Raw genomic sequence first — 57671 nt, forward strand, 5'->3', positions numbered from 1 at the left:
GGTATTGATTGACGAGATCTTACGTGGCACCAATTCCGAGGACAAGACCCATGGGTCGGAAATGTTCATCCGAAAATTACTGAATTACTCCTGTCTTTCCCTGTTTGCTACCCATGACCTGAGCCTGGGGCAACTCGAAGAAGAAAAACCCGGCATTATCAGCAACTATTGTTTTGAGAGCGTGATCGAAAATGGAGAATTGTTCTTTAATTATCAACTTCAGACCGGCATCGCCAGGAACAGAAATGCTTCCTTTCTGATGAAAAAAATGGAGATCATATAAAAAAAACCCTGCGATTAAAAAACGCAGGGGTTTTGCCTTAAAAAATATTAGTAACGACAATCAATAACCGAACCCGGTTACGATCCTTGGTTTTCTACGATGACTACCCGAAAGTCTTCCGCTCTTGCGGATATTCCACAGCTTAACTATGCTAAAAGAATTATTGCTTTCCTGGGCGGGATGAAATTCAACACCTGTTGCTACTGTTTCTTTTACTTCTGTTACTAATTGTTTAAGGATCTGAGGTTCCATTTGTACAATAGATTGTACGACATCACTGTTCATAAATGTATGCTTTTTTGATTTTATAAATATTTACCTGAGCAACTTAGGGAGAAAAAAAACACTGAGAATCGTTTGAAAAGAAAGTGTCTGATTTAGAGTCTTTATACTCTGGATTACCCTGATGGCAAGTGGGTAGTTGCTCAAATGTTTGGCTCGCGAGCTAACTTCTGAGTGCAAAAGTAACACTTTTTGGGGAATAAACAACAAGAAAATGGCCACTCCTGGAGGAATGGCCATTTTTGCACTGCAATATATTGTCTTTCAGTCACTTATTTCACTTCTTCAAATTCGGCATCTGTCACGTTCTCACTGCCACCTGTATGAGATGATTGCTGGCCTGCGCCGTTCGCGCCTGCAGCACTCTCTCCGCCGGGTTGAGCCCCCCCGGCATCCTGGGTGCCTTTGTACATATCTTCAGATGCCACCGTCCAGGCCGCATTCAATTCTGCAACAGCCAAGTCGATCGCGGCAACATCCTGGGATTTATGCGCGTCTTTCAATTTTGCCAATGCTGCTTCGATCGGGGCTTTTTTATCAGCCGGGATCTTTTCCCCAAATTCCTTTAATTGTTTTTCAGTAGAAAAGACCAGGCTATCGGCCTGATTGACCTTTTCGATCTTTTCGCGGGCGGCTTTATCCGTCGATTCATTGGCCCTTGCCTCTGCCTTCATTTTTTCTACTTCATCCTTGCTTAAACCGCTCCCGGCTTCGATCCGGATCTTCTGCTCCTTACCGGTACCTTTGTCCTTGGCCGTAACATGTAAAATGCCGTTGGCATCTATATCAAAGATCACTTCCACCTGGGGAACGCCCCTTGGAGCAGGTGGAATACCATCCAGGTTAAACGTACCCAGGCTTTTATTCTGGGTAGCCAAGGGCCGTTCGCCTTGTAAAACATGGATCTGAACACCCGGCTGGTTATCACTTGCCGTAGAAAATGTTTCTGACTTTTTGGTCGGAATAGTCGTATTGGACTCGATAAGACGCGTCATTACACCACCCATCGTCTCGATACCGAGGGAAAGCGGGGTAACATCCAATAAAAGAACATCCTTTACTTCTCCACTCAATACAGCACCCTGAATACCGGCTCCGATAGCCACTACTTCATCAGGATTTACTCCTTTATTAGGTTTTTTGCCAAAGAACTTTTCGACGATCTCCTGTACTTTAGGAATCCTTGTAGACCCTCCTACCAGGATGACCTCGTCTATTTTAGAGATATCCATCCCAGCGTCTTTAAGGGCCTGTTCACAAGGTTTTAAACATCTCTCGAACAGGGTGTCGGATAATTGTTCGAATTTAGCGCGGGTCAGTTTTTTCACCAGGTGTTTGGGAACGCCATCCACAGCCGTGATATAAGGCAGGTTAATCTCCGTTTCGCTGGAAGAAGATAATTCCACCTTTGCTTTTTCAGAGGCTTCTTTTAACCGCTGCAGTGCCATAGGGTCTTTCCGCAGATCGGTATTTTCATCCTTTTTAAACTCATCAGCCAACCAGTCCATGATCACTTTATCAAAATCGTCTCCGCCCAGATGGGTATCCCCATTGGTTGATTTCACTTCAAATACTCCATCACCCAATTCCAGGATAGAAATATCGAAGGTTCCTCCCCCAAGGTCAAATACTGCTATTTTTTCATCTTTTCCCGCCTTATCCAATCCGTAGGCCAAAGCGGCAGCTGTCGGCTCGTTGACAATCCGGCGAACGGTGAGTCCGGCAATTTCACCTGCTTCCTTGGTAGCCTGACGTTGTGCATCATTAAAATAGGCAGGAACGGTAATGACCGCCTCTGTAACTTCCTGTCCCAGATAGTCTTCAGCCGTTTTCTTCATTTTTTGAAGGATCATGGCAGAAATCTCCTGTGGTGTATATAAACGGCCATCGATATCGATACGAACCGTATTATTATCCCCCTTGGCTACCTTATAGCTCCAATGGCTGATCTCATTGGTCACTTCGCCAAATTGACGGCCCATAAAACGTTTGACCGACATAATGGTATTTACCGGATTGGTGATCGCCTGGCGTTTGGCCGGGTCTCCCACCTTTCTTTCTCCATTTTTCAGAAAGGCTACGACAGACGGAGTAGTCCTGCGACCTTCGTCATTGGCTATGACTACCGGCTCATTGCCTTCCATTACGGATACACAACTGTTGGTTGTACCCAGATCAATTCCTATGATTTTTCCCATATAATGTATCTAATTTAAAGGTTAGTTGAATCTATTCGGGAATGATTGACAATCATTGTGCCATGGAGAAAAAAATGAAAAAATGGCAGTGATTCGGCCACGGGCCGAATGGCCGAAGGCCCATCATGAGAGCGCAGACAGGGGTCATATTCATATGACCCCGGGCAAATAAGGTATCCCCGGAGACCGCAGGTCTCCGTAAAGATCATCAGGTCGACGTCTATCCGGAAGATATAAGTAATTAAGAAGTAATCAGTTAAAGGGGAAAATCGGGAATACAATCGACCTCCGGTCTCCGGAGGTCTCCTGTGCCCGGGGTCATATGAATATGACCCCTGTCTGCGCTCTCATGATGCCCCTTCGGGGGCCCGCCCGTGGCGGGCCTAGCGAACCACTCCCAGAACCGGTCTTAGCGACTGTTCCCGGAACACATAGTCGGCCACCTCATCGAGCGCAGAGGTTCCTGAATTAAAGGAAATTCCCGTTCCCGCCATTTTGACCATACAAACGTCATTTTCCCCGTCTCCAACCGCCACAGCGTCGGCCACGCTGATTCCAAAACGGTGTAATATGTACTGGAACATATTGGACTTACAATGCTCATGATCACAATGGCTGAATTTATCCTTTAATAACTGGGAAGGTATCTTTACTTCTCCCGTAGCAACGCTTTTTGAGAATTCCAGCTCATTGCCCAGGGTGAAATCCAGGCCCAGCATATTTTTAACATGATTGGCAATACAATGATAACTGTCGCTGATTATGCCGCAAACATAACCCCTCACCTGTAGCTCCCGGATCACTTGTACAGCGTCCCCAACCAGCGGAATGGATTCAAGCACATGGATAAGTTCAGTGAAGGTCCTTCCCTCCAACAACCTGGCTATTTTTTGGGTTCGGATATAATGACTCTTTTTCTGGGACAAGATGTCTTCCAACTCCTTTTTAAACCCGAATTTCTCTGCGGCCGCATGAATGAAACTCCCCTGGATCAGTGTGTTATCCATGTCAAAAACGATCATTTTCCTCGGCTCCCGCACCATTTCTTTAAGGGCGAATTCTACCTGCTCCCGCATGATATGGGTAGAATCTTCAACATCATCCCTGCGGTGGTTGTGAAAGATATTGACCCGCTTGAAAATAGCATTAGCCACCTGTTTGGCAATCCTGCCCAGAATAGGCAGGGGCTGCCGGTCTGTCTCCAGTTCCCCTATACAAACCTCCCGGATCCTGGCTTTTACCTGGTGCATATCTATCAGCAACCCTATATCGACCCCATAATCATTATCAAATTCCACTTTTTTAAAAAAACTCTTTTTTCCGGCAATCATCCCACTCAAAGGCTGTTTATACTGTAATAACTGGGGGAAAAAGAACTCCAGCAGTGGTTTGGCCAGGATTTCCGTTACCCGGCCTGTCTGTCTTTCAAAATAGGACTTGACAAAATCTGCTTCGTCACCGATGAGGGGTTCGGTCAATTTTTCAATGATATCTGCCGTATAATTGGGAATATCCGCGTCCAGGAAGACAAGTAGTTCATTTTTAGCCATGAGCATCCCTTCCCGCATAGATTCTCCTTTGCCGATATGGGTGCTGGTAATGATCCGGGTGCCTTCTTTTCTTGCTTCGGAAATGGTATTATCCGTCGAAAGATCATCGACCACAATGATTTCTGTCACCAATTCATTCCGTTTGGCTTGCTGAATAACGTTCCGGATGGTCTTTTCGTCATTTAAAGCAGGAATGATTACGGTTATCATGGGTGTATCATATTTAGAATATAGGAATGATAATTGTTCGGTTAGGGTAATATGAGGCCCAAGGCAGTGCCCCTGAACAGGCTTCTAAAACTATGCCAATAAGTTTTTTACAAACTCTTCGGGGCATAGATTAAATTTGAGAGACAATATTTTAATTCTTCCATACTTATCACATTAAATCCTGGCCCGGACATGCCCATTCCTCCGGATATATACCGAAAGATCCTGACCGCCAAGCTTTTCATGGACGAGAATTTCCGTGAAGCCATCGACCTGGATCATATTTCCAGGCAGGCCTGTTTGTCCCGGTATCATTTTCACCGGCTTTTTACCCGCATTTATAAAAGAACACCCCATAGGTATCTCACTCAAAAAAGGATCGAGCAGGCCCGCCTCTGGCTGACAGATAATAAATGCTCCATATTGGAGATCTGCAATAATATTGGATTTGAAAGCATCGGGTCTTTCAGCGTACTTTTTAAAAGGGAGATCGGTTTTGCCCCACAATCCTATCGCCAAAATGCACTGCAAAAAAAACGACAGGCAGAACGGAATCCAATGGCGTTTATTCCACATTGTTTTATCGAATCGCTGGCAGGGCCTGTCGAAAAAAGCAAGATCCGAGAAGATTCTCCAGCAAGGAACGACTAGTTTTACTTACTAAATTATTTTTTATGATCACGCGCGTATCGCATATGACCATTTTTGTCCAGGACCAGGACAAAGCTCTTGATTTCTATGTTAATAAACTGGGATTCACCGTCAACACGGATGCTGTCATGGATAATGGCTTCCGCTGGATTACCGTAACCCCTCCGGAACAGCCGGATCTGGAGATAATCCTGCTAAATCCGCTTTCCGGTATGAGTTATGATGAAGAAACGAAAAATGCCTTCGAGGTTTTATTGTCCAAAGGGGCTTTAGGTGCCGGTGCCCTTTCTACTCCGGACTGCCGCGCTACTTACCAGGAATTGAAAGAAAAAGGGGTCCAGTTTAAGTCAGAACCTAAAGACCAATTCTACGGGATTGAAGCCATTATTACAGATGGGCTTGGCAATTGGTTCAGTATGACGCAACGGAAGTAAGCTAGAGTTGTTCCTGTTCGGCCGCAATGACCTGTTCTGTTTTTTTGAACGTGTAGTTCTTTTGGGTCAGGTAACTGAAGGACACGACAATGATCGTTGTCAACATCTTGGCCACCGTAGGGTAGATATGAAACTGCTCTACAAAAAGTTTGATAAAAACGTAGTTCAGCAGCAGGCAGATCACTACCAGCACGAAATACCGGAATAACTGCACCCTGCCATGCAGGGTAGATTGAGTAAACACGACATTTCGCATCAGGAAAAATCCGGTGGGGAAACTGACGCAGAAGGAAATGATAAAGGCCGCAATATGTGGCTTGAAAACAATAAAACCAAGGTTCAGATCCTGTTTGTGCAGAATAAAGTTATAACTGAGAAAAAAAACAAGGATATCCAGAAAGGTATTCCCCCCGCCGCAGGCGGCATAACGAAAGGTCTGTATAGGCATAATCTTTCTGAAGGGAGGGTAGAAAAAGTCAATAAAAGATATGATCCAGCTTTTTATCATCGGTTCGAGACAATTATAACGACGAAGATACTTATAAAATACGTTTTTTTAAGCCTAAAAGATCAATAAACGCAAACAATTCCTGACCCTGATTATTCAACCGTTAAATAATACCCATTCACCCGCTCATAATCCCGCTAGATTCTCCCAGTTCCAAGAAGATTCGCAGACTTACCCTATTTTTGCAGCCAATGAACGGAAAAATGGATATAATCAACCAGATCAGCATAGCTGCCCGTCAGGTACTGCACGAAAATTATCAATATAAGGCAGAGGACTTACTCGTGAATGAGACCAAGCCGGAATTCGAAGGCGATTATACGGTCGTGTTATTCTCTTTTGTCAAGGCTTTAAAAAAGTCACCGGATGTTTTTGGGAATGAATTAGGGCAGGCTCTTCTGGAGAAATATCCGGGGCTATTCTCCCGGTTCAATGTAATCAAGGGGTTCCTGAATTTGTCCATTTCCGACTCCCGCTGGACCGATTTTTTACAGGAAGAATATTCCAATAAGGAATACGGGCGGAAAGAAAAGAACGGGAAGAAGGTAATGGTCGAATACTCCTCTCCCAATACCAACAAACCTCTGCATATGGGTCACCTCAGGAATAATTTCCTGGGATGGAGCGTGGCGGAAATCTATAAGGCGAACGGATATGAGGTGGTCAAAACCTGCATAGCCAATGACCGGGGTATCCATATCTGCAAGAGCATGATCTCCTGGCAATTGTTTGCTGGCGGGGCCACACCTGCCAGTACCGGAATTAAAGGAGATCGTTTTGTGGGAGACTATTATGTAAAATTTAATGAGGAACTAAAAAAACAAGCCGCTCCTCTTGCCGGGGCTATTTATTCGGGTGATTATAGTGGCATCGGCGCGGAAACACGCGATATCCTTCAAAAACATCTGGCCAAAATAAAGGAACTGGAAGCCTTTTTACCAACGGCTAAGGATGACAAACACCGGTCCGGTCTGGAAGGGAAAATAAAGGAAGAACAGACTGCCATTAAAGATATAGCCGAAAATGCCACTACCCTGATGCGGGAAACCAAACAAATGCTGGTTGATTGGGAAAAGGGCAAGCCCGAAGTGATCGAACTTTGGAAAACAATGAACAGTTGGGTATATGCCGGCTTTGACGAGACCTATAAAAGGATTGGCAGCGATTTTGATAAGATCTATTATGAAAGTAATACCTATCTGTTGGGCAAGGACCTGGTAGAATCCGGGTTAAAAAAAGGGGTGTTCTTTCAAAAAGAAGATGGCAGCGTTTGGATCGACCTGACCGCCGACGGGTTGGATCAGAAGATCGTACAAAGAAAGGACGGCACAGCGGTTTATATGACTCAGGACATAGGTCTTGCCGTCAATAAATATGCAGAATTTCATTGCGATCTCAGTGTTTATGTAGTAGGAGACGAACAGAATTACCATTTTAAAGTGCTTAAGCTTATCTGTCAGAAGTTAGGTTTGCCCTCCGCTGACGGGATCTATCATTTGAGTTATGGGATGGTAGAACTGCCCACAGGAAGAATGAAAACACGGGAAGGGACAGTTGTAGACGCAGACGACCTGTTGGATGAAATGATCCTCGAATCCGAAAACAAAACAAAAGAGCAGGGTAAGACGGAAGGTTTTTCTGCGGAAGAACTAAAAGTTCTTTATGAAACGATCGGGATCGGGGGTCTGAAATTCTTTCTGCTTCGGGTAGACCCGAAAAAAAGAATGGTATTCAACCCTTCCGAATCCATCGAACTCCATGGATATACGGCTACCTTCATTCAATACACCTATACAAGAACCCAGGCTATCTTCCGTAAACTGGAAGCAGGCGCATCGCCGGCATCTGCTGAACAAACCAATGATCAGGAGACCCCGGCAACGCAGGATACCGTGGATACCCTGTCGCCTGGAGGTCTCTTAGCGCTGGAAAGGGCAATGATCATCTGTTTGGAAAAATATCCCGTGGTCGTGGCACAGGCAGGCATAGAAATGAGCCCGTCGGTGATTACAGGTTATGCGTTCGAAGTTGCACAGACTTTTAATTCCTTTTATAATGCCCATTATATAATCAATGCGGAAACCCCGGAGAAAAAAGAATTACGGCTACGGATTTCCCAATTGACGGCAAACGTACTTCATTCATCCATGGCCTTGCTGGGAATCCGATTGCCGGATAGGATGTAGTAAAGCTGTGGTACTTTTTTAACTGATGCTGGTCGGATTTTGCTTTACCTGTTCAAAGCAAACCAGAGTTTCTTATATTAGGTGTAAAACCCGATGTTTTTACCCCGGTTGTTTTTGCTTATGGGAGCGGCCTGTTTTTTTGCGACCGCATGCACCCGGCCGGTTGAAAAAAAACAATTCCATTTCACGAGTCTCCCTTCTTCCCAAACGGGTATTGATTTTGAGAACAGGATCACAGAAAACGATTCCCTGAATTTATTCATTCACGAGTATGCCTATATGGGCGGTGGCGTGGGAATCGGTGATTTTAACAGGGATGGATTGCCCGATATCTTTTTTACTTCCAATCAGGGCAGCTCACAATTATACCTGAATAAAGGACATCTCAAATTTGAAAATATTACCCAAAAAGCAGGGGTTTCAACAAAAGGCTGGTGCACGGGTGTCAGCATTGTCGATATCAATCATGACGGGTGGCCGGATATTTATGTATGTGTTTCCGGATTGGTTCCGGGGGACCGTAGAAAGAATCTCTTATTCATTAACCGGCACGATCTCACTTTTACCGAAGAAGCGGAAGCCTATAACCTGGCAGACACCTCCTATTCCACCCAGGCTGTATTCTTCGATTATGATAAGGACGGTGACCTGGATATGTATCTGCTCAACCATAATCTAAAAGGAGAAAAGACCAATGATGTCCGGCCAAGGATCAGGGATGGAAGTTCCTTGTCCGCAGACAGATTGTACCGGAACGAGGGTACGCCTGAAGGATTAAATCACCCGGTATTTAAAAATGTTTCCCGGGAAGCAGGAATCCTGGAAGATGGCTATGGCTTAGGAGTCGTGGTGAGTGATCTGAACGGAGATGGATACCCGGATATTTATGTTGCCAATGACTATGTCCGCAATGACGTTCTCTGGCTTAATAACAGGAATGGAACCTTCACCAATGCCATCGCTTCGTCCATGCGGCATCAGGGCTATTCTTCCATGGGGGCGGATGCAGCCGATTTTAATAATGATGGTTTACCTGATCTGGCTACCCTGGATATGCAACCTGAAACCAACCAGCGAAAGAAAATGATGTATTCCTTTCTCAGTTATGACCGGTATATGGAAGAGCGGTTTAAAGGGTATGAGCCGGAATTTATGCGCAATATGCTGCAGGTGAACAATGGTTCAAGAATGCTGAATGGCAGATCCGAGCCTTATTTCAGCGAGATAGGCCAATTGGCCGGCATATCGGAGACGGATTGGAGCTGGAGCGTATTGATGGCAGATTTTGATAATGATGGTAAGAAAGATATGCATATCAGTAACGGCATGGGGCGCGACCTGATCAATGCCGATTTTATCGAATATAAATTCAATACCCTGGGCAATACAGGAGGTATAAACCAGGACGAACTGCGAAAAAGTTTTGTGGATCGCCTGGCATCGATGGGGCCTGTACCCATGCGGAATTATCTTTATCATAATACCGGCGATCTGCATTTCGAAGATATTTCTATTCAGGCGGGTCTTACCGAAAAACAAATCTCCAATGGGGCCGTTTATGCCGACCTGGATAATGACGGAGACCTGGATATTATTACGAATAATATCAACGGCCCGGCCACGATCCTGCGAAATGATCTTTATTCCGGAGACCGACCCCCTGAACCCCGTGAGCTCCGGGGGAACAAAATACCAGGTGGCGGAAAAGAACAGGATTCTATCGCTCCCGGTTACCTTACGCTCCGGTTAACGGGAGACTCGCTGAATACAGAGGGCCTTGGAACACAGATATATGTCTTTTCGGGCGGAGCCGTGCAAATGCTGGAACAATATCCGGTAAGAGGCTATCTTTCCAGTGTCGACCCCCGTATACATATTGGTTTGGAAAAAAAAGAGATCGATTCCTTACAAATAGCCTGGCCTGACGGAAAATTGCAGGTCATTATTCATCCTGGTATTAATAGAATACTAACGGTCCGTTATTCGGAGGCAAAGATTTTGCCTTATTGGCCCGCTACCCGAACTCTTTTATTTGCCCCATCCTTACACCCTCTTTTTACCGATATATCCGGTCAGACCGGAACGGATTTCCGCCACCAGGAATCTTTTTTTAATGACTATGCCTATCAGCCGCTGATTCCTCAAAAATATTCCCAGGAGGGTCCTTTCCTTTCTACAGGTGACATGAATGGAGACGGCCGGGAAGATTTTTTTATAGGTGGAGCTTACAAACAGTCCGGTAAATTGTATTTCCAGCAACCGGATGGAGGTTTCAAAAGCAGGGATCTGATTACCGGCACCAAAAACCAGGAAGATATGCAAAGTGTCTTATTTGATGCAGATAAGGATGGGGATTCAGACCTTTTTATTGCTGAAGGAAGCAGCGAATTCGACATTAATTCTCCTTTTTACCACCCCCGTTTATACCGGAATGATAGTAAGGGTAATTTTACCTGGGATAGTACTGCCATTCCCGGCCAGGTGATAACTGCCGCCAGGTGCCTGGCCGCTGCTGATTTTGACGGAGACGGCTATACGGACGTTTTTATCGGAGGCCGGGTAATACTGGGACGATATCCGGAATCACCCCGTAGTTTTTTATTAAAGAATGATCATGGAAAGTTTGTGGATGTAACGGCCAAAATTTGCCCAGCCTTACAAAACGCAGGAATGATCACCTCGGCGATCTGGGCAGATATAGATAATGACCACCATCCGGAACTGATCCTGACAGGCGATTGGATGAGTATTCGTATTTTTAAATACCGGCAGGGCATTCTGGAAGAAATCACTGCCTCATCCGGAATGCAAGGGCTGAATGGGATGTGGAGAAGTCTATCTGTAGCAGATTTGAACAACGATGGTTACCCGGATATCATCGCGGGTAACATGGGTACAAATCAACCTTTCCATATCGGTAAAGATCAGCCGGCTTCCTTGTATTATGCGGACTTTGATGGAAATGGCATTATCGATCCGATCTTTTGTTATTATATCAGGGATGAAACGGGTGGGTACCGCCTTTATCCCGGAATAAACAGGGATCAATGGGCCAGGCAACTCCCTTCCATTAAAAAGCAGTTTAACCGGAATGAGCTTTTCGCCAGGGCGACCCTTTCGGAAATTCTATCACCGGAGAGCCTTGCCCAATTTAACGCACAGGTGCTTTCCTGCAACGAGGTCCGTAGTGGCTGGTTTAGTAATGATGGTAAAGGCCATTTTCAGTTTCATCCTTTCCCGGTTGAAGCCCAGATTGCTCCGGTTAATGTTTCCTTGGCCGGAGATTTTGACCATGACGGGAAAATGGATTTGTTATTGGCCGGCAATGAATACGAATATAATATCATGGTTGGCAGGATGGACGCTTCCTACGGCCTCTTGTTAAAAGGAGATGGCAAAGGAGGATTTAACGCCGTTCCTTCGAAGGTTAGCGGGTTGGCACTCGAGGGAGATATCAGGGATCTTAAATGGATTTCAAAGGAAATTATCCTGGTCGCCCGGAACAATGATACAATGATCACCTTACGTAATAACTAAATTATTTGAGCACGATCGCGCCCAAAGGGGGAAGGTGAACAATCAGTTCGTATTTATTTTCAGAAGAATCCACCAATCGAACCGGGATTTCCGGATTAAACGTGTCGCCGGTTCCCCAATATTTTTTTTCGTCGCTGTTGAATAATTCTTTCCAGGAGTTTTTACCATGGGCAAAAACCTTCCAATCCTTTCTTATAACAGGGGTAAGATTAAGGAGGATCAACAGATCATTACCGGGGTCTTTCCCTTTCCGTCGAAAGACGACCACGCTCTCGTCACGATGGCCTAGATCCACCCATTCAAAACCTTCTTTTGAAAATTGTTTTTCATACAAGGCCGGTTCGCCCCTCAGCAATTTGTTCAGATCCCTTACACAATCCTTTAGCATCCGGTGACTGTCGAATTTCAATAAATCCCATTGCAATTCGCTTTTATAATTCCATTCGGAAGTAGCCCCGAATTCATTGCCCATAAAAAGCAGCTTACCTCCGGGATGGGTGAGCATATAGGTATACAATAAACGCAGATTGGCAAATTTCTGCCAGTCATCTCCCGGCATTTTGTAGAGCATGGGGCTTTTCCCGTGTACCACCTCATCATGGCTCAGGGGAAGCATGAAGTTCTCATCATAATAATACATCATGCTAAAAGAGAACTTATCCTGTTGAAACCGACGGTTGATGGGGTCAAATTTAAAAAAATCAAGGGTATCGTGCATCCATCCCATCATCCATTTCATGCCAAAACCCAAACCTCCGGAGAAAGTAGGTTTACTGATCCCGGGCCAGTCCGTAGCTTCTTCGGCAATCGTTTGAACATCCGGGAAATCCCTGTAGATGGTTTCATTAAGATCCTTAATAAAGGCGATCGCTTCCAGGTTACCATCCCCTCCGTATTCATTGGGCTCCCACTGACCGGCCGTACGGGAATAGTTCAATTTTAAAAGAGAGCTTACCGCATCGACCCGGATCCCGTCCGCATGGAACCGGTCCAGCCAGAACCGCGCATTGCTGATCAGAAAAGACTTGACCTCTCCTCTTTTATAATTAAAAATATAGCTGTTCCAATCGGGATGAAACCCTTTTCGCATATCCGCGTATTCATAGGTATTTGCGCCATCAAAAAGGTACAACCCATGGGCATCATAAGGAAAATGAGATGGCACCCAATCGAGGATTACTCCGATTCCTTCCTGGTGAAAAGCGTCAACTAGTGCCATGAACCCCTGTGGATCGCCGAATCTCGAAGTCGGCGCATAATAACCGGTACCCTGATACCCCCAGCTTCCGTCAAATGGATGTTCCATTACCGGCATAAGTTCGACATGAGTGAATCCCATTTCCTTTACATAAGGTACAAGTCTCTCCCGGATCTGTTCATAAGTATTATATTGCTCTTCATCGTTCTTATCCGGACGCATCCAACTGGCTAAATGAACTTCATAAACACTCCAGGGAGCATCCAGGGAATTGTGCGTTTTTCTTTCGTCCATCCAGCCTTTATCTTTCCAGGAATAATCCAATTCCCAGGTGATGGATGCCGTATGCGGGCGTTTTTCCCAGTAATTGGCATATGGGTCGCCTTTATCCAGGATCTCTCCGTTGAAACCTTTAATGTGATATTTATACGCCTCCCCTTTAGGCAGGCCGGGAATAAACCCCTCCCAAATCCCGGATCTTTCCAGTCGCACCATCAAAGGATGCGCTTTCGGATCCCAGTTATTAAAATGCCCGATCACCGAAATATAAGTTGCATTGGGAGCCCAAACTGCGAAATAATAACCGGTCTTTTCCAACACGGTGACCTGGTGAGCGCCAAACAGGTTATACAGACGATAATGTGTACCCATCTGAAAATTCGAAATATCTTCCTCCGTAAAAAGAGAATAATTCCAAACCGCTTTGGTCGAATCCACAAAATGGACGTCTTCATATCGCTTTGGCAGAGATGGTTCCAAAATTAATTTTTTATTTTTATGGAATTGATAAACCTCACTACTCTTGTACTTATATCATTACACTCGTTATGAGCCATGATGCGGATCAGGAAGAGACGCCGCTCTTTAACGTAAATTTAAGGGTTCGACTTTGTAAATCCTTGTTTTTGAGAATATACTTGCAAAGTAATTGATCGTTCGCAAACCTTACCATTGACTGACCCTCATGCCAAAGACACCTGTTTCCCTGTTACCCTTTCTGGCTTCCTTTCTTTTTTTTACCGGTTTTGCCAATACGATTTATGGCCAGACCACCTTTATAAAAGGAAAAATTACCGATACAACAGAAAAAAGAGATTTATTTAACAGCTCCGTTTTGCTCCTTCAGCAATCGGATTCAGTACTGGTTCGCTCCACCCGTACGAATAAAGAAGGTAATTTTCTTTTGAAGGGTATTGCACCAGGCCACTATCTGATCCTGGTAACCTATCCCTCCTATGCTGACTATGCGGATTCCCTGGAAATAAAAGATTCTCTCCCGGTTAATCTGCCACCTATCGGACTGGTATTAAAAAGCGCCTTATTAGAACAGGTAGTTGTGACCGGAAATAAGGGGGCGATCCATATAAAAGGCGATACCGTTGAATTCAGGGCTGATAGTTTTCGGACCCAGGCGGGAGCAAATGTAGAGGAACTCCTGAAGAAACTACCCGGTATCCAGGTAGACAAGAACGGAAAAATTACCGCGCAAGGGCAGAAAATTCAGAAAGTATTGGTTGACGGCGAAGAATTTTTTGGAGATGATCCTACCCTGGTTACCCAAAATCTCAGAGCAGATATGGTGGATAAGGTTCAGGTATATGATAAAAAAAGCGACCAGGCTGCTTTTACCGGGATTGACGACGGGGAAAAAACCAAGACGATTAATCTCAAACTAAAGGATAGCAAAAAAAACGGATATTTCGGAAGGGTCAGCGCAGCAGCGGGAACGGATGGATATTATGACAACCAGGTCATGCTGAACCTGTTTAAGAAAAAACAAAAGCTCGCTGCTTACGGAATTATTTCCAATACCGGCAAAACGGGTCTTAACTGGGGTGACAGGAATACCTACGGGCAAAGTTTTGCCAATAACCTGGATTTTGATGAAACGACCGGGGACCTTTCTTTTAGCGGAAATTTCGACGATCTGGATTCCTGGGATGGGAGATATAATGGGCAGGGACTTCCAACGGTGAAAACCGGGGGAATCCATTATAATGATAAATGGAAGGATGACCTTCAATCGCTGAATGCCAATTACAAATTTATGCAGCTGGACGTCAAAAATTCCAGTCAGACCAATTCCCAGTTTATCCTTCCGGATACCTTCTATTATAACAACCAACGGTCGGCTTCTGTTGACCGCATCCAACGTCATAGTGCAGATGTCAGTTATGAAGTAAAATTCGACTCTACTTCAACCCTGAAAATTATGGCTGATGGCGGGAAGGACCATAAGAATACCCATTCCGATTTTTATTCCGAAGCGTTGGCCAGGGATAGCAGTGTAGTAAACAGCAGTGACCGCACCGTATCTACGTTGGGAGATGTACGGACCCTGAACAGCAACTTGCTTTGGCGCAAAAAACTACCCAAAAAAGGAAGAACTATTTCTCTTAATTTCAGAGAGAATTACAACAATAATGCTTCTGATGGTTATCTTTTTTCCAATACTCAATTTTATGAAAAGGGCCTCCCTTTGGCGGACTCCATCGTCGATCAATACAAAAATTACCGTTCGGAGAATATCCTGCTGGATTCCAGGATCACCTATACGGAACCATTATCCCTCCACTCCTTCCTTTCCGTAAATTATGGGGTATCCCTGAATAACAACCATTCGGACAGGAGTTCCTATAATAAATCAGCCAACGGTAAATACGGGACCCTGGATTCCTTATACAGCAATAACTACCAATTCAATATTTTTTCCCAGAAAGGGGGGCTCGTATATAGTTTTATTAAAAAGAAACTTCGTTTTAATGCAGGTGGGAATATTGGTTTTACCAACTATGAGCAGCGGGATCTCCATGCAGATACTTCTTCCAAACGAAATTTTATCAACTGGTATCCGCAGGCTTCCTTATCCTATTCCTTTACCAGTCAAAAAAGACTGAGTTTTAATTATAACGGAAGTATGACACAGCCAACTCTTCAACAGATACAGCCAATTCGCAACAACGAAGACAATCTGAATATCATTCTCGGGAACCCAGATCTGAAAGCACAGTTCAGAAACGAGGTGCGTCTGCTTTTCAATGATTATAAGGTCATAACCGACCGGAGCATCTGGGCCAGTGCCGGATATGTCTTTACCCCTAACGCTATCAGCACGGATGTGAATGTTTATGCAGGTGGGAAAAGAATTACTCAAGCCGTTAATGTGAACGGTAATTATTCTATATTTAGTAATATCGAATATGATTTCAAATGGAGAAAGCCCGACCTCCACATTCATTTCTCCGGAAATGCCAATCAAAACCACCTGGTAAGTGTCGTAAACGGATTAACCAATACGACCAGCAGCGGTGACTATTCTTTCGGAGCCGGGTTTTATAAAGCGAAAGAAAAGAAATATGAGATCGGGTTTAATGGCAGGATGACCTATACCCGTAGTGAGTCCTCCATCAACAGCGGGATAAGGACTGAATATTGGACCTATTCCCTTAGTCCGAACGTTGACCTGTTTCTGCCGAAAAAATTCCAGATCCACGCGGACTGCGATGTCAACCTACGACAAAAAACAAGCGTGTTTACGAATAACAACAATACCGTTCTGCTCTATGGTTGGATTGGAAAAAAATTCCTTAAAAATGACGCGTTGTTATTAAAAGCTTCCGGGAACGACCTGCTGAACCAGAATATTGGTTTTAACCGAACCGTAAATAGCAATTTTATCAGTCAGACCAGATATACGACCATCAAGCGTTATTTCCAGTTCTCGGTCACCTGGAATTTTACAAAAGCAGGTACAACAGCACCCATTAACCGCGATTAAAAAGAAGTTATGACATCCATTCATTTACCTGGCCGTTTCCGTTTTATTCAAACTCCTCGCCATACCACCACCCTTAATGCTTGCAGGTGGTTTTCCTGCATTTTTCTTTTGTTCGCCAACTTACAGGTCAAGGCTCAGCATACCATCTTCCTTTCGGAAGGGAAAATTGAGTTTGAAAAAAAGATCAATCTTTATGCGCAGCTGGACGACGACAATACCTGGACGGATTTTGCAAAAAAAACAATGCCCAATTTTAAGACCACTTATTTTAATCTCTTATTCACCCGGAACAAGACTCTTTATAAACCGGGAAGAGAAGGCTCCGAGAGAAGCAATAATTTCTGGGAACAACCGGTGGCGGAAGAAAATGTCGTGTTTACCGATCTGGAAAAACAAAAAAGCAGCACCCAAAAAAAATTGTTCGATCAATTATTCCTCGTCCAGGACAGCCTGCGTACTATCCGGTGGAAAATAACCAATGAGACCCGTACTATTGCCGGTTTTACCTGCAGAAGGGCGAATGCGATCATAATGGACTCCATCTATGTGGTTGCCTTTTATACCGAAGAGATCCTTACTACAGGTGGCCCGGAATCGTTTACAGGACTTCCCGGAATGATCCTGGGTGTCGCATTACCCCATCAACACCTTACCTGGTTTGCAACCAAAGTTCAAACTGTAAGTGTAGCGGAAAACGAGATCATCGCTCCCCTGAAAGGGAAAAAGGTCAATAATCAATCCCTTAAACAAACTCTCGATGAAAGCCTCAAAGAATGGGGTAAGAACGGAAAAAGATATATACAGTTCATGATGTTGTAATCGCAGGCCGAATCAGGATACTTTCCTGTCAGGCGCGGAATCATAAACGAAAAATACGCTGATAGCAGCTGCGAGCAGACAGAAGCCTGCAAGGACCAGTGCATATATGGGTTGATTCCCATAAAGGTGTTTTACGATCCAACCTCCGAATAAGCCATTGATAATCTGGGGAAGGGTAATAAAAAAATTAAAAATCCCCATATATATCCCCATTTTACCCGGAGGAATGGAACTGCTCAGGATCACATAAGGCATAGCCAGTATACTTGCCCAGGCAAGACCTACCCCTATCATCGAATATTTCAACATAGCAGGATCTTTGATAAAAAAGATGGAGATTAACCCCAGTCCTCCTGCAATAAGCGAAAAAGCATGGGTGGTCTTACGTCCGATCGATCTGGCAATCATAGGTAGAAATAAAGCATAGATCATCGCTATGAAATTATAGACACCAAAAGCACTGCTGACTTTATTGCCTGCGTCATTATACGCTACACTTTTTACATAATTCCCCGAAAGCCCGTACACATGAGTCGCCACCGCATCGGTTGTAAATACCCACATAGTAAATAAAGCAAACCAACTGAAGAATTGTACAAGACCTAATTGTTTCATCGTCCTGGGCATATTGGCAAAATCCCTGAAGATTTCACTTAGCCCAGCTTTTTCGGCACCTTTCTCCGGCTTGCCATGATACTTTTCATAATCAGCAGGAGAATACTCTTTTGAGAAAAAGACGGTGACCAAAATAGCGGCGATAAATACGGCGGCTCCGATATAGAATGAATATTTGATATTATTGGCAATTCCATCGGTACCAGGCTGTTTATCCGCTCCAAAGTAAGCCAGGATCTCCGGAAGATCCGATCCCACTACCGCGCCTAATCCGATAAGGAAGGTTTGCACCGAAAAACCAAGGGTTCGCTGCCTATCCGGCAGATTATCGGCAACCAGCGCACGGAATGGCTCCATCGCAATATTGAACGAAGCATCCATGACCATTACAAACCCCGCCCCTATCCATAAAGCAGGTATCAGACCGGCCATTCCACCGGAGTTCGGCAACAGGATCAACGCGAGGGAAGATAACAAGGCACCAGCCAGAAAATAAGGCTTTCTACGTCCTAACCTGTTCCATGTGCGGTCACTATAATGCCCGATCAGCGGTTGTACGATCATTCCAACCAAGGGGGCTACAATCCAGAACATGGGTAGTTGATCGACATCTGCACCGAATGAACGGAGTATCCTGCTGGTATTCCCATTCTGAAGGGCAAAACCAAACTGGATCCCCAGGAACCCAAAACTCATGGTAAAAACCTGCCAGATATTTAAGGAAGGCTTAGGGACCAACCCTTGGCGGGCGTCCCCGGGGACTTGAGCTGAGGCCATGTCAATCGTTTAGTATAATATGTGGTTGTTTAAATTACAAACCCATTGGGAAGTACAGCTCCTTTTTTGATCACCACCACACCTTCCTTTACTGTGTACAGGGAATGATCGGTGTTTTCCAAATGATGACCGCCGTTGATCCGGACATCATCCCCGATCCGGCAATTCTTATCTACAATGGCATTGCGGATATAACAACGGTGTCCGATACCCACTGTAGGCAACCCATGCGAACGTGCCTGCTCGATCTCTTCGATAGTCTCATAAAAATCGATTCCCATCAGATAACTGCTTACGATCGTAGTACCTGTTCCGATCCGGGTACGAATCCCTATGATACTATTTTCGATCCGGGAGGCATTGATGATACATCCTTCGGCAATGATCGTTTTTTCAAGGGTCGTGCCACTGATCTTTGCCGGAGGTAACATTCTGGCGCGGGTATAAATGGCCTTTTCGTTATCGAATAAGTTAAAGTCCGGAATATCTTTGGTAAGTCCGAGGTTGGCCTCAAAAAAAGAAGGAATATTTCCGATATCCGTCCAATACCCGTCATATTGATAACTAACGACCTTATATTTTTCCAGGGATTGGGGAATAATTTCTTTACCAAAATCAGTTGCCTCGGCGCACTCATTCTGCAACAATTCCGATAACAGCTGCCGGTTAAAAATATAGATTCCCATCGACGCCAGGTAATGTCTTCCCTGTGCATGCATGGCTGTGCCGGTATCACTTACCCATTGAGGCAATATATCGCTTTTCGGTTTTTCTGTAAAAGAAGTGATGAATCCTTCTTCGTCCATTTTTAAAATCCCGAAATCCGAAGCCTCCTTATCGTTCACAGGTATGGTGGCAAGGGAAATATCGGCTCCCATTTTTTTATGATGGTTCAGCATTTCCATAAAATCCATCTGGTAAAGCTGGTCCCCGGAAAGGATCAGCACATATTCGCTGTCAAAGGGCCCCAGATGCCGCAGGCATTGTCTGACCGCATCAGCCGTCCCCTGGTACCAGGTAGGATTATCCGGCGTTTGCTCAGCAGCAAGGATATCTACAAAAGCCGAACTGAAGGCACTGAAATGATAAGTGTTCTTGATATGTCGGTTGAGCGAGGCCGAATTGAATTGAGTCAATACGAACATTCGCGTAATTCCTGAATTCAGGCAATTGGAGATCGGGATATCCACGAGCCGGTATTTACCGGCAATCGGAACAGCGGGTTTGGAACGACTGGCTGTAAGGGGAAATAATCTGGTACCGGCGCCCCCTCCTAAAATCACGGATAAAATTTCTTTGGACATATACAAGCGGATTTATTAGCTGCAAACTTCAAGCGACAAGCTATAAGCCATTTCAGACTCCAAGCAAAAAAGCTTCAAGCGACAAGCCGGATTGTTTAAAATATAAATATACGGTAACACGTAATAAAACCATCTTGTTCAGTAAAACGCCCTGCTTCTTCATTAATTCCTCAGTGCTTCATACAAATCCAGGTAATCACTGACGCTGGATTCCCAACTGAAGTCAAGCTGCATGATCCGCCTGCGTATTTCTTTTACCTTTTCGGCCTGCTGATATAATTCAACCGCCCGCCAGATCCCGTGGGTCATATCCCCAACTGAAGCCTGGTTAAATTTAACTCCATACCCCCCCATTCCGTTCCCTTCCCCATAATCGATCACGGTATCCTTTAATCCTCCCGTATTACGTACAATGGGTATAGTTCCGTAACGCATGGCATATAATTGATTCAGGCCACAGGGTTCCACCCTGGATGGCATCATAATAAAATCAGCTCCTGCATACATCAGATGGCTCAGGCCTTCATCGTAACCGATAAAAACACTGTAATCCCCTCTGGAAAGCCCGCTCATGGCCAGCAGTTTTGCCTCAACCTCAGGAAAGCCGCTTCCCAGAATGAGAAAATTCATTTTACGGCCAATATAATAGAAGGAGTCCTCAATCGCCTGAGGTAGCAGGTCAGCACCTTTTTCCCCGACCAAACGACCAATGAAGGTAACCAGCGGTTTTTTGGGGTCCAGCTTGAACTGATCACATAACAATTGTTTGTTTTTTTGTTTACCTTCATCTGCATCCAGGAGGGAAAAATGCTGATCGATATAAATATCGGTGGCAGGATCCCATACTTTGGAATCAATCCCGTTAAGGATACCGGAGCATTTACCTTTTTCGTATTCCAGCAAGGCCTCCAGGCCATTAGCCTGGAGCCGCATTTCCGCCAAATAACTGGGACTGACCGTTGTCACTTTCCAGGCGCATTTGATACCGCTGGCCAAAGGATTTATACTATCCTTCCATTCCAGCATACCACCCTTCCATGGATCCCAGGCCGGCAAATAGTGGCTTTTATCCCAACCCATCTGTCCCTGGTATTGGGCATTATGGATGGTCAGCACAGTAGGGATATCCTGCAAATGCTGGTAGGCAAAACAATATTTTAGCATGAACGGGATCAGACCGGTATGGTGATCATGCACATGAATAACATCAGGACGATGTTTCCAGGCCGCGATCCAATCCACTACGGCAATCTGGAAAGCAGTGAATCTTTCCGGATCATCGGCATATCCGTAAATTTTTTCCCTGTCCAACAATCCGTAAATGTCTACCAGGTAACAATCGAATCCCAGTTTATTGGTCTTTTCCCTGATAACGGTATAATTGAACCACCAGCTTCCCAGATGGGTGTATCCTTTATGAACGACTTCCCATTGGTTGTCGTATAAGAATTTGGTTCGGTACATAGGCATCACCACTTTGGCAATGTGACCTGATTGGTTCTGATATTTGGGCAAAGCTCCAACCACATCGCCTAAACCGCCTGCCTTGGCAACCGGGTAACATTCTGCAGATACATGTAATATTTCCATTAAATCGAATTTTGGAATGCGGGAAAAGAATGTCTTTTGAATGTAATTCTTTTTCCGCATCCGCCTTATGATGGTGAGCTTCAGCCTTCGGGCTGAACTCACGAACTGGGTTCCACCCAGTTAAAGACACATGGCGCTGATCGCAAGTTATTTGCCATTCAATTTAGGAAGGTTTTTGGGTTATTGATGCCCCACCGGTGAAAAAATTTTTCATTTCGCTAAATCGTCGGTATTTTCAGCACTTATTCCAAAATCGTGATTCGACATGAGCAACACTAAACAACCGACTAACACAGGCGCCCTGGCAACCCTTGTCATTGTATTTTTCTTCTGGGGATTTATCGCCGCATCAAACAGCATCTTTATTCCGTTCTGCAAATCACATTTTAACCTGAACCAGTTCCAGTCCCAATTGATCGGATCTGCGTTTTACGGCGCCTATTTTATCGGTTCTCTCATTCTGTATCTTCTTTCCAATTTGCGTGGTTATGATATCCTTAACAAAATAGGTTATAAAAAAGGCATCATATACGGGCTATGGATATCCGTAGCCGGGGCTTTGCTGATCATTCCTTCCGCAAATGCCCATTCATTCCCTGCTCTTCTGGGGTCTTTCTTTGTAGTTGCCCTGGGTTTTTCCCTTCAGCAAACGGCCGCTCAGCCATTTGCCATTTTACTGGGAGATCCATCCACCGGTTCGCACCGGCTTAACCTGGCCGGAGGAGTCAATTCCTTTGGAACGACCCTTGGACCCATCATTGTCAGCGTATTTCTGTTCGGATCCATCAGCAACCCAACCAAGGAGGTGACCGTAACCAATATTAATAATCTCTACCTGATCGTCGCGTCCGTATTTGCCCTGGTAGCCCTTTTCTTTACCTTTTCGAAATTACCTGCCGGTAAAAACGATGAAAAATTCGAGGCATCCCGGAAAGCGGCTTTTTCCCTTATCGCTATGACCGTTCTGATCGGTTTGATCATTACTATCGGGCAGTTGTCCAACGTTCAAAAAATGCCTTTGTTAATTGCCACCCTGATCATTGTGGTCGGAATCCTTTTTTATTCGAATGCCAGCGCCAATAAGAATCAGGATGGCTGGGGCGCTATGAAATATCCTCAATTGATTTATGGTATGCTGGGGATCTTTGTCTATGTGGGCGTGGAAGTTACTATCGATAATAATTTTGGTGCCTTGTTAAGGACCCCCGGTTATCTTACCGATCTGGGGCTTGATGAGAGTAAGATATCAAAATATATTTCCCTGTATTGGGGTAGCCTGATGATCGGGCGCTGGACCGGCGCCATTGGTGTGTTTAATTTATCAGCTGTGGGCAAAAAGATTGCGACGATCGTGGTGCCTTTTATTGCCTTTGCCATCGTCCTTGCGGTAAATGCCATGCACGGAAGTGATATCAGTGACCTGTTGCCTTATGCCATTTTTGTGGGAATTGCCATAGCCGTTTTCTTCTATGGTCAGGAAAAACCGGTAAAGACCCTGTTCGCCTTGTCTATTATGGCAGCAGCAGCCATGCTTACCGGCGTCTTTACCACCGGTATTCTGTCGGTTTATTGTTTTATGTCCGGCGGTCTTTGCTGCTCCATCATGTGGCCCTGTATTTTCTCTCTTGGCGTTGGGGGTATTGGCAAATATACCAGCCAGGGATCGGCCTTCCTGATCATGATGATCCTGGGAGCAGCGGTCATTCCTCCGTTTCAGGGCTCAGTCGGCGATCTGATCGGTATGCACCATTCCTATTATGTCGCAGCCGCCTGTTTCATTTTCCTTGCCTGGCTTGCCTTAAAACTAAAATCAGTACTGAAAGCCCAAGGTTTGAATTTTGATGAACAAATCGGGGGAGGTCATTAATAATATTCAACGTTCTTCCTATATCTTTGCAACTCCTGCATTCTGCAAGGGTGGGCGCGGGCGGGGTCCTTCCAAAAGGCTTCCTCCCGCGCTCAAAAATTTCAATTCTAAAAATAGTGTTTCATGGCAAAAGCCTCTTCTTCTCCTGCATTCGAATCATTAGCCATAGGCATTGATATCGGGGGAACCGGGACTAAGTTCGGCATCGTAGACAGAAATGGGAATGTATTATTTTCCAGTGAGCTTCCGACAAAAGGTCATGCCCAGGTGGAGAGCTTTATCGATGAACTTTACGGGCAAATGGCAGTCCTGATCGAAAAAGCAGGAGGCCCCGGACGGATTAGAGGTATCGGCGTAGGCGCCCCTAATGGCAATTATTATAGTGGTACGGTTGAATATGCACCTAATCTTCCCTGGAGAGGGATCATCCCCCTGGCTAAACTGGTTCAGAATAAGTTCCAGTTGCCTACCATATTGACCAATGATGCCAATGCTGCAGCTATTGGAGAAATGATGTATGGCGCTGCCAAGGGTATGAAGGATTTTATTATGATTACCCTGGGAACAGGTGTGGGAAGCGGAATAGTGGCAAATGGCAAACTAATCTATGGACATGACGGCTTTGCCGGGGAACTTGGTCATACGATCATCATCCCGCATGGCCGTTATCATGAAGGTACCGGGAAAAGAGGATCGTTGGAAAGTTACGCTTCTGCAACAGGGGTGAAACTCACCGCCATCGAGATGCTTGAAAAAAGCCAGGAAGACAGTTTGTTACGAAATATTCCAAAAGAAGAACTGGATTCCAAAAAAGTGTATGATGCAGCTATAAACGGAGACAAGCTCGCTAAAGAGATCTTTGATTTCACCGGTGAGATATTAGGATTGGCATTGGCCAATTTTGTCATGTTCTCCAGCCCTGAAGCAATCATCCTGTTCGGGGGGCTTACCAAATCGGGAGATCTTATCCTGAAACCCACCCGGGAAAATATGGAAAGCAACCTGATCCAGGTATTTCAAAATAAAGTGAAGATACTGGTCAGCCATTTAAAAGAATCCGATGCGGCCATTCTTGGAGCCAGTGCGTTGGTTTGGGATATGAAGGGATAGAAAGAACTACAAGGTGAAAACAGCTATTTAACACTTTTAATCATAAAAACCGCAGGGACCGGCCGCTCCCCTTCTTTGTCAGAAGGTTTGATCGTTTCCCTGCCATTAACCAACATACAGCTGCTGCCACCCCCATCCAGGTTAAGGGCTTCATAACAACCCAGATCTGACAGAATTTTTGCTTCCTGATCCAGACTGGCCCCGGCCGCAATTCCAGGTAATCTTCCCTGTATCGCCAGGATGATCAACTGCCCGCTGCGGGTATAACCCATGGCCGTTCTCGGATGTTTGTCTGCTTCCCCACCTGAAAATAATTGCTCCTCCTTATTCGTGATCCGGATAATTCCATTATGGATCAAAACCGGTCCACCGCCAACGGCAGTACGCATTTTCCACCATTTCCATCCAACATCATTCAGATCATTGATTCCCGGAGAAGGAGCTTCTCCTTTGGATATGACGGGCCCATCTTCAAATGCATAGGGCTTTCTTTTCGTTGAATCAGTGAAGACCCAGGCTATATCCGCCCTTCTCTTCCGGTCTATTCCAATGGCACTTCTGGTAATATAATAATAGAGAAGGGAATCCTGTCCCTTACCCTTTAGGGAAAGAATATTATAAGCCGCCAGTTTCCCTTCCCGTATAACCAGATTGAGATTTTGGTTAGTCTCAAAAGAAAAAAAAGTGCTGTTCACGACTAATCGAGGAAATTGTTCCAGTTGGTAATACTGGGCGGGAGTAAACCTTTTGTTATCTCCCGTTTGGGCAGTAAATTGGAGTTTTTTATCCTTAAGACGGGCCGAAACATAATAGGCAACAAAAGGCTGGCCGTCGAGGGAATCATTCGTTCGGAAAACATGCATCGACCCAGGCAAGGGCCCAAAGGAGGAGTCGGCATTTCTCCATTGCAATTGGCAAAAGGTTGTATGTGCCCTGACAAGAAATAACAGGACTAAGACCGCAGACTTTGCCATTCCCGTAAAAAATTTAGACAGCCTTTATTATTCCGGTTGAAGCTGGGTTTGAAGCCTGAGCCATTCATTCCTTCCATATCCGGGGATGACATGTCTTTCACTATGATAAGAGGAACGGACCAGGGGGCCGCTTTCCACGTAATCAAAGCCAAGGCCGTAACCAATCTCCCTAAGTTCGGCAAACTCATCCGGATGGACAAAACGTACGACCGGAAGATGTTTTTTTGTAGGCTGAAGGTACTGTCCCAGGGTGATCACATCCACGCCACTGTTACGAAGATCTTTCAGCGTTTGTACCAACTCCTCTTTTCGTTCACCGAGGCCCAGCATCAGGCCGCTCTTGGTACGCATTTTTCCTTCCTTCAGGATCTTCAGGGTCTCCATACTACGCCAGTATTTTGCTTGTATCCGTACCTGCCGGGTAAGCCTTTCAACTGTCTCGATATTATGGGAAACTACTTCGGGAGCTGCATCCACGATACGGGCAATATTTTCTGCCTCAGCCTTAAAATCGGGTATCAGGGTTTCCAGCGTAGTATGCGGATTGAGGGCCTTTACCGCTCTGATGGTATTTTGCCAGATTATACTGCCTCCATCCTTCAATTCATCCCGGTCAACAGAAGTGATCACGGCGTGTTTGACCTTCATAAGGTGGATAGCTTCTGCAACCCGTTGAGGTTCATCCCAATCTACCGGATTCGGTCGACCAGTGGCGACGGCACAGAAACCGCAGCTGCGGGTACAGATGTTACCCAGGATCATAAAGGTGGCGGTCCCTTCCCCCCAGCATTCCCCCATATTAGGACAATTGCCGCTTTCACAGATGGTATGTAATTTATGAGTATCAACCAGCCCCCGAACATGTTTGTAACTCTCCCCGATCGGGAGTTTTACGCGTAACCAATTCGGTTTCTTTATTTTGGATTCAGATTGTTCCACTGAGTTATCGGCAGGAATACAGGCTGATGCAGGTTGCTCAGAGCGGGCATTCGGCCCGGTGGGTCTTAAGCCCGGGTCTAATGGTGTGAACTTCGTCGGACCTTCGCTTTGTTCGGTTGCAGGCAGCGGACCCGTGGTCCGCATTGGTAATTCATGCATGATGCAAAAATACGTTACTTTCTGCTACCGAAAAGTATGGTAACATAAGCATTGAAGAAGAATTGTTTTTGGGGGACAAATAAAACCTGGGGGATCTTTCCTGAAAAATACTCCCCGGTTATACCTGTTTCAATTGCTGTAACGGTTTGATTCAGACGTCCGTAATCAAAACGCATGGCAGCCTTGGCATTAACCCCGGGCTTTACACTCAGATGGTCCCAGCCTACCGTAAAACCGGAAGCTCCTGATACCAGCAATTTGCCGCTGGTGTCAGCATAAAATTGTTCCCAGGTCATCCGCCGGGTATCCTGATTTTGTTCTCCCGCCTGAATATAATATGGTTTTAAGAGACCCAAGGTAAGTCCACCCGAATAGAGTGCTGTTACAGCCACCCCATTTTTATTTCCTTTGCCGCCGATCAGGTGTTGCTGACCAATGGACATTTTAAATTCATAAAAATTATTGATCTTTTCCAGAACGACAGAACTGTAACTGTAAAAATCACTACTGGCCGTAACCTTATGCTCCCTGGGGCTTTTCTTTTCATTCAGTTCAAACTGGAACACCAGGGTCCGGCTGGGCGTTTTATATTTACCCTTTTCAAAAGAGATCCCATATCCATCCGTAGCCAGTTTGATCCCGAATATATTATGTTTATTAAATATAAGATCCCCCTCCTCCTCCATCCGCATGAGGTTATTGATTCGGTCTTTCTTGGCATTTTTCCTGTTCCGCATAGCCGGCTGGGTCACGGTAGAGGAATCCTGTGCACACAGGCTTACTACGATCATCGAGGCAATAGCTGATAAGAAAAGTTTCTTCACTGCAAAGGATTTAATTTATCTGACGTAAATTTAGGAAAATTTATACAATGACTTCTACAGTTATTTACGAAGGAGAGTTGAGAACGGTTGCCACCCATCTGCAATCGGGTTCGGTGATAGAAACGGATGCTCCTGTCGATAACCAGGGTAAAGGAGAGCGATTTTCCCCTACGGACCTTGTTGCGACGGCTCTCGGGAGCTGTATGACAACGATTATGGGGTTAAAAGCCAGGGATATGGGGGTCGATCTCATTGGAATGAAACTTTCGATCCAAAAGCATATGAAAGCAGATCCCCGCAGGATCGGCGGCATCGATGTAACCTTCGAATTTCCGGAAACCCTTCAATTGGAGGAAAAACAGCAGACGATCCTGGAAAGAGCTGCTCATACCTGCCCGGTCATGTATAGCATCCACCCTGATATCGAAGTAAAAGTGGCCTTTACCTGGAATAAGTCTGCTGTGACGGCAAAATGACCGGAAGGATGATTATAGCTGTTCCAACGCCCTGACCACCCTGCTGACAGGCAACCCCATCACATTGTAGAAATCGCCCTGGATGCTACGGATACCCACTACTCCTATCCATTCCTGTATGGCGTAAGCTCCTGCTTTGTCATAAGGTTTGTACCGATCAACATATCCTTCAATCTGTTCATCCGTTAATTCATGAAACCATACGGCTGTAGTATCAGCGAAGGAAATTTCTTTTTCCCCCTTAAGAATGACCACTCCCGTAATCACTTCGTGTTTATTACCGGCCAGCCGTTTTAATATGCCAATGGCGTCCATGCGATCCCTTGGTTTACCAATGATTTCCTCTCCTAATACGACAACTGTATCTGCTGCTATTATGACAGGATCCTGGTTCGTTGTTTTATCTGTTCCCTTTCCATCATCCCACACTTTGCCAAGGATTTCCTTTTTAACGGCAAAAGCTTTATTCCTGGCTATATGGACGGGTACTTCGCCGATAGGGAGATCCGGGGGGAAGGTTTCTGCTGTTTCTTTTACGATCACTTCGAACCTGATCTCCGCCCATTCCAACAATTGTTTGCGACGGGGAGAGCCTGAGGCAAGTACGATATGTTCCATAATGTTAAATGATTTCCGGGTGGGCCTAAATGATTTCCAAAATAAGCATCGACAAGATGCCTATCAACATGACTCCCTTTATCAGGCTGCTAAGGCTATGATAATCTTTTGAAATCTGTGCCTCATATAATTTTCGTAATATCCAGATCAAGGGCAAAATAAGTAAAAAAATACAGAAGAAGAGGATCAACCACCAACCGTATTGCAACGCATAAAATTGAATGACGATCAAAGATCCGATCAGTACAACCAGCCATGTTCCTGCAAAAACCTTTGCCGGGTTCACTCCCCAAACTATGGGCATTGTCCGGCAACCATAACGGGAATCGCCACCCATATCCTCTATATCCTTTACCACTTCCCTTACCAGGGAAAGAATAAAGGCAAACCCCCCATATAATACTGCGAATTTAAAGGCCCGGGACAATTTCTGATGAAAAACCGGGTCCCTGAAAATTCCGAACCTGAACTCGCAAATATATAATACCAGAATGACCCATGCCGTGAGAAGCGAAATGACCACATTGCCGATCAGCAGTTTTCTCTTAAAGGTTGTACTGTAAAACCATAGGAGGACCACACATCCCAGATTTGCCAGGCCCACAATAGGATTACGTAGTTTCCAGCTCACATAGAACCCCAGCAGTACGCCAATTCCCGATAGTATCCAATGCCAGACTATAGCCCATCTTCTTTTGATAATTTTGTCGATGACCAAACGTTCCGGTTTGTTAAACCGGTCGATATTCAGATCAAAATAATCATTGATAATATAACCTGCCGCAGCGATCAGGATGGAGGAAACAGAAAGCAGATAAAAACGAACGGGAGTGAAGGCGAAAACCTCGTAATTATCGATCCAGCCGCCATGATGAAGGCCAGGTGTCAAAATGAGGAAATAGAACAGGGACTGGGTCAGGCCAATAAAAAAAAGATTTGGCCAGCGGACTAATTGAAAAAAAGCACCGAGCAGTTGAATCCAATTCATTTTTTTTCGTATGCCCGCGTTCATCCTGTTCTTTTTTATCTTTTACCAGTTAATTAGCAATTGTTGAAAAAGGCTATTGGCTGTTATTAAAATCCGTCCCTGCAAGATAAAAGATAAATAAACATATTAACAACTCATTTTGACATTCATTTTGAAGCAAGGGTCGTATCCAGATCCCAATGACCATTCAATTTTAACACTTTTTCTATCACGTCACGGACACATCCCTGTCCGCCAGGAAATGAGGATATATAGGATGCTATATGCCTGATCTCTGCCGCGGCATCGGAAGGAGCGCAGGCAAGGCCGGCCAGCTTCATTATTGCATAATCCGGCAGGTCATCTCCCATGAAAAGGGTCTCTTCCATCTGCAGGCTATGTTCATGAGCATATTCCAGCAATTTCTCTTTTTTATTTTCTACTTTCATGAATATATCTCTAATTCCCAGTGTTTCTAACCTCAACCGGACGCCTTCTGATAATCCGCCGGAAATGATAGCAACCCTATACCCTTTTTTTACGGCCAGTTGAAGAGAATATCCATCCCTGATACTCATACGCCGTACTTGTTCGCCCGTATCAAACACCTGTACGGTTCCATCTGTCAATACGCCGTCAATATCAAAAACGAAAGTGGTAATTGCTTTAAAATTCTTAAGTATACTCATACCCTTTTATTCAAATATTAGATTTGGAAACAATCCTCTTCCTTCCCTTAATTATCCGGGGATGCAAATTTACCTCAATTCCTACAATGGAGACGAATATATAAATGGGTAATGCTCATGAAAAACTGCTTGTATTTTTAATCGCTGACATCTGCGTCAGGTAGATTTTTATCTGTGATAAACTCTTCAATTTTAATTGTAAATAGGTTATATATCTCTTTCAAATCCAAATATTTATCTAATATTTTTAAATGCTCTGCAATTGTGCTTTTATCTCCCCTTATTGCAGGGCCGGTTTGTACCGCTCCCGGATGGTATCCGGCGGAAAGGCGCCCGGCCGTTTCGCTGATAAGAGGGAGGAGCAAGGCAAAATCAAGATTTTCCCGTAGACAGAAATCTTCGGTCAGGGTATAAAGATGGTTGCTGAAATTATTGACTATTACGCCACCCAGGTGTAATCTAAGACGGGCTGCATCATCCGCAGTCCGGACCTGCCCCGAAAGAGACCTGGCGAACCCGGCGATCACGTTAATATCGGTTTCTTCATTCGCATCGATCAAAAATGGGATCACCGGGAAAGGGCGGATCTCTTTGCGAAGGCTCTGTAAGGGATACAGTACTCCACTATTTAGACTAACCGGCAAAAATACCTGTTTTGAAACCGCCCCGGCTGTGTGAACTACCAGTTTCCCGGGTAAGGATAATTCCTTCGCAAGCAGGTAAAGAGACTGATCCGACACAGCCACCAGGTAAAGATCAGCAGCAGGATTGATCCCAGCAAGGTTGGAGGACCAGGGACAACTCAATTCTTCACCTAACCGGGCAGCATGCTCCTGCCTACGACTGATAACCTGCAAGATCCGGTGTCCCGCTATGACCATCTTTCCACCTAAAACTGTGGCCACATTTCCAGAACCTATGATTACGACATTCATACCTTAATTTTGCATGGATGACACGAGCGATAGTTATCGAGCGTTAACAACTGCATGTGATCATTGAAAAGACATTAATTCCACATGAAATTAAAGCAAAAACTGGCATTAAACTATATTAGGGCCCGGATAAATATTCTTTCCCTGGTTTCGGTTAAAAAGGCGGCAAAAAAAGCATTTGATGTCTTTTGTACGCCGCTTCAAAGATCGGGGAAGAAATGTTCCCCCCTTTTTGAGAAAGGAGAAAAATTATCATTCCGGATGGAGGGAATTACGGTCAGGGGTCACCGGTGGGTTCCCCATCTTGCTCCAAACGAACAGATGGTACCTGCCCGTAGAGTACTGATCGTCCATGGCTTTGAATCCTCTTCCAGAAACTTCGATCTATACATTCAGGGGCTCCTGCAAAAAGGATATGAAGTACTGGCTTTCGATGCGCCCGCCCATGGCGAATCCGGAGGAAAACGGCTCACCCTTCCTTTTTTTGTAAAGACCCTGGAGAACATTTATGAAAAGTACGGACCGATTCAATCTTTTATGGGTCATTCTTTCGGAGGGCTGGCCGTTTCCCTGCTGATTGAATCTCTAAGGCCCCATTCGTCCACCAAACTGGTACTGATTGCCCCGGCTACAGAAACGACTACCGCAGTCGATGCTTTTTTCAGCCTTTTACATCTTAACCAGGAGGTACGGAGCGCATTCGAGGAATTAGTCATCGAATTAAGCGGTCATCCGTTTTCTTATTACTCGATCCGCCGCGTAATGTACCTGATCAAGGCAGACGTACTTTGGCTACATGACGAAGATGACCGGATTACTCCCTGGCTTGATGCCCTGCCGGTAAAAGAGGATAATCATCCGAATCTCAGGATCGTGATGACCAAAGGACTCGGTCACCGGAAAATATACAGGGATCCGTCGGTTATTCAGCAAGTGGTTGAATTCTTGTAGCTTCTAACTGTTCTTCCCTTCAATCATGGGAACAAAGGAAAAATTATCAAAGATTTCTTCTTTAGTCGTACCATCCTGTTGTTTGGTAAGCCGTAACATACGTTGTACGGTACCTTCCCCGAGTGGAATGACCATTTTACCTCCGGACTTTAATTGCCCGATCAGTTTGGGGGGAATAAAAGGGGCTGCAGCCGTAATGATCACTTTATCGAAGGGACCATAGGTAGGTAACCCTTCATAGCCATCGCCATAAAAAAATTTCAGGCTCAGGTATTTTTTAAGATAAGTAAACTTTTTATTGTTATCAAACAGCTTCTTCTGTCGTTCGATAGTAAAGACCTGAACACCCATTTCCGCCAGGACACAAGCCTGATAAGCACTTCCGGTTCCAATTTCCAGAACTTTTTCGAAAGGCTTTAGCTCCAGCAATTGGGTTTGATAGGCTACGGTATAGGGTTGGGAGATCGTCTGCCCCTCTCCTATGGGAAATGCCCGGTCCTCATAGGCAATCTTATCGAAAGCAGAATCCATAAAATAATGCCGGGGAATCCGGAGAATGGCGTCCAATGCTTTTTCATCGGTAATTCCTTTTTGCCGGATAGTATCTACCAGTTGTTTGCGCATGCCCATATGGCGGTATGTATCTTCGAATGTTCTCATAATAGTGAATAGGACCGAAACCAATCCGGTATTTCGCCTGCAAGATAATGGGTTTGGAAAATATTTATAAGATACATTTTTTCAGTTGTAACTTTTCGGTCTTAATTCGGCATGTATGAACAAGATAGTACGCACACAGCTTTCCGCATTGATGTTCCTCGAATTCTTTATCTGGGGTGGATGGTATGTCACCATGGGAACTTACCTGGACAAAGTTCTTCATGCAACAGGGACCCAGGTAGGTGCAGCCTATAGCGCCATGGCCATTGCCACCATTATTTCCCCATTTTTTGTAGGAATGATTGCCGATCGTTTTTTCCCCGCCCAGAAAGTACTGGGCATACTACACCTTGCAGGAGCCTGTCTTCTTTATGAGCTTTCTACCCTCGGAAACGCGGATGCTTTTTACTGGGTGGTCTTGGTTTATGCCCTGCTTTATGCTCCTACCCTTGCCCTGGTCAATTCCGTAGCTTTCCGGCAAATGAGGGATCCGGGTAAGGAATTCGCTTCTATCCGTGTATTCGGAACGATCGGATGGATAACCGCCGGATGGTTATTGGATAAGGTCTTCCACATAACAACAGATCAGCTGGGTTTTACCTTTAAAATGACGGCCCTTGCTTCTGCTCTCCTGGGATTACTCAGTTTTTTTTTACCGGATACCCCGCCAAAAGCCAAACATCTGAAATCCACCTTTGCTCAAATCCTGGGAGCCGATGCCTTTGTATTATTTAAAGACCGCTCCTTCACCACATTTTTTATCGCCTCTGTTCTGATTTGTATCCCTCTTTCATTTTATTATAGCCTGACCAATCTGTTCCTCACGGAGACCGGTATGAAGAACGCTACCAGTAATATGACCCTGGGGCAACTTTCAGAAGCTTTTTTTATTTTACTGATCCCGTTTTTCTTCCGGCGTTTGGGTGTAAAATGGATGATCGCCCTGGGAATGATCTCCTGGGTTATCCGTTTTTTGTGTTTTGGTTACGGCAACGCAGGTCCGGGGGAATGGATGTTATTTGCAGGGATTGTTCTTCACGGAGTATGTTTTGATTTCTTTTTCGTGACCGGCCAGATCTATACGGATAGTAAGGCCGGTTTGAAAATTCAAAGCTCTGCACAGGGAATGATCACCATGGCCACCTATGGTATCGGAATGTGGATCGGGGCCCTTCTTTCCGGTTATGTAAAAGACCATAATACTTTTGCGGGCATTTCCCAATGGAAAAGTATCTGGATGGTCCCTGCAGGAATAGCTGCAGCAGTGTTGATCCTCTTTGTCCTGTTCTTTACGGATAATAAGAAAACGGGGCTTAAAGCGGAACATCTCAAAGTTGCCTGATTTTAATTTGACTGATCCTTAAATTCGCTCTTTCATTATTCAATTTTTTATTCATTCGAATCAACTATTAAAAAAGACCAACTATGCAGAAAATAGCAATGCTCGGATCCGGGTTCATAGGCCGGTTCTATGCCGAATCCATCCAGGGGCAAAGAAGTAAGGATAGTATCATCAGTATCTATTCCCGACGGGAAGAAAGCGCCAAAAAATTCGCAGCAGATTATGGCTGTGCGCATTGGACCACGAACATGGAAGAGGCTATAGCTCATCCTGAGGTGACCATCGTATGTATTTCCCTACCCAATAACCTGCATGAGGCAGCTGTGTTATTATGCTGCAAACATAAAAAAGCAGTGATGACCACCAAACCGCTGGGACGGAATGCAGCCGAAGCCAAACGAATGGTCGAAGCCGTTGAAGCTGCCGGCATTTTTGCCGGATATCTGGAAGACCTCGTTTATACCCCTAAATTCCTGAAAGCTTATGAGAGCGTAAAAAGTGGCGCCCTGGGAAGAATCCTCTGGGCCAAATCCCGGGAAACGCACCCTGGCCCGCATAGCGAGTGGTTTTGGGATATTGAACAAGCAGGAGGAGGCTGTATACTGGACCTGGGCTGTCATTGTGTGGAAATCTCCAGGACCTTTATAGGAAAAGACATCAAACCGGTCGAAGTCATGTGCTGGGCCGACACCCAAGTGAAACCTATCGACGCTGAAGATCACGCTATTGCATTGGTCAAATATGAAAATGGTGCCATTGGACAGTTCGAGGTTAGCTGGACTTTCAGAGGGGGGCTGGATCTCCGGGATGAGGTAATGGGAACAGAGGGCACTATCTGGATCAATAATTTTTTACGGACAGGCCTGGAAATGTTTACCACCGGTAAGGGTGCCGACTATGTGGCAGAAAAGGCAGAAAGCAATACCGGGTGGCTTTTCCCCGTCGGCGACGAATTAAACGAACTGGGTTATAATCATATGTTCACCGATATGTTCAATGCCCTGGAAAAAGGTTTACAACCCCGCGAAACTTTCTATGACGGATACGTCGTCAATGCAGTCCTCGATGCTGCCTATCGTTCTGCCAAAACAAAACTCTGGGAACCCGTTCAGCTGGATATCTGGAGAGGCAGGACAGGGGTAACCAGGGACAGTCATCTGGTCGAATATGACGCAGACCACTTTCTCGTGAAAGAGGAATTGACCCATTACGGTGCCCGCAAGCTGATTCTGAAGAACAAACATACCGGGAAAATAAGCGAGCAGGAGATTAAATAACAGGTTTTAGGAGCAGATTTTGTCTTGTTCAGGCCCTCCGTTGGGCTCCAAAAGGTTGATAGATCCCCACCGGACGGGATTCATCAACCTTTTTTAATATATGCCTCAGGGAAATATAAGACGAACCCGCCACTTTTTAGCATCTGATTATGCCCAAAACTTCACGAAAAAAAGGTTATCCACGCCTAAACCGAATACCAATAAGGCTTACAAAAATTATTCAAAAAACTATTAACACAGGGTGGATAAACTTAGCTGTGTTTTTTATCTGGCTATGTTATTTTCGTGTTAGTTCTTGAAATAGCTGTTAAAGGTTTAAGCCGGACGGTTTTCCCACCCGGTCTCCGGTTAGCTAAAACGGAATCTTGTGCAAATCATGGATTGTTAGATATACGAATTTTTTACAATGGATACAGGAAATGAGCTTTTACTGAAAGAAAACAAAGACCGCTTTGTCATTCTTCCCATCAATTACCCGAAGGTCTGGGAAATGTATAAAAAACATGAGGCCAGCTTCTGGACGGCCGAAGAGATCGACCTGAGCGGAGATAACAAAGATTGGAACAATCTGAATGACGGGGAACGTCATTTTATATCTCACGTTCTGGCTTTTTTTGCCGCCAGTGACGGGATCGTGAATGAAAACCTTGCCGTGAACTTCATGAGTGAAGTACAACTGCCGGAAGCACGTTGTTTTTACGGATTTCAGATCATGATGGAAAATATTCATTCCGAAACCTATGCGTTGCTGATAGACACTTATATAAAAGATCCCCAGGAAAAATATCATCTTTTCCACGCCATCGAAACGGTACCCGCTGTTCAGAAAAAGGCCGAATGGGCTTTGCGTTGGATCGATAATGGCAATTTTGCCGAAAGACTGGTGGCATTTGCAGCGGTGGAAGGCATTTTTTTCAGTGGAAGCTTCTGTTCCATTTTTTGGATGAAAAAAAGAGGATTGATGCCCGGTCTTACCTTCAGCAACGAATTAATCAGCCGCGATGAAGGCTTGCACTGCGAATTTGCCTGCCTGCTCTATTCGATGCTGGAAAACAAATTGTCCCAGGAAGAAGTATATGGAATCATCGGGGATGCGGTAAAGATCGAAAAGGAATTCGTGACCGACTCCTTACCGGTTGACCTGATCGGTATGAATGCAAAGTTGATGCAGCAGTATATTGAATTTGTCGCCGACAGGTGGCTTAGTGAGTTAGGGTATGCTAAAATGTATCATACTACCAATCCCTTTGATTTTATGGAAATGATCTCCCTGCAGGGTAAAACCAATTTCTTTGAAAAAAGGGTCGGTGATTACCAGAAATCAGGGGTTATGTCGGGAAAAGAATCCCAGACCTTCAGCCTGGAAGAAGATTTTTAAAACTATTAAACCTATTAAATCTATTATATATGTTCGTCAACAAAAGAAACGGGAAAACCGAATCCGTAAAGTTCGATAAGATAACGGCACGCATAGAAAAACTATGCTATGGGCTGGACAGGCGTTTTGTAAATTCCATAGACGTAGCGAAAAAAGTGATCGAAGGGCTGTATGATGGGGTGACCACTACGGAGCTGGACAATCTGGCTGCGGAAACTGCAGCATCGCTAACCGTGAAACACCCGGATTATGCCTTGTTGGCCAGCCGGATCGCTGTCAGCAATTTGCATAAGAATACGATCAAAAGTTTTTCTGCGACCAGTAAATTGTTGTATGACTGTAAAGACAGTAAAACGGGGAAATGGGTTCCCCTGCTGGCAAACGAGATTTGGGATATCATTGAAAAAAATGCTGAATTACTTGATTCTACGATAATCTATGACCGGGATTACGGATTCGATTATTTTGGTTTTAAGACCCTGGAAAAATCTTACCTGCTGAAGGTGGATGGAAAGGTGGTGGAACGCCCTCAGCACATGTACATGCGTGTAGCGATAGGCATTCATAAAGAAGATATAGACAATGCGATCAAGACCTACCACCTGATGAGCGAGCGCTGGTTCACACATGCCACTCCCACCCTGTTTAATGCAGGTACACCGAAGCCGCAAATGAGCAGTTGTTTCCTGCTTACCATGAAAGACGACAGCATCGACGGCATTTATGATACATTGAAACAAACGGCCAAAATCTCCCAAAGCGCCGGAGGAATTGGTTTGTCTATTCACAATATTCGTGCGACGGGTTCCTATATAGGGGGCACCAATGGCACCAGCAATGGCATCATTCCTATGCTGCGTGTATTCAACGATACCGCCCGTTATGTTGACCAGGGTGGCGGCAAACGCAAGGGAGCCTTCGCCATTTACCTGGAACCCTGGCATGCCGATGTATTTGAATTCCTGGATCTCCGCAAGAACCACGGGAAAGACGAGATGCGTGCAAGGGATCTTTTTTATGCTCTCTGGATACCTGACCTGTTCATGAAAAGGGTGGAAGAAAACGGAGAATGGAGCCTTTTCTGTCCACACGAAGCTCCAGGTCTTCATGAACAATGGGGCGCGGAATTTGAAAAATTATACACAAAATACGAAGCGGAAGGCCGTGCCCGGAAAACGATCAAGGCTCAGGATCTCTGGTTTGCCATTCTGGATTCCCAGATTGAAACCGGAACCCCCTATCTCCTGTACAAAGATGCCGCCAACCGGAAAAGCAATCAGCAGAACCTGGGAACGATCAAAAGCTCCAACCTTTGCACGGAGATCATCGAATATACCTCTGCAGATGAAGTTGCGGTTTGTAACCTGGCTTCCCTTGCTTTGCCCCGCTATGTGATCAACGGAGAGTTCGATCATCAAAAATTATATGATGTGACTTACGAGGTAACCAAAAACCTCAATAAGATCATCGACCTGAATTATTACCCTATTGAGGAAGCCAGGAATTCGAATATCCGGCACCGGCCTATCGGCCTGGGCGTACAGGGATTGGCGGATGTATTCATTCTTTTGCGTCTTCCTTTTGAAAGTGATAAGGCCAAACAGTTGAATAAAGAGATCTTCGAGACTATCTATTTTTCAGCCATGACCGCGTCAAAGGACCTGGCAAAAATCGAAGGACCTTATTCGACCTTTGCCGGATCCCCTGCCTCAAAAGGGGTGTTCCAGTTCGATATGTGGGGGGTAGAACCATCTCTCCGCTGGGATTGGTACCGTCTTAAGGACGAGGTCATAAAAACAGGCATACGGAATTCTCTTCTGGTAGCACCCATGCCTACGGCCTCTACGTCACAGATCCTGGGAAATAATGAGTGCTTCGAGCCTTATACTTCAAATATTTATGTAAGACGGGTTTTAAGCGGGGAATTCGTAGTGGTGAATAAACACCTGTTGAAAGATCTGGTGGAACTTAATCTGTGGAACGATGACATGAAAACGAAGATCATCCGCAATAATGGTTCCATCCAGCAGATCGAAGAAATTCCTGCTCCCATCAAAGAGATCTACAGGACCGTTTGGGAAATCAAACAACGTAACCTGATCGATATGGCCGCTGACCGGGGAGCCTACATTTGTCAGTCCCAGTCCCTGAATTTGTTCGTGGAAACGCCATCCGCCAGCAAACTTACCTCCATGCACTTTTATGCATGGAAGAACGGCCTGAAAACGGGTATGTACTACCTGCGGACCCAGGCTGCATCGCAAGCCGTACAATTCACGGTGGAAAAACAGGGTGGTAAAATGGTAGAACCCCTGGTAAGTCAACATAACCTGAAGGTGATCGAAGGGAACAGTGATGCGGACATGGTAGGAGCTACCTGTACCATGGAAGAAGGCTGCGTAACCTGCAGCGCCTAACAGGCATCGTTAAACAAGATTAAATAGGAAGTAAGGCATCCATGGAGATGTCTTACTTTTTTTTATTGGGGATATCTGCATAAAAGGCTACTCGCAAAGAATTTGATTTTATCGCCCCATCTCATATTTGGCATCCTCCGTAACTCCCTTCCATTGGTCTGTCCGAAAGGGGGAAGCAGGGAAACCTTCCAAATTAAAGAAATTCGATTCACCGGCGTCATCCGCCCATCCATACCGTACTGCCTGGGGATTGTCTATTGCATCGCAGGAAACGATCACCGTATTGTTCCTGATTTCAGCTTTGGCATAATGGAATTTTTTATCAGTACCTGCCATCTCAAACCCTTTCAGGTATCCATATTTATCATGTGCAGCAAGCCCTGCTCCTATATGTGAAAAGGTCAGGATGATGGTATTCCCTTTCGTCTGCATGGATTGGTAGATCGGTCCGCTAAACTCCATCGTTTTGCCGTAGAGACTGTTCAACGCAATCGCAGCCAGTCTTATTCCAACGTCCTGTTTATTTTTAGGATGTATATCATGGGGATCTCCGATATCCGTCGTGACAGTCATGCCGGTTGCAGGCAGGGACAGGGTCATGGTTTGGGCTTCGCGTAATTCTGCCCAGCCACTACCCTTGCTGCTATTTCCCTGTTCAGCATCCCAGCTGGACAATTGAACAAAATAAAATGGAAAATTACCTTCCTGCCATCTGCTTCTCCAATCTTCGATCATGAGGGGGAAGGATTTCCTGTATTGATATGCTCTTCCTGCATTGGCCTCTCCCTGATACCAAATGACCCCTTTGATCGAATAAGGGATCAGGGGGTTGATCATGCCATTGTACAGTAAGGTAGGAGAACTGTTAGGGCCAATGTTGCTGCTTACAGAAACTTCCGTAACCCGGAATGACCAATCCCCTTCCAGGGAATGTACTTTTCCTGCTATCGTACATTTCATAGTCCCGGGGTCGCCGTTTATACCACCGCCACCGCCAGTATCTTCTACGCGGACGGCAATACTATTCCTGCCCGGTTTTAATATTCCGGCTGGTATAGTATAGACCCTGTTGTCGCTGTACCGGTTCTTTGTGGATCCAATCTTAATTCCATTCACATAACCGTCGTCGGAGTCGTCGATTTTCCCCAGTTCAAGAATGGCGGGTTTTCCGGCATCCGCTTCGTCCACCATCAAAATTTTTCGAAACCAAACGATCCCATCCAGGTCTTCCAAACCCAGGCCCGCCTGTTCCCAAAGACCGGGTAGTTTCATATGCGCCCAATGGCTATCATCATAAGAAGGATCTTTATATTGCCCGGTTTCTGATGAAGGGGGAATGGAACCCTGAATCTTACCGATGGCCTTCAGCAATGCTTCTTTTTTTTGGCTGGCGGCAGCTTCCTGTTCAGCTCCGGTGGGAAGCCCGGCAATCATATTTTTGAATTCCTCACTTTTTTCGAAAGCACCTTTACTTGTCCAGGTTTCCACATGGGTTCCACCCCAGGTAGTATTTATAAGACCGACCGGAACATGTAACTTACGGTAAAGCTCACGCGCAAAAAAATATCCAACCGCTGTGAAATTCCCGACGGTTTCCTTGCTACATATCTGCCAATCCCCTCCTGCCAAACTGTCCCGGGGAACCAGCCCAATAATAGCAGGCACTTTAAAATGCCGGATCTGGGGAAAATCAGCCTGTTCAATCTCGGCAGATGCACCGTTAACTCCCTGTACCTGGAATTCCATATTGGATTGACCGGAACATATCCAAACCTCTCCGACCAGGATATTTGTAAAGGTGAGACGATCATGCTTTCCGCTTATTACCATTTGAAACGGGCCTCCTGCTGAAACCGGGTCCAGGTGAATCAGCCATTTCCCTTTTTTATCGGCTTTAACCTTTTTGTTCTGCCCATTGAATTGAATGATAACATGCTCACCTGCATCCGCCCATCCCCATATGGCAACAGGCTGATCCCGCTGGATCACCATATTATCCATGAACAAACGCGGCAAACGCAAATTCGCCCGTACAACAGAGGTAGCCAGAACGGTAATCAACAAGACAAATGCATAAAGACCGGTTGTTTTTTTCATATGCGGCAGGCAAAAGGGTGATTAATAATAGCCGTCCTCCATAAGGAGGTCCGGGGGTTATTTCAATTTCATATCCTGGATGATACCATCGATTCTTGCTCCCATAGCGGCATTTGTTTTGTCAAAGACCGAAGGATCGCCAAGTGTGGTATGAACGCTGAAATAAAACTTGATTTTTGGTTCCGTTCCGGATGGCCGGGCCGAGATCTTACTTCCATCGGCAAGAATAAATTGTAATACGTTGGATTGTGGGAGCTGGATCGTCCATTCTTCTCCAGTCTGAAGATTTTTACCGGTATTCAGCTCGTAATCCAATAACTGCACGACTGGCGACCCGTTAATGGTTATTGGAGGATTCTTCCGGTAAGCGCTCATCATATCGGCAATCTCCTTCTGGCCATTCATGCCTTTTTTGGTAATGGAGATAAGCGATTCCTTATAAAATCCGTATTGAACATACAAATCGATCAATTTATCATAGAGACTTCTTCCCTTTTCCTTTTCATAAGCAGCCATTTCACAAAGAAGGGCAACCGCGCTAACTGCATCTTTATCCCGAACCCGCGCGCCCACCATCAGCCCATAACTCTCTTCACCTCCGATAACATAGTTCTCCGTGGCTTCTTTTTCTTTTATCAGTTCAGCGATCCATTTGAACCCGGTAAGTACATTGTAACAGTTGATCCCGCTGCGGCGTGCAATTTCATCGATCAGATCCGTTGTCACTATTGTTTTGACAACCATGTCATTAGGGTTAGATACACCTTTTGCTTTCCGGGCTTCGATGACATAATTGAAGGCCAGGGTGGCCGTTTGATTACCATTCAATAATACCCAATCTCCCTTTTTATCCTTTACGCCAATGCCTACCCGGTCTGCGTCAGGGTCGGTGCCCAAAAGGATATCCGCATCAATTTGTTTAGCCTTCCTCAGGCCTATGCTCATAGCCTCGCTTTCTTCCGGATTTGGATAGATCACGGTAGGGAAATTACCATCAGGGGTGGCCTGCTCATCAACCACATGCACATTGCTAAAGCCAAAACGTTGCAGGACTTCCGGTACGAGTTTGATCCCCGTACCATGAATGGGAGTATATACGATCCGTAAATTGTGTTGTTTCTCAATGATTTCCGGGTAAACAGATAAACTTCTGACCATCCCGATATAGGCCTCATCCATATCTTTTCCGATCATAGTAATATTTGTTTCCCCTCCTCCCCATTTTACCTCTTCTACCGAGGATATCTTTTCAACCTCTTTAATAACATTTTCGTCGTGGGGAGGCACCAATTGTCCGCCATCATTCCAATAGGCCTTGTAACCGTTGTATTCTTTGGGATTATGTGAGGCCGTGCAAACCACACCTCCCTGGCAATGAAGCTGACGGATGGTAAAGCTCAATTCGGGAGTTGGCCGTAGAGATTGAAAAAGAAACACCTTTATTCCATTGGCAGCGAATACATTAGCAGTAGTCTCCGCAAAAAATCGGCTGTTATTACGGCTGTCATGAGCGATGGCAACCCTGATTTCCTGGTTGGGAAAGGATTTTTTAAGATAATTAGCATACCCCTGTGTTGCAGTACCCACCGTATATTTATTGATCCGGTTCGTCCCTACTCCCATGATCCCCCTTAATCCCCCTGTACCAAATTCAAGATTCCGGTAAAAACTTTCCGTTAATTCCGTTGGATTTTCCTGTTGTAACCGGGTAATTTCCTCTTTTGTAGCCTGATCATAGTTCCCTTTGAGCCATAAATCTACTTTTTCCTGTATAGCAGCATCCATATTCGTGTTTTTCTGTTTTAAAAGGTAATTCTCCACCCGCCGACTAATTTCGGTAAGATTGATAATATTAACAAATCTAGGCAGAAAGATTCCCCCCGCTGCACTTTATTATTGTTAGAAATAGTAAATTTGTGACGGGAATGCCTTTGAGGGTTATTCCTGTTCTTGTCTCGTATCTACAATATCCGGTGAAAAAATAGTAGTTGTTATCTGTACCGCCTGATCGTTTATTGATTATTGGTATATCCCGTGGACAAATGGTCCGTCGGCCCACAGGTGTATCTAACTATTTTGTGAAGAGGGGTTCGCCCTGCGAAGCAAACAAACTGTGCCATGGCACACTGGCAAAGGCCAATTATTAATTGTTTTGCATGGCAGGTTCAAGCTAACCAAAGGCCCTTCGACGCAAAACAAACCGGAATGATGACTAAGTATTTGTTATTGCGTGACAACAAACAAACTGGCCCTTATGACCTGGAGGAATTAAGGGTTATGGGGCTTAAAGCCTACGATCTGGTATGGGTTGAAGGTAAAAGTGCCGCCTGGCGTTATCCCTGCGAAGTGGATGGCCTGCGTGCCTTTGCACCGGTTGTTGAAGAACAACCATTTGACCGTTTTTTTAAAAAGCCCTCCCAGGCAGGTAGTTCCAATTCCACTGCACTCCCATTTATAGCTGCTGTTCCGGCTAAAACAAATACCGAAAAAGAGAAAAGAACGATATATGTTACCATGCCGGCTGGCAGGTCCTTTCCTGTAAGCAGGGAAACCGCTCCTGTTCAGTCTATAAGAATACAGGCTCAGCCCATCCTGGTAACAGAATCTGCGCATAATGCAGGCATAACCAAAAAAGAAACACTATCATCTTCTAATATAGAGCGCCCCGTTTCTCCGGCAGTTGCTGAGGAGAAATTTTCTCAATCCCGGGAAGATTGGAAATCATCAGGGGAAATTACACCACGGATTCATAAAAACAATGTTTATAAGATCATGCGTCCGGTGGGGGTAGCCCTTTGCGTATTGATATTATTGACAGCAGGGGTATTTATCGGCATGTCCATCAATAAAAATGCAGGAAATGGAGCCGGCCCTTCGTTGAAAATGGCTGCCTATCAGGGTCCCGCAATCGATCATAACGGAACTGTTTCTGTAACCAACGCTTCCCTGCCCACAGGAGGTAATCTTTCCGTCGGATCGTCAGGTGAAAAATTGCCAGCGTCCCCGGATTCTGTCGCCACTATCATCGGGAAGGGTAATCGAAATGACAGATTAAAGACAATTCCGGCCGTAATTTCGTTGGTTGCCGCCCCTGTTAAACAGACATCGTCGCTTGGAAACAAATCCAAAAATTCGACACTTCTTAAAAACAAGGCCGGGCTTTCCGTTATTCAGAAGACTGCCGACACTGAGCCCCTGCCGGTGAAAGACTCAGCATCCATGGGACTTTCAGTAGTGAACAGGGATGCCTTGCACCGGTCCGACATCCAGAATGATAAAACTGTCATAAAAAGTAACATTTCCAATCAGGTATCTGTAGGTGCTAATAAATATTCGATCGGCACCTTCGGAGGAATTTCTGAATTGCAATTGACAGTTAGCAACCATTCCATTTATCCCCTTGACCTCGTCGTAGTTGAAGTTCAATATATTCAGGCCAACAAAAAAGTATTCAGGACTGAAAATCTTAATTTCCGTGGAGTGGGCCCAGGAGCTGCATTAATGCTTGAAGCGCCGAAAAGCGCCAGAGGCATTAAAGTACAATACAGGATCACCTTCATCAATTCAAAGGAATTAGGATTATCGTATTCGGCAATCTGACCGGAACGATAACAAAAGAATAAGATCGTTTTTTATTCAATTCTTCTCATTTGGCATAGTAGTTGAAAAACTATTGGTCCCTACAACCCTCATCACCTGTCGGTATTCGTAATTAACTGCCTGTTTAGTAGATGATTTCGTGTCCCTGTTCCTTAGAAAAAGCATTAATTAATTATGAACTTTTAAATCCAGTTGGTATGAGAAATGCAGTATTGCAATTATGTCTGGTAGTAATAGGGGTAACCAGCGTACATGCTGTTAAGTTGTTACAGACCTCCTCCATTCACGCTAAAGTGTATCCTGCAGAAGGAGTCGAAAAAGTTTGGGCCATTCAAGGTTCGGATTCGGTCAAAATGATAGGTAATGATGGAGATTATTACCTTACTGCGGTAAATCCCGGGCACTGGAGAGTCCGGATAGATGCAAAAAAACCTTACCGGAATGTTGATTTTCAAGCCACGAATGTAGGTCCGGGAACTTTTAAAGATCTGGGAGAGATCAGGCTGGAAAATAAAAATTAAACATTATTGCTTGCCATTAAAATACGGTAATTTTTTTTAAGGTGTTTTTTTCTAACACCTTACCTTGTGGGTTATTTAAACCCGGAGGAATAATTACCTGTATGAAAAAGATACTATTGTTCGGAGCAGGAAAATCAGCCACTTGTCTGATCAGTTACCTGGTTAAAGAAACGGCCATTCATGGATGGGAACTCCAGGTTGCGGACAGCAATCTTTCCCTGGCACAGTCCAAGATAGGATCGGCCCCTCAGGCAAAGGCTGTAGCCATCCAGGTGGAAAACGATCGACAAAGAGACCATCTTGTAAAAGAGGCGGATATTGTCATTTCCCTTCTCCCTCCTACGCTGCATTTTCTCGTTGCCAGGTCCTGTATTCAATGGGGTAAGAATTTACTAACGGCTTCTTACCTGGATGAAAATATAAAATCCCTTGAATCCTCCATAAAGGCAAAAGGGCTTTTTTTCTTATGTGAAATGGGCCTTGATCCGGGCATCGACCACATGAGTGCTATGCAGTTGATCCACCGGATCAAAAAACAAGGAGGGATAATACAATCTTTTCGCTCCCATACAGGCGGGCTGGTCTCGCCTCTCAGCGATAATAATCCATGGCGGTATAAAATTAGCTGGAATCCACGCAATGTAGTTATGGCGGGAGCGGCAGGCGCCAAATACAAAGAAGATGATCTTTTGATCACCAAAACCTATGAAGAGCTATTCTCCGATTGCCGGGAAGTTACACTAAATGGACTTGGAAAGCTCGCCTGGTATCCCAACCGGGATTCCCTGAGCTATATTCCTGTTTACGGATTGGAGGAGATACATACGTTTATACGTACCACCCTGCGTTTTCCAGCCTTTATAAAGGCTTGGAGCAGCATAATCAAGGCAGGACTGACCAATGATCAGGCTCCTATCCCACCAGGACTCACTTTTTCTGCATGGGCATCTTCAATCGCGCCTTATATAGATATGGAAAATCGGGAACAACTCGACTATCTCGGTTTGTTCGAAGAAGGCCTGATCCCTGAACTGGCAATGACCTCTGCAGATGTCCTGCAAATTTTGCTGGAAACCAAATTGGTGATGAAACCTGACGATAAGGACATGATCGTCATGCTTCACGAGATTGATTATATCCTGGAAAAATCCGGGACAACGGAAAAACATGCATTAAAAAGCAGCCTGATCGTCCATGGAGCAGATAATTTGCAGACAGCTATGGCAAAAACGGTTGGATTGCCACTGGGAATTGCTGCAAAATTGATCCTGGAAGAGAAGATCGGTCTAACAGGATTGCACATACCTATTTTGCCAGCCATTTATGAACCGGTTTTGAAGGAATTAAGCGATGAAGGAGTAAAGTTTGAAGAAACAGATTTAATTATTCCCTGATCAGATCATCTAACAAATCAATTCACCTCGATCTTCAGCGTGTTCCAGATATGATAGGCGATATCCCGAAAAATGATCGTGTATTTTCCTTTTTTCAAATAAAGAAGGTAATTTTTTTTACCCGTTTGCGTATAGGTTTGGTCGGCAGGCACTAATTGCCATGTTTTATTTTCATTCCTTTCCATTTCACCCTGGTAAAAAGCCTGAACAAGATATGCGTTGTTATTGGTTGGTTTAATATATACCATTTGTCTGGTTCCGTCCAAAGACAACCAGGAGGGCCTTCCATCCTGGTAAAGGGTAGGCGGATGAATGACAGTAAGGTCGTAAAGACTATTATTCGTAACATTTACCGCCTCATTGTTGATCAAGGCTACAGAAACAGTTTTTAATGGATATTTCCCCAAATAGGCTTGATAAAATACCCTGCCATAACCAAAATTGCTTTCTTCTGTCATATCCGTTTGGTCGATAGTAAACGGATCGATACCTGACAATTGTTTAAATGCCAGCCCCATGGGTGTATATCCATCTGCCGTCTTTTTTTTACTGATCCGGGCGTAAGCAGCATGTACCAGAATCTTAGCAGCGGTATCATCCCGGAGGATCTGGTAAATATTCCTCGCCTGTACAGAATCCCTTTGCCCGGGAGTATGCAAAGAGGCCGCGGTATCTTCATAGGATACAAGTGTATAGCCAAGATCAAGTGCCGTTCTTACTAATTCCCCAGCCACCGGCTCTGCCGTATAATAACCTGTATGTAAATTCAACCTGGTCAGGCTGTGGTTGGAGAAGTTATTTAGCATTTCCATGGCCAGATAACGGAAACCCTGGCGGTACAGATCGGCCAGTAAAGAAAGGGTAAATGCCCTGTGCTGGGGCTTGGAATAGGCTTCATTGATCATAATCACCCGATGTTGCTGAGCAGCGAACCGGATATACCTGCGGGCATCCACGTGTTCTATATTCTTTAAACCTTCGACCACTTTGAATATTTTCCGTCGGTTTGCATCATCGATACTATCAAAGCTTTTTTCCAGATATAGCATAGCCGACTGGTAATCTCCGGCAAAAGCAAAATACTGACTTAATTCATCGTAATATCCATTATCCGAATAGATCTTTTTGAATTTTGCCTCGTCTTTAAATGCATGATAGAAAGGGAATAAGTAATGAAGATTCCCCTTAGGAGTCAGGGTAAGAACATTCAGCCTGGGACTATAACCAGCCGGAACATTTGTTTTTGCATATTCCTGCAATTGCTCCACAGGCCTGGAAAGAGAGGAAGTCTGGGAAAAAGAGTGCAGCATACCAATGGCCAGGATGCCCGTTAAGAAAATCTTTCTTTTTAACTCCATTTGCCTGCAATGTTAGAAAACTCTTTGTTAGGGAAAGCTTAAATCCTTCCCGGAATACTTAAAAATGCGACATTCAAAGCAGCAAGGCCAGTTTTTCTTTCAACTCTTTTATCCCCAAAGAAGCAGGCTTTTCAATTGTCGTCAGCTTGTTAATGGAAGAAGTGTAGGGAATTTTCTTATCCAGAATAAATTTCGGGATACCGGGAAGGGCATAATCAACCAGACCGGCTGCCGGATAAACGACCAAAGAGGTCCCCACTACTACAAAAATATCAGCTGATCGTACCAGAGGGGCCGCTTTTCCTATCATAGGCACCGCTTCCTCAAACCAGACGATATTGGGACGTAACTGAGCTCCATCGCCCGCCAATTGCCCAAGAAGGATATCCTCCCTGATCTCATATATAAGCGACTCATCGGCCTCGCTACGCATTTTAAAGATCTCTCCGTGCAGATGCAGCACACGGGAACTACCGGCACGCTCATGCAGGTCATCGATATTCTGGGTTATAATATGGACTTCAAATTCTTTCTCCAGTTCCGCCAGTCCCAAATGGCCGGCATTTGGCTCCGCATTTTTTACATCCCGGCGTCTCTGGTTATAAAAATCGAGCACCAGTCCGGGATTTTTTTTCCATCCCCCAGGTGTGGCGACTTCTGTAACTTCATACCCTTCCCAGAGTCCATCGGAATCGCGGAATGTCTTCAATCCGCTTTCCGCACTAATGCCTGCCCCGGTAAGTACGACCAATCTTTTTTTTGGCAAACCTGTATTCATATGATGGTAGATTACTGTTAATTTATTACCTGTAAATTAAGGAAATCTATATGCGAACCTTCCTGGCAAGGCCAGGCGAATCAGCCTAGTGTCCCGCCATCTTCAGGACAATGGACCATTCCTCTTCCGTTACAGGCTGAACGGACAAACGTCCTAATCTTACCAGTGCCATGGCAGTCAATCTTTTGTCTGCCTTGATCTGCGCAAGGCTAACGGGTTTCTTTAACCGCTTGAATGGCTTCAGATCGACTGCAACCCAGGCATCATCTTCCGTAGTTGGATCCTGGTAATGTTCTCGGATCACTTTGGCAATTCCTACGATTTCCATGCCCTCATTACTATGATAGTAGAAAGCTTCATCCCCTTTTTTCATAGCCCTTAAATGAATGCGGGCCGCATAATTGCGTACTCCGTCCCAAACAGTTTGTTTATCTTTTTCGAATTGATCCCAACTGTATTTTTCAGGTTCCGATTTGACGAGCCAGTAAGCCATATTGATTGTTTTATTTACGGATTATAGGTCTTTAGCAGTTTGCGAAGGATCGAAATTACTAATAATAGCTATGGGCAGGGGCAAAAATATTTTGATTTTATAAATCCGTACTAAAACCCATCACCGTATGTAATCCTGTTGGTTACATGTAACAATCCATCTGATAAGTGAAGTTCATTTCACTCCATTAATTTCATAAATACAAAAATTTGTTATGCAATCACTCAAGAATTTGGGGTTAATACTCGTTGCCGTATTGTCGATAAACACGTTGTCCGCTCAGGATAAAACGGTAGAAGTTGGAGGCGCGGCCATGTATCCGTCCAAGAATATCATAGAAAATGCAGTGAATTCCAAAGATCATACGACTCTTGTGGCTGCAGTAAAAGCTGCCGGACTCGTGGAAACCCTGCAGAGCCCTGGCCCTTTCACGGTTTTTGCTCCTACGAACAAAGCTTTCGATATGTTACCCATGGGAACAGTATCAACACTCCTGAAACCTGAAAATAAGGCCAAACTGACCGGAATTTTAACCTACCACGTTGTATCCGGTAAACTTGATTCCAAAGAATTGGCCAGCATGATCAAAGCTGGTAATGGCACAGCAGAGCTGACCACAGTAGCCGGGGGGAAATTATGGGTCATGATGAAAGGCAAAAAGATTGTGCTAAAAGATGAGAATGGGGGGATGGCCACTGTTACAATTAAGGATGTTTATCAAAGCAACGGGGTAATTCACGTTATCGACCATGTTGTTCTGCCCAAATAATCACAATTGCTTGAATTTCAATTGTTAAAAGAAATTTAATGTATCCAGAATGCAACTTTCCATAAAAAGTTGCATTTTTTGAATCCAGGACTTATCAGTTTACGTATGTTAATATGAGGCCTGGTTTTAACCCTATTTAACGCTTGCGACAGGTTGTTTTAAGGGTCAAGACCATCCAGTTACTTCGGTAACTTGGGTGGTCTTATTTTTTTGTACCTATTACAAGGAATTTTCGACAGAATAGCCAAGCCCACTAAAAAGGGCGCCCCTGTATTGATTATTGATTTTGTATTGATTTATTATCTGTCTAACTATTGGCAAGGACGTCAGCGATATGCATTGTCCGTATTTTGTGGCCTTTATGACGAATATAGCCGTCTAAATGCATCAGACAGGAAAGATCGGTGGATATGATAAAGTCAGCTCCCGTTTGCAGGGCGTTATTGACTTTTTGATCTGCCATAGCAATGGAGATCGATTCGAATTTTACGGCAAAACTTCCTCCAAATCCACAGCAGGTCTCCACATCATTCATCTCAACCATTTCCAGGCCTTTTACCTTGGATAGCAATTTCCTTGGTTCATCCTTTATCCTGCATTCTCTTAGTGCTGCACAGGAATCATGGTAGGTTGCCTTTCCCTTCAAGGTAGCGCCAAAATCATCCATCCCCAATACATTGACCAGAAAGCTGGAAAACTCGAAGATCCGCTTATGAAGATCCTTTACTTCATTGTGAACAGAGGAATTATCGAATAGCGCCGGATAGTAATTTTTGACAAACCCTACACAGGAGGCACTGGGAGCAACGATATAATCTGTACCGGAAAAATCTCTGATAAATTTTGAACAAACATCTCTGGCTTCATCCCTGAAACCTGCATTGAAGGCGGGCTGCCCGCAACAGGTCTGGTTGACATTATACACTACGTTAACCCCTGCCTTTTCCAGCACCTTTACCATATTAAAGGCAGTTTGGGGGTAAAGCTGGTCGACGAAACAAGGTATGAACAATTGAACGGTTATTCCCCCGTCTGCCTGAATGGGAAATTTAGTGTGATCCGGCTGATTGAATGCTGCGTTCATTTATGGAGCTTTGAATGCATTGACCAGGGCGATCATTTTTAAGGCTGTTATTGCCGCTTCCTCTCCTTTATGTCCATGTTTTCCACCAATCCTTTCCTCAGCCTGTTGTTGATTATCCACCGTCAATACCCCAAATATAGTTGGTAGCGGCAAACTAAGATTTAACTGAAGTATCCCATCCGTTACGGCCTTACAAACATAATCGAAATGAGGAGTATCCCCTCTCAATACACAACCTAAGGCTATAAATGCCTTTGGGCGGTCATCTTTGTATTTGTGGGCCTCCCAATAATTTTTTATGGCGAAAGGGATCTCAAAAGCTCCCGGGACATTAATAACTTTCACCTTGCAGACGCCTGCCTGTTCTAAAGCTTCCAGGCAGCCTTTTTCCAAGGCATCGACAATTGCCGCATTCCATTCCGTCCTTACGATAACGACACAGGCATCCTGACCTTTCAGAATGCCTGTGTCTGTTCTTAATAAATTACTATTTCCAATTTCTGCCATAATGTTAAGCCAACAACGTTAATATTTCAACTCCAGCTACTTTACAACACCCAGTCTTGCCAGGTATTTGTCAATATCAGCCCCTCTTTGTGTGGTGGGGTATTTGTCCTTGATAACTTGATACAGAGATATCGCCTCTGCCGATTTCCCCATACTTTCATATAAATAACCGGACCGGAAAAGATATTCGGGAGACAAAAGATCATCTTTATCATCAAAGGTTCCGGCTTTTTTATACTGTTCAGCGGCTTCTTCCTTTTTGTTAAGCTCCGAATAGGCATCTCCTAATAATCCATAGGCTCTCACCTGGACCTGTTTCACAGAAGTAGAAAAATCTTTCAGATATTTTACGGCATTATTATAATCTCCGGTCTTCAAATAACAGCTTCCGGCATAAAAAGCCGCCAGGTTGGCTGACTGCGTACCAGCGTACTTTGAAATGATCTTCAAAAACCCTGCATTGATATTGTCTCCATTCAAAGCAAGTCTGGCCGAATCCATACGGTAATATTCTTCTGCACGGAACATAGCCTCGCTTGCTTTCTTTTCGTTGGGCTCTTTTACTAAATTCTTATACCCCAAAAACCCTCCTAAGATCAGCAGGAATACTAGCAGGCCGATGCCGGCCTTTTTCCCATACCGATCCCAATTATGCTGCCACTGATCGATCGGGTTTTTCTCTTGGTCCAGGTGAGCCGGGTGCTTGATCTCTGACATTGTTTTTTTGTCGTTTATGTTATTTTATTAAAATATAGCCTGCAATGGTTTTTTGAAATTCAGGTGGTTCCTCAACAGGAATTAATCCACAATGAAAGGGTAGTTCTTATCCATATAAACATCCTTTAATAACTCAGAATCATCCGGCCAGGGAGATTCTTCTGCAAATTTCACCGACTCGGCAACCGTGTTATTTACCCTTGTATTGATCGCATCGATCTCCTCCTGGGTTGCGAATTTCCTGGTCAAAATGGTATGCAGGACCATCAGGATCGGATCTTTCTGCTTGTATTCCTCCACCTCTTCCTTTGTACGGTATTTCTGTGGATCGGAAATGGAATGCCCTTTGTACCGGTATGTTTTGATCTCCAATAAAGTAGGGCCATCTCCTGCCCGGGCTCTTTTGACTGCACGGGCAACACCTTCATGAACGGCTTCAGGGCTCATTCCATCAATAGAATCCCCGGGCATTTCATAAGCGTCCGCTAATTTATAAATATCTACCACGTTGGAAGTTCTTTCCACTGAAGTTCCCATGGCGTAGTTATTATTCTCGCAAATAAATACTACGGGAAGTTTCCATAACATGGCCAGGTTGAATACTTCATGTAACATCCCCTGACGGGCTGCCCCGTCTCCGAAAAAGGTCAGTACAGCGTTGTCAGTACCCTTATATTTTTCTGCAAATGCCAGCCCGGTTCCCGTTCCGATCTGCGCTCCAACGATCCCATGTCCGCCGAAGAACTTAACATCCACTCCAAAAAAGTGCATACTTCCTCCTTTCCCTTTAGCGGCACCTGTAGCCTTGCCATATAATTCAGCCATACAGGCATTGGCGCTAACACCTTTCGACAAAGCCAAACCGTGGTCGCGATAAGCGGTAATAAAAGGGTCGTCCGGTTTGGTAGCCGTCATACATCCTGCTGCAATAGCCTCTTGTCCGATATAAGCATGGAAAAAACCGCGGATTTTGCCATCCATTTTGTATTTTTCTTCTGCCAACAGCTCAAATTGGCGAATGAGTTGCATCAATTCATACCAATACAGGTAGGTCTCTTTTGAAAACTTTGTTGCCACTTTTAGAATATTTGAAGTTTATGCCGCGCCTGAGCCTGCAGGCACCGGACCAGCGGGGGCAAATATACGGGGAAAAAGGAAATTATTCTATTGCTTTGGAAATTTGGCCGCTGTGATCCACCCACGGCTTTTTACCCGTTTGATCCGTTCAAATTAAGGTTTTGAGGGTTATCTTGCGTCCTATTGGAGGTTCTTATTGTTACAATTGAAAGATATATCACTCGTCCAGTTCAAGAATTATGACCAGGCAAGCTTCTCCTTCCGGGAACGAATTGTGGGGATTTGCGGTAATAATGGTGTTGGCAAGACTAATCTCCTGGATGCCATCTATTATCTCTGTTTTACTAAAAGTTATTTCTCCAAATCCGATCAGCAAAACGTATGTAAAGGTACAGCGGGGTTCCGGGTGGAGGGGAACTTCGAGAAACAGGGATCTCAGGATCATATAACCTGTATCCTCCGGGAAAATAACAAAAAGGAGTTTTCTTCCAATGGAGACCCTTATGAGAAATTCTCCCTGCATATTGGCAGGTTTCCCTGTGTAATTATAGCCCCCGACGATGTTCAGATCCTTACAGGAGGCAGCGAGGAACGAAGACGTTTCCTGGATGCCCTCCTTTCCCAGCTGGATCCCGGATACCTGCAAAGCCTGATCGGGTATAACAAAATACTGCAGCAACGTAATAGTTTTCTTAAATCCCTTTCGGAAAAACGGATAGGCGGCCGGATGGGGGACAGTAGTCTCCTGGACATATACGATGAACAATTGACCGGTCCGGGTAATTATATCTTTGGAAAACGAAGGACTTTCCTGGAAACCTTCCTCCCCCTGGTAAAACAATGCTATGCTCAAATAGCCGGGCAGGAAGAACCGGTGGAATTGACCTATGAAAGTCAATTACTTCATGGCTCTTTTAAAGATCTCCTTCGTCAGACCCGGGACAAGGACCTTTTATTGCAACGCTCCAACGGAGGCATACATAAGGATGATATAGAGATTCAATTTTCCGGTCAGGCTTTTAAGTCCATTGCTTCCCAGGGACAACGCAAAAGTCTGCTGTTTGCCCTGAAACTGGCCGAATACGAAACTTTAAAACAAACAAAAGGCTTCCCGCCGCTTTTGCTGCTGGATGATGTTTTTGAAAAACTGGATGAATCCCGCATGTCTAACCTGCTCGATAAAGTATGTATTCAAAACGAAGGACAGATCTTTATTACAGATACTCACCCTGGTCGTATCCAACGGGAATTGGATAAACTTTCTATTCCATGTCATATCATCAGATTATAGATTAACCGCAACTATAATATATAGTTTTACGTATATATTTTTTAAAACTATAAAATTTTGGTATTTTTTTATAGTTTTATTAACATAATCTCTAACCGGTTAGAAACTTTTTGCTATGCCATCCGACCTGGAATCTTCAATTGTTTTTCTGGAAGAAACGAATAATGCTTCCAAAGCTTATTTTTCATTCACCGTAGATGAAACCGGTGAGAACGGAATCATAAAAGCCAATAAAGAAGGCCTTCGCCTTTATGCTGCTGAAATATTGAAAAAATCCGTTTTACTGGAGAATAACCCAAATGGTGAGCCCCTGTTCTTCGGGCGTCTCGAATGGGTGATCAGCGAGGCCGGTTATGATCTGATATCCTGCGTACATCCCCAATATCATACCCGAAAGGAAATTTTAGCCGCCGACAGAAACAAACCTCATTATCTCAACCTGGAGGAAGATAACGCAGCTGCAAGTGCAGAAACACCACAGCTTTCGCAAAAAGGGTGTTTGTTTTCCCTACTGTTCTGGATGGCAAGTGGATTACTTTTATATGCTACTGTCAAAGCTTTACCTAAATTGCAGGCATGGGTGAATATTCATTAGGCGATGCTTTAAAAAAATTCCTGAATCAAAGCCATCTTAAAGGATATATTCAGGCCTTTCAGATTGAAGAAGTCTGGGAAAAAATCATGGGAAAGACGGTAGCCCGATACACGGACAAGATCCAGATCCACGGGCATACCTTGTATATTAATACCACCATCGCCCCACTCCGTCAGGAATTACTTTATCAAAAAGATACGATCATCAAAAGGGTTAACGAGGCATTGGGAGAAAAAGTGATCAAGGAAGTGGTGATCAAGTGACCATTTTCATTTTAATCTCACCCTTGGATCGACCACCCCATAGAGAAGATCTGCCAGCAACCCGATAAGGATAAAAAAAAAGGAAGAAACCAGTACAGACCCCATAACAACCGGGAAATCCAGTTTCTCCAGGGCATCAACGGTGGCTTTTCCGATTCCTTTCCAACCGAAAATGAATTCCACAAAAAAAGCCCCTGCCAACAATTCGGCAAACCATCCTGTAATGGCTGTGATTACAGGATTCAAGGCATTCCTTAACCCATGTTTCCAGATAACGGTTCTTTTGGATAGTCCTTTTGCATAAGCAGTACGTATATAATCCTGGTCCAGGGTATCCAGCAAAGATCCCCTGGTCAACTGGGCGATAATGGCAAGGGGCCGGATACCCAAAGTAACAGCAGGCAGGACCAGGTTCCGCAGTTGTAACTGCCGGCCATCGAAGGGATCTGTATCGAACAAACTTCCGGTCATATGAAGCCCTGTATACTGGCTAAAAACAAAGCCAAAAACATAGGCGATCACAATGCCCATAAAAAAAGAAGGAGCTGAAATTCCCAGGACACTGGTAAAAATAGCAGTGGTATCCATCCAGGTCCCTTTTTTAATAGCAGCGATCACTCCCAGGAATATTCCAAGAGTAATGGCTAAAAGCATTGCGGCAATGGCCAGGAGTATGGTCCCGGGAAGTGCCTCCATTAGTACCGCCATCACTTCTTTTTTTGTTTGATAGGACCGTCTGAGATAGGGCCATTTTAAGCCTACCCTGGACTCACCGCCAACGAACAAGCCCCTGAGCCCTTTGGTGGTAATCTCTTCCTTTGTATGTATCGCGACAGGGGAAACGTCGTTCAGATAAAAAACAAATTGTTTCCAGCGAGGCTGGTCCAAATATAATTCCTTCCGGATATTTTCACGGGTAGCCTGATCAGCCCTTTGCCCCATGACCAACCTGGAAGGATCGCCAAAACCCTGGAAAAGGAAAAACACGGCCACTACCACTCCCAGCATCACGAGGAGTCCGTAGAAAACCTTTTTAAGGAGATAACGGATCATGGTTATGACAGATCACTGTTGAGGTAATGAATTAATTTCCGGGAGTGCAAATTCAAACCCGGCGTAACTCCATTTATTAAGGATCACTCCTGTATGTAGAAGATAAAGTGTGGGATTGGCCCTGGCAGCAGTTTTAATCGCTGTGGCATCACATTTCAAAATAGTAACGTCCTGACTGATCCCATTTGCATCCGTCCAGGCCAACACATTCTCATAATCCCCTGTAATAAAATAAACAGGGATGTTCTTTGCCTTGGCCATCGTAAGGATAAGGTTAAATCCTTTATTCCAGGAAGGAGCAGTTTCAGGAAGGCCTTTTGTAAAGAAAAACAATTTGTATCCCTTTCTTAAAAGAATATCCATCGTAGTGTCCGTGCCGGAAGCGGTGAGCAAAGTAAAGTCCTTTATAGCAGCCTCGGCGTTTCCTTTCCTGATCAACTTATCATAACGATTAACGAATTTATAAGAGTCGTCGAAGTCAGCCGGGAATTTATTACCCGAAAACTCGATCTGTTGTCCATTCTTCTCATATACCATGGTTATGACCGTGCTGTCCGGAATTGCTCCCGGC

Annotated in this window: 49 protein-coding genes (1 of these 49 running past the window's edge); 22 read left to right on the forward strand and 27 right to left on the reverse strand. The window is 44.8% G+C overall.

Annotation, left to right across the window (positions count from 1 at the left end; translation table 11 throughout):
* Window positions 1–283: MutS-related protein (locus tag ACX0G9_RS21010; RefSeq protein ID WP_459066920.1), on the forward strand; the 283-nt coding region annotated here is incomplete at its 5' end.
* A 60-nt stretch (window positions 284–343) separates the two neighbouring features.
* On the opposite strand, the gene ACX0G9_RS21015 is transcribed toward ACX0G9_RS21010, so the two are convergent.
* From ACX0G9_RS21015 to ACX0G9_RS21025, 3 genes are all read right to left on the reverse strand, one after another.
* Complete coding sequence (locus ACX0G9_RS21015) at window positions 344–568, reverse strand: hypothetical protein (protein ID WP_459066921.1); 225 nt, start codon at window positions 566–568, stop codon at window positions 344–346.
* Window positions 569–837: 269 nt separating this feature from the next.
* A complete protein-coding gene (dnaK, locus tag ACX0G9_RS21020; RefSeq protein WP_459066922.1) occupies window positions 838–2763 on the reverse strand; it encodes a molecular chaperone DnaK in 1926 nt (641 codons plus the stop codon).
* A gap of 383 nt (window positions 2764–3146) precedes the next feature.
* Window positions 3147–4523, reverse strand: coding sequence for an HAD-IB family phosphatase (locus ACX0G9_RS21025; protein ID WP_459066923.1), 1377 nt, complete (start codon window positions 4521–4523; stop codon window positions 3147–3149).
* Between the two features lie 192 nt (window positions 4524–4715).
* Here ACX0G9_RS21025 and ACX0G9_RS21030 point away from each other — a divergent pair, with 192 nt between their 5' ends.
* Together ACX0G9_RS21030 and ACX0G9_RS21035 are read left to right on the forward strand one after the other, a co-directional pair.
* The gene (locus ACX0G9_RS21030; RefSeq protein ID WP_459066924.1) at window positions 4716–5174 is read left to right on the forward strand and encodes a helix-turn-helix transcriptional regulator; all 459 of its coding nucleotides are present in this window, start codon (window positions 4716–4718) and stop codon (window positions 5172–5174) included.
* A gap of 23 nt (window positions 5175–5197) precedes the next feature.
* A complete protein-coding gene (locus ACX0G9_RS21035; RefSeq protein ID WP_459066925.1) occupies window positions 5198–5608 on the forward strand; it encodes a VOC family protein in 411 nt (136 codons plus the stop codon).
* A gap of 1 nt (window position 5609) precedes the next feature.
* On the opposite strand, the gene ACX0G9_RS21040 is transcribed toward ACX0G9_RS21035, so the two are convergent.
* Window positions 5610–6056 (reverse strand): GtrA family protein, encoded by a 447-nt coding sequence (locus tag ACX0G9_RS21040; protein WP_459066926.1) that lies wholly within the window; start codon window positions 6054–6056, stop codon window positions 5610–5612.
* A 263-nt stretch (window positions 6057–6319) separates the two neighbouring features.
* On the opposite strand from ACX0G9_RS21040, the gene ACX0G9_RS21045 reads away from it, so the two are divergent.
* Together ACX0G9_RS21045 and ACX0G9_RS21050 are read left to right on the forward strand one after the other, a co-directional pair.
* Window positions 6320–8302: an arginine--tRNA ligase gene (locus tag ACX0G9_RS21045; protein WP_459066927.1), complete on the forward strand. Its 1983-nt coding sequence runs from the start codon at window positions 6320–6322 to the stop codon at window positions 8300–8302.
* A gap of 93 nt (window positions 8303–8395) precedes the next feature.
* Window positions 8396–11839 carry a VCBS repeat-containing protein gene (locus ACX0G9_RS21050; protein WP_459066928.1) on the forward strand — a complete coding sequence of 1148 codons (3444 nt, stop codon included), beginning with the start codon at window positions 8396–8398 and terminating at the stop codon, window positions 11837–11839.
* A gap of 1 nt (window position 11840) precedes the next feature.
* Here the strand turns inward: ACX0G9_RS21050 and glgB are convergent, their stop codons facing one another.
* Window positions 11841–13796 carry a 1,4-alpha-glucan branching protein GlgB gene (gene glgB, locus ACX0G9_RS21055; protein ID WP_459066929.1) on the reverse strand — a complete coding sequence of 652 codons (1956 nt, stop codon included), beginning with the start codon at window positions 13794–13796 and terminating at the stop codon, window positions 11841–11843.
* A 205-nt stretch (window positions 13797–14001) separates the two neighbouring features.
* Between glgB and ACX0G9_RS21060 the strand changes: the two genes are divergently transcribed.
* Entirely contained in the window at window positions 14002–16815 is a 2814-nt protein-coding gene (locus ACX0G9_RS21060; RefSeq protein WP_459066930.1) for an outer membrane beta-barrel protein, read from the forward strand.
* Between the two features lie 9 nt (window positions 16816–16824).
* A complete protein-coding gene (locus ACX0G9_RS21065; RefSeq protein WP_459066931.1) occupies window positions 16825–17634 on the forward strand; it encodes a GLPGLI family protein in 810 nt (269 codons plus the stop codon).
* Between the two features lie 12 nt (window positions 17635–17646).
* On the opposite strand, the gene ACX0G9_RS21070 is transcribed toward ACX0G9_RS21065, so the two are convergent.
* From ACX0G9_RS21070 to ACX0G9_RS21080, 3 genes are all read right to left on the reverse strand, one after another.
* The gene (locus ACX0G9_RS21070) at window positions 17647–19026 is read right to left on the reverse strand and encodes an MFS transporter (protein WP_459066932.1); all 1380 of its coding nucleotides are present in this window, start codon (window positions 19024–19026) and stop codon (window positions 17647–17649) included.
* A gap of 29 nt (window positions 19027–19055) precedes the next feature.
* A complete protein-coding gene (locus ACX0G9_RS21075; protein WP_459066933.1) occupies window positions 19056–20330 on the reverse strand; it encodes a glucose-1-phosphate adenylyltransferase in 1275 nt (424 codons plus the stop codon).
* A gap of 162 nt (window positions 20331–20492) precedes the next feature.
* The gene (locus ACX0G9_RS21080) at window positions 20493–21920 is read right to left on the reverse strand and encodes a glycogen synthase (protein ID WP_459066934.1); all 1428 of its coding nucleotides are present in this window, start codon (window positions 21918–21920) and stop codon (window positions 20493–20495) included.
* 265 nt (window positions 21921–22185) lie between these two features.
* On the opposite strand from ACX0G9_RS21080, the gene ACX0G9_RS21085 reads away from it, so the two are divergent.
* Window positions 22186–23787, forward strand: a complete 1602-nt coding sequence (locus ACX0G9_RS21085; protein ID WP_459066935.1) for an MFS transporter — start codon at window positions 22186–22188, stop codon at window positions 23785–23787.
* A gap of 123 nt (window positions 23788–23910) precedes the next feature.
* On the forward strand, window positions 23911–24897 hold the full coding sequence (locus ACX0G9_RS21090; RefSeq protein ID WP_459066936.1) for an ROK family protein: 987 nt from the start codon (window positions 23911–23913) through the stop codon (window positions 24895–24897).
* A 23-nt stretch (window positions 24898–24920) separates the two neighbouring features.
* On the opposite strand, the gene ACX0G9_RS21095 is transcribed toward ACX0G9_RS21090, so the two are convergent.
* Genes ACX0G9_RS21095 through ACX0G9_RS21105 form a run of 3 tightly spaced genes read right to left on the reverse strand, consistent with a single transcriptional unit; the run spans window position 24921 to window position 27793 of the window.
* The gene (locus tag ACX0G9_RS21095; RefSeq protein ID WP_459066937.1) at window positions 24921–25871 is read right to left on the reverse strand and encodes a phosphodiester glycosidase family protein; all 951 of its coding nucleotides are present in this window, start codon (window positions 25869–25871) and stop codon (window positions 24921–24923) included.
* A 27-nt stretch (window positions 25872–25898) separates the two neighbouring features.
* Window positions 25899–26969 carry a lipoyl synthase gene (gene lipA / locus ACX0G9_RS21100; RefSeq protein WP_459066938.1) on the reverse strand — a complete coding sequence of 357 codons (1071 nt, stop codon included), beginning with the start codon at window positions 26967–26969 and terminating at the stop codon, window positions 25899–25901.
* 14 nt (window positions 26970–26983) lie between these two features.
* Window positions 26984–27793 carry a hypothetical protein gene (locus ACX0G9_RS21105; protein WP_459066939.1) on the reverse strand — a complete coding sequence of 270 codons (810 nt, stop codon included), beginning with the start codon at window positions 27791–27793 and terminating at the stop codon, window positions 26984–26986.
* A gap of 47 nt (window positions 27794–27840) precedes the next feature.
* On the opposite strand from ACX0G9_RS21105, the gene ACX0G9_RS21110 reads away from it, so the two are divergent.
* A complete protein-coding gene (locus tag ACX0G9_RS21110; RefSeq protein WP_459066940.1) occupies window positions 27841–28269 on the forward strand; it encodes an OsmC family protein in 429 nt (142 codons plus the stop codon).
* 12 nt (window positions 28270–28281) lie between these two features.
* On the opposite strand, the gene ACX0G9_RS21115 is transcribed toward ACX0G9_RS21110, so the two are convergent.
* The 4 genes from ACX0G9_RS21115 to ACX0G9_RS21130 all read right to left on the reverse strand — a co-directional run bounded on the left by ACX0G9_RS21115 (window position 28282) and on the right by ACX0G9_RS21130 (window position 31478).
* Window positions 28282–28887, reverse strand: a complete 606-nt coding sequence (locus ACX0G9_RS21115) for a Maf family protein (protein ID WP_459066941.1) — start codon at window positions 28885–28887, stop codon at window positions 28282–28284.
* A gap of 25 nt (window positions 28888–28912) precedes the next feature.
* On the reverse strand, window positions 28913–29875 hold the full coding sequence (locus ACX0G9_RS21120) for a geranylgeranylglycerol-phosphate geranylgeranyltransferase (RefSeq protein ID WP_459066942.1): 963 nt from the start codon (window positions 29873–29875) through the stop codon (window positions 28913–28915).
* 146 nt (window positions 29876–30021) lie between these two features.
* Window positions 30022–30543, reverse strand: coding sequence for a KdsC family phosphatase (locus tag ACX0G9_RS21125; protein WP_459066943.1), 522 nt, complete (start codon window positions 30541–30543; stop codon window positions 30022–30024).
* A gap of 137 nt (window positions 30544–30680) precedes the next feature.
* Complete coding sequence (locus tag ACX0G9_RS21130) at window positions 30681–31478, reverse strand: Rossmann-like and DUF2520 domain-containing protein (protein ID WP_459066944.1); 798 nt, start codon at window positions 31476–31478, stop codon at window positions 30681–30683.
* An 84-nt stretch (window positions 31479–31562) separates the two neighbouring features.
* Between ACX0G9_RS21130 and ACX0G9_RS21135 the strand changes: the two genes are divergently transcribed.
* Window positions 31563–32429 (forward strand): alpha/beta hydrolase, encoded by an 867-nt coding sequence (locus ACX0G9_RS21135; RefSeq protein ID WP_459066945.1) that lies wholly within the window; start codon window positions 31563–31565, stop codon window positions 32427–32429.
* Between the two features lie 3 nt (window positions 32430–32432).
* Here ACX0G9_RS21135 and ACX0G9_RS21140 read toward each other — a convergent pair whose 3' ends face one another.
* Complete coding sequence (locus ACX0G9_RS21140) at window positions 32433–33089, reverse strand: protein-L-isoaspartate(D-aspartate) O-methyltransferase (RefSeq protein WP_459066946.1); 657 nt, start codon at window positions 33087–33089, stop codon at window positions 32433–32435.
* Window positions 33090–33204: 115 nt separating this feature from the next.
* Here ACX0G9_RS21140 and ACX0G9_RS21145 point away from each other — a divergent pair, with 115 nt between their 5' ends.
* The 4 genes from ACX0G9_RS21145 (at window position 33205) to ACX0G9_RS21160 (ending at window position 39503) form a co-directional block, all read left to right on the forward strand.
* Window positions 33205–34431, forward strand: a complete 1227-nt coding sequence (locus ACX0G9_RS21145; RefSeq protein ID WP_459066947.1) for a nucleoside permease — start codon at window positions 33205–33207, stop codon at window positions 34429–34431.
* 83 nt (window positions 34432–34514) lie between these two features.
* Entirely contained in the window at window positions 34515–35708 is a 1194-nt protein-coding gene (locus tag ACX0G9_RS21150) for a Gfo/Idh/MocA family protein (protein WP_459066948.1), read from the forward strand.
* Between the two features lie 406 nt (window positions 35709–36114).
* Complete coding sequence (locus tag ACX0G9_RS21155) at window positions 36115–37086, forward strand: ribonucleoside-diphosphate reductase small subunit (RefSeq protein WP_459066949.1); 972 nt, start codon at window positions 36115–36117, stop codon at window positions 37084–37086.
* 29 nt (window positions 37087–37115) lie between these two features.
* Window positions 37116–39503 (forward strand): ribonucleoside-diphosphate reductase subunit alpha, encoded by a 2388-nt coding sequence (locus ACX0G9_RS21160; protein WP_459066950.1) that lies wholly within the window; start codon window positions 37116–37118, stop codon window positions 39501–39503.
* 108 nt (window positions 39504–39611) lie between these two features.
* Here the strand turns inward: ACX0G9_RS21160 and ACX0G9_RS21165 are convergent, their stop codons facing one another.
* Together ACX0G9_RS21165 and ACX0G9_RS21170 are read right to left on the reverse strand one after the other, a co-directional pair.
* Complete coding sequence (locus ACX0G9_RS21165) at window positions 39612–41600, reverse strand: sialate O-acetylesterase (RefSeq protein WP_459066951.1); 1989 nt, start codon at window positions 41598–41600, stop codon at window positions 39612–39614.
* 57 nt (window positions 41601–41657) lie between these two features.
* The gene (locus ACX0G9_RS21170) at window positions 41658–43385 is read right to left on the reverse strand and encodes a phospho-sugar mutase (protein WP_459066952.1); all 1728 of its coding nucleotides are present in this window, start codon (window positions 43383–43385) and stop codon (window positions 41658–41660) included.
* Between the two features lie 420 nt (window positions 43386–43805).
* Here ACX0G9_RS21170 and ACX0G9_RS21175 point away from each other — a divergent pair, with 420 nt between their 5' ends.
* From ACX0G9_RS21175 to ACX0G9_RS21185, 3 genes are all read left to right on the forward strand, one after another.
* A complete protein-coding gene (locus ACX0G9_RS21175) occupies window positions 43806–45200 on the forward strand; it encodes a hypothetical protein (RefSeq protein ID WP_459066953.1) in 1395 nt (464 codons plus the stop codon).
* A gap of 197 nt (window positions 45201–45397) precedes the next feature.
* Window positions 45398–45721 carry a hypothetical protein gene (locus ACX0G9_RS21180; protein WP_459066954.1) on the forward strand — a complete coding sequence of 108 codons (324 nt, stop codon included), beginning with the start codon at window positions 45398–45400 and terminating at the stop codon, window positions 45719–45721.
* A gap of 101 nt (window positions 45722–45822) precedes the next feature.
* Window positions 45823–47115, forward strand: a complete 1293-nt coding sequence (locus ACX0G9_RS21185; protein ID WP_459066955.1) for a saccharopine dehydrogenase C-terminal domain-containing protein — start codon at window positions 45823–45825, stop codon at window positions 47113–47115.
* Window positions 47116–47132: 17 nt separating this feature from the next.
* Here the strand turns inward: ACX0G9_RS21185 and ACX0G9_RS21190 are convergent, their stop codons facing one another.
* The 3 genes from ACX0G9_RS21190 to ACX0G9_RS21200 all read right to left on the reverse strand — a co-directional run bounded on the left by ACX0G9_RS21190 (window position 47133) and on the right by ACX0G9_RS21200 (window position 49744).
* Entirely contained in the window at window positions 47133–48473 is a 1341-nt protein-coding gene (locus ACX0G9_RS21190; RefSeq protein WP_459066956.1) for a hypothetical protein, read from the reverse strand.
* A gap of 73 nt (window positions 48474–48546) precedes the next feature.
* Window positions 48547–49251 carry an SIR2 family NAD-dependent protein deacylase gene (locus ACX0G9_RS21195; protein WP_459066957.1) on the reverse strand — a complete coding sequence of 235 codons (705 nt, stop codon included), beginning with the start codon at window positions 49249–49251 and terminating at the stop codon, window positions 48547–48549.
* A gap of 85 nt (window positions 49252–49336) precedes the next feature.
* Window positions 49337–49744: an EVE domain-containing protein gene (locus ACX0G9_RS21200; protein ID WP_459066958.1), complete on the reverse strand. Its 408-nt coding sequence runs from the start codon at window positions 49742–49744 to the stop codon at window positions 49337–49339.
* Between the two features lie 214 nt (window positions 49745–49958).
* On the opposite strand from ACX0G9_RS21200, the gene ACX0G9_RS21205 reads away from it, so the two are divergent.
* On the forward strand, window positions 49959–50513 hold the full coding sequence (locus ACX0G9_RS21205; protein WP_459066959.1) for a fasciclin domain-containing protein: 555 nt from the start codon (window positions 49959–49961) through the stop codon (window positions 50511–50513).
* Between the two features lie 307 nt (window positions 50514–50820).
* On the opposite strand, the gene ACX0G9_RS21210 is transcribed toward ACX0G9_RS21205, so the two are convergent.
* The 4 genes from ACX0G9_RS21210 to pdhA form a co-directional block, all read right to left on the reverse strand.
* Window positions 50821–51597 carry a (Fe-S)-binding protein gene (locus tag ACX0G9_RS21210; protein WP_459066960.1) on the reverse strand — a complete coding sequence of 259 codons (777 nt, stop codon included), beginning with the start codon at window positions 51595–51597 and terminating at the stop codon, window positions 50821–50823.
* Window positions 51598–52104 (reverse strand): 6,7-dimethyl-8-ribityllumazine synthase, encoded by a 507-nt coding sequence (ribH, locus tag ACX0G9_RS21215; RefSeq protein ID WP_459066961.1) that lies wholly within the window; start codon window positions 52102–52104, stop codon window positions 51598–51600.
* A 36-nt stretch (window positions 52105–52140) separates the two neighbouring features.
* Window positions 52141–52821, reverse strand: a complete 681-nt coding sequence (locus tag ACX0G9_RS21220; RefSeq protein ID WP_459066962.1) for a tetratricopeptide repeat protein — start codon at window positions 52819–52821, stop codon at window positions 52141–52143.
* Between the two features lie 81 nt (window positions 52822–52902).
* Window positions 52903–53898, reverse strand: a complete 996-nt coding sequence (gene pdhA, locus ACX0G9_RS21225) for a pyruvate dehydrogenase (acetyl-transferring) E1 component subunit alpha (protein WP_459066963.1) — start codon at window positions 53896–53898, stop codon at window positions 52903–52905.
* A gap of 205 nt (window positions 53899–54103) precedes the next feature.
* On the opposite strand from pdhA, the gene recF reads away from it, so the two are divergent.
* The 3 genes from recF (at window position 54104) to ACX0G9_RS21240 (ending at window position 56047) form a co-directional block, all read left to right on the forward strand.
* Window positions 54104–55189, forward strand: coding sequence for a DNA replication/repair protein RecF (gene recF, locus ACX0G9_RS21230; protein WP_459066964.1), 1086 nt, complete (start codon window positions 54104–54106; stop codon window positions 55187–55189).
* A gap of 115 nt (window positions 55190–55304) precedes the next feature.
* Window positions 55305–55784, forward strand: a complete 480-nt coding sequence (locus ACX0G9_RS21235; RefSeq protein ID WP_459066965.1) for a hypothetical protein — start codon at window positions 55305–55307, stop codon at window positions 55782–55784.
* Window positions 55766–56047, forward strand: coding sequence for a DUF721 domain-containing protein (locus ACX0G9_RS21240; protein ID WP_459066966.1), 282 nt, complete (start codon window positions 55766–55768; stop codon window positions 56045–56047). The genes ACX0G9_RS21235 and ACX0G9_RS21240 overlap by 19 nt, the downstream gene beginning before the upstream one ends.
* Window positions 56048–56053: 6 nt before the next feature.
* On the opposite strand, the gene ACX0G9_RS21245 is transcribed toward ACX0G9_RS21240, so the two are convergent.
* Together ACX0G9_RS21245 and ACX0G9_RS21250 are read right to left on the reverse strand one after the other, a co-directional pair.
* On the reverse strand, window positions 56054–57100 hold the full coding sequence (locus ACX0G9_RS21245; protein ID WP_459066967.1) for an ABC transporter permease: 1047 nt from the start codon (window positions 57098–57100) through the stop codon (window positions 56054–56056).
* A gap of 12 nt (window positions 57101–57112) precedes the next feature.
* Window positions 57113–57671, reverse strand: the 3' end of a protein-coding gene (locus ACX0G9_RS21250) for a BT_3928 family protein (RefSeq protein ID WP_459066968.1). Its footprint extends 572 nt past the window's final position; only the last 559 of its 1131 coding nucleotides appear in the window; its start codon lies off the right edge, out of view; its stop codon occupies window positions 57113–57115.

It is taken from the genome of Flavitalea flava (assembly GCF_054461575.1).

Coding starts and splice junctions, on each gene's coding strand:
- ACX0G9_RS21115 (WP_459066941.1), bottom strand. CDS start 28,887: ATGGAACATATCGTACTTGCCTCAGGCTCTCCCCGTCGCAAACAATTG.
- ACX0G9_RS21160 (WP_459066950.1), top strand. CDS start 37,116: ATGTTCGTCAACAAAAGAAACGGGAAAACCGAATCCGTAAAGTTCGAT.
- ACX0G9_RS21220 (WP_459066962.1), bottom strand. CDS start 52,821: ATGTCAGAGATCAAGCACCCGGCTCACCTGGACCAAGAGAAAAACCCG.
- ACX0G9_RS21240 (WP_459066966.1), top strand. CDS start 55,766: ATGGGTGAATATTCATTAGGCGATGCTTTAAAAAAATTCCTGAATCAA.
- ACX0G9_RS21030 (WP_459066924.1), top strand. CDS start 4,716: ATGCCCATTCCTCCGGATATATACCGAAAGATCCTGACCGCCAAGCTT.
- ACX0G9_RS21120 (WP_459066942.1), bottom strand. CDS start 29,875: ATGAATTGGATTCAACTGCTCGGTGCTTTTTTTCAATTAGTCCGCTGG.
- ACX0G9_RS21165 (WP_459066951.1), bottom strand. CDS start 41,600: ATGAAAAAAACAACCGGTCTTTATGCATTTGTCTTGTTGATTACCGTT.
- dnaK (WP_459066922.1), bottom strand. CDS start 2,763: ATGGGAAAAATCATAGGAATTGATCTGGGTACAACCAACAGTTGTGTA.
- ACX0G9_RS21080 (WP_459066934.1), bottom strand. CDS start 21,920: ATGGAAATATTACATGTATCTGCAGAATGTTACCCGGTTGCCAAGGCA.
- ACX0G9_RS21090 (WP_459066936.1), top strand. CDS start 23,911: ATGGCAAAAGCCTCTTCTTCTCCTGCATTCGAATCATTAGCCATAGGC.
- ACX0G9_RS21185 (WP_459066955.1), top strand. CDS start 45,823: ATGAAAAAGATACTATTGTTCGGAGCAGGAAAATCAGCCACTTGTCTG.
- ACX0G9_RS21085 (WP_459066935.1), top strand. CDS start 22,186: ATGAGCAACACTAAACAACCGACTAACACAGGCGCCCTGGCAACCCTT.
- ACX0G9_RS21245 (WP_459066967.1), bottom strand. CDS start 57,100: ATGATCCGTTATCTCCTTAAAAAGGTTTTCTACGGACTCCTCGTGATG.
- ACX0G9_RS21110 (WP_459066940.1), top strand. CDS start 27,841: ATGACTTCTACAGTTATTTACGAAGGAGAGTTGAGAACGGTTGCCACC.
- ACX0G9_RS21205 (WP_459066959.1), top strand. CDS start 49,959: ATGCAATCACTCAAGAATTTGGGGTTAATACTCGTTGCCGTATTGTCG.
- ACX0G9_RS21210 (WP_459066960.1), bottom strand. CDS start 51,597: ATGAACGCAGCATTCAATCAGCCGGATCACACTAAATTTCCCATTCAG.
- ACX0G9_RS21065 (WP_459066931.1), top strand. CDS start 16,825: ATGACATCCATTCATTTACCTGGCCGTTTCCGTTTTATTCAAACTCCT.
- ACX0G9_RS21025 (WP_459066923.1), bottom strand. CDS start 4,523: ATGATAACCGTAATCATTCCTGCTTTAAATGACGAAAAGACCATCCGG.
- ACX0G9_RS21155 (WP_459066949.1), top strand. CDS start 36,115: ATGGATACAGGAAATGAGCTTTTACTGAAAGAAAACAAAGACCGCTTT.
- ACX0G9_RS21045 (WP_459066927.1), top strand. CDS start 6,320: ATGGATATAATCAACCAGATCAGCATAGCTGCCCGTCAGGTACTGCAC.
- ACX0G9_RS21200 (WP_459066958.1), bottom strand. CDS start 49,744: ATGGCTTACTGGCTCGTCAAATCGGAACCTGAAAAATACAGTTGGGAT.
- ACX0G9_RS21150 (WP_459066948.1), top strand. CDS start 34,515: ATGCAGAAAATAGCAATGCTCGGATCCGGGTTCATAGGCCGGTTCTAT.
- ACX0G9_RS21145 (WP_459066947.1), top strand. CDS start 33,205: ATGAACAAGATAGTACGCACACAGCTTTCCGCATTGATGTTCCTCGAA.
- ACX0G9_RS21050 (WP_459066928.1), top strand. CDS start 8,396: ATGTTTTTACCCCGGTTGTTTTTGCTTATGGGAGCGGCCTGTTTTTTT.
- ACX0G9_RS21180 (WP_459066954.1), top strand. CDS start 45,398: ATGAGAAATGCAGTATTGCAATTATGTCTGGTAGTAATAGGGGTAACC.
- ACX0G9_RS21015 (WP_459066921.1), bottom strand. CDS start 568: ATGAACAGTGATGTCGTACAATCTATTGTACAAATGGAACCTCAGATC.
- ACX0G9_RS21140 (WP_459066946.1), bottom strand. CDS start 33,089: ATGAGAACATTCGAAGATACATACCGCCATATGGGCATGCGCAAACAA.
- ACX0G9_RS21075 (WP_459066933.1), bottom strand. CDS start 20,330: ATGTCCAAAGAAATTTTATCCGTGATTTTAGGAGGGGGCGCCGGTACC.
- lipA (WP_459066938.1), bottom strand. CDS start 26,969: ATGCATGAATTACCAATGCGGACCACGGGTCCGCTGCCTGCAACCGAA.
- ACX0G9_RS21095 (WP_459066937.1), bottom strand. CDS start 25,871: ATGGCAAAGTCTGCGGTCTTAGTCCTGTTATTTCTTGTCAGGGCACAT.
- ACX0G9_RS21125 (WP_459066943.1), bottom strand. CDS start 30,543: ATGAGTATACTTAAGAATTTTAAAGCAATTACCACTTTCGTTTTTGAT.
- ribH (WP_459066961.1), bottom strand. CDS start 52,104: ATGGCAGAAATTGGAAATAGTAATTTATTAAGAACAGACACAGGCATT.
- ACX0G9_RS21170 (WP_459066952.1), bottom strand. CDS start 43,385: ATGGATGCTGCTATACAGGAAAAAGTAGATTTATGGCTCAAAGGGAAC.
- ACX0G9_RS21175 (WP_459066953.1), top strand. CDS start 43,806: ATGATGACTAAGTATTTGTTATTGCGTGACAACAAACAAACTGGCCCT.
- ACX0G9_RS21195 (WP_459066957.1), bottom strand. CDS start 49,251: ATGAATACAGGTTTGCCAAAAAAAAGATTGGTCGTACTTACCGGGGCA.
- ACX0G9_RS21130 (WP_459066944.1), bottom strand. CDS start 31,478: ATGAATGTCGTAATCATAGGTTCTGGAAATGTGGCCACAGTTTTAGGT.
- ACX0G9_RS21060 (WP_459066930.1), top strand. CDS start 14,002: ATGCCAAAGACACCTGTTTCCCTGTTACCCTTTCTGGCTTCCTTTCTT.
- ACX0G9_RS21035 (WP_459066925.1), top strand. CDS start 5,198: ATGATCACGCGCGTATCGCATATGACCATTTTTGTCCAGGACCAGGAC.
- ACX0G9_RS21040 (WP_459066926.1), bottom strand. CDS start 6,056: ATGCCTATACAGACCTTTCGTTATGCCGCCTGCGGCGGGGGGAATACC.
- ACX0G9_RS21070 (WP_459066932.1), bottom strand. CDS start 19,026: ATGGCCTCAGCTCAAGTCCCCGGGGACGCCCGCCAAGGGTTGGTCCCT.
- ACX0G9_RS21190 (WP_459066956.1), bottom strand. CDS start 48,473: ATGGAGTTAAAAAGAAAGATTTTCTTAACGGGCATCCTGGCCATTGGT.
- ACX0G9_RS21135 (WP_459066945.1), top strand. CDS start 31,563: ATGAAATTAAAGCAAAAACTGGCATTAAACTATATTAGGGCCCGGATA.
- ACX0G9_RS21235 (WP_459066965.1), top strand. CDS start 55,305: ATGCCATCCGACCTGGAATCTTCAATTGTTTTTCTGGAAGAAACGAAT.